The following is a 57,671-nucleotide window of genomic DNA, read 5'->3' as shown; positions in this document are numbered from 1 at the left end:
TGTTCGCGGACTAAAAGTTGGGTCATTACGATAGACCAGTTTTGAATATGTCCACCATCCCATTTATTTTCTAATTCTTGAATACGTAAATAGAGGAGTTTAAAGAGGGCATTTTCATTTGGAAATGCTCCTTTTTTCGTCACCTTACGAAAGATAGAATGGATACTCTCTACCGCATTTGTCGTATACTTACCTTCTTGTAAATCCCAATAGTAGTCAATTCTTATTGATAAATCGGTTAAGTTATTTGTCCACTTAACATCTATTATATTACTATCAGTAAAGTCAAATTCACTTTCAATTTCGCCAATATTACTTGCGATAGACCACCTACTTTTCTCCTTATGCCAATCGAGGATAGTGATATTTTATGACTGATATGCTGTTTTTTCTGGAAACACCCCTCCTTCTCTAGAAAAGATTACCGCCAATCTTCTTGCAGCTCTTTTATAATAAAACTCAGATGAAAAATTTGGATCTGGTATAGGTTTTATCTCATATAAGCGCCCTGTTATTTTATTTAATTCTATTTTCCCTATAATGTCTTCATTAGGTCCAAACCTGTAGACTACAACTTCATTATTTTCATATTCTTTTATTAATAACACGAACGATGCCATAACTATTCCTCCTTTTATGGGTTTCATATACGGCCAGAATTTACTGTCCTATCACTTTGTTATTACTACTCATCTATTCTTCGTTATATTTCCGTAATCTTAGTTTACACCTTGCCAAATTGAAATAGCCTTAATTGTCCATTGCTTGTTCTATTATATACTAGATAAAATTCTTATTTATCTCGAATTCAAGTCTTCAATTAAATGGCGTTTAATGGAACAACACTACTATCAATCACGCCTTTAGAAAAACTCCTACAAAGGAGGAAGACAGTGTATCTTTTTAGTGACCGATACAACTTTATTCGTAATCTACACAAAAATGTCGATAATAGAAAAACGTAAAACAACTATGGACGTTTAAATGTGATTGCTGAATCTTGAGTAACTGTATGAGAAGATAATAGATACTCTTAGCTGTGTGGTAATACTATCTTTTTGGGGAAATTCTTTGTACAACATACATGAATAAATATAAAAAACATGGAGGCTATCCTGTCAGATAAAGCCTCCATGTTTTAAATGACAATGTACTACTTTAATGCACTTGTCAAAACTGGAACAATTTGTTTTTTTCGAGATACAACGCCTTTAAGCAAGGCCTTATTATGATCTAAACGTACGTTAAAAGCCTCTTCTACTGAATCCGCTTTTCTTCCTAAGACAATGGCAGTTGAATCATTTGTTAAGATATTCGTTACAACAAAAACAAATAAATCCAATCCTTTATCTTCTATTATTGCTGATAAAGCTTCTTCAAGTTCGGCCTGACGACCTAAGACGTCATTTTCCTCTACAACATTGACTTGAGCAACCTCTACTTTACTATCACCCATCGTAAATTCTTTCGCATCTAAAGTAATCAATTCTGCAACGGTTTTCGTACTCATATCGGCACCGGCTTTTAGCATTTCCAGTCCATATTTATCTAACTCTATTCCTGCAATGACCGCAAGTTCTTTAGCTGCTTCTACATCTTCTTCTGTACAAGTAGGGGATTTTAATAGTAATGTATCTGAGATAATTGCTGATACCATTAACCCAGCCATTTCTTTTGAAATATTTTTACCTTTTTCTTTATATAGTTTATTTAATATAGTAGCCGTACAACCAACAGGTTCTGCACGATAATATAACGGATCACTTGTTTCAAAGTTTGCAATACGGTGATGATCAATTACTTCAAGCACTCGAACATCATCAATATCATCTGCACTTTGTTGTTTTTCATTGTGGTCCACTAAAATAACTGTTTTGGCTTCAGCTGAAACGTTTGTGACTAGACGAGGAATCTCTACCGGAAAATACTTCAACACAAAGTCTGTTTCGCCATTTAAATCTCCTAAACGAATCGGTTCTACGTTGGCACCTAACTGTGATTTTAAATCAGCATACACGATTGCAGATGTAATCGTATCTGTATCCGGGTTTTTATGTCCGAAAATAAGCGTTTTCTCCATAAAAATTCTCCTTTTACCTTATATAATGTAGTTTTTTCGAATCTTATTTTAGCATATTTTATAACGTGAGGATTACTTAAAGTCACTTTTTTCTAAAATTGAATGGGTTCATCAAGCTTCCCTCTGTAATTTGGCTGTATAACTTTCTACTAACAATATCTCATATTTAACTTGGACCATAATTACCTTCTGTCTCATTGTGGTCAAGGAAAATCATTTTATTCATCTGTTTATCACACTCACTTGGGTAGTACAAAATACCATAATGACAATATACATTTTAATCCTTTTTATACACAACTTACTAAAAGACGTCCTGTAGAACGTGTCTACTCCTCAACATGGACATGATAATAGATTTTAATTAACGTCGCTATTTTTCCACAAAAATTTCCTTCTTATTTGTATTGTGGACATCTAGCAATTATAGGCTTATTTCAAAAGGTTAAGTCCTTGTCATAGCAAGAGTATTGCTATTGTGCCAATGACAAACATTGCTCATTCATCTTTTCCTAGCTGATAGATAATAATGGAAAAGTATTTCCAATATTAAAATGTTAATATTCTGAAATATTTTAAAAATCTTGCAGTATACTTTACATCAGAAAGGAGATGATGATTGCTTGAGATGCTCGTTTAGCCTTTAAATAAACTCTTCTTGGTTAACACAATTTTGAGAGCTTTTCATTTACGATGCTGACTCTATCATTGGGGATCTTCATGTCGAGAATACTTTTAGATTTTTGGTACCATTCTATACTCTCGTTTACATTACCCATTTTTTCATGGTTGACGCCTAATTGATAATAGAGTTCACCTAAATTAGAGATGGATTCATCCTTTAAACTTCGAGAAATCCCTACATGACAATAATCAATGGATTTTTCATATAACTCTTGAAGCGTTAGGACCTTAGCAAGATTATAATAAACCTTTGTTAGCAGTGGGTTTAAGGTAAGGAAAGGGAGTTTATCGTGGATGGAAACAATTTTTTCGAAGTAACCTATCGACTGCTTAAGCTTCCCTTCTTCTGCATGAATAATGGCTAAGCTATTTAGAATCTGTGCATCTTGAAAAGAAAAGATAAGAGAATCTGAAAGGTTTAATGCAGCATTTAAAATTTGAATCGAGCGGGAAGTATTTTTTTGCTCATAGTACACGCAAACGCCCTCTGCCCATAACACAAATTGATACATATTCCCTTTTTTCAGGGAAGATTTATTGGTTTGTAGTTTCAGTAGCTTTAACGCATCAAAATAATCATTATTGACGATGTGTTTTGTCACTAGCTCACGGAAATTTTGGACAAAGTTAAACTTTGGATACTCTGCCATTAAAAACAAACTGTCTAAGGAGATCCCCAGTTTATACGCTATTTGTTTTAAAAGAATAGAATTAGGAACAATGCTTTCATTTTCAATTTGGCTAATCAAAGATTGTGTGCAAATCCCAGAAGCTAAGTCTTTTTGTGAAATGCCAAAATGAAACCTTAATTCTTTAATTGTATCTCCTATATATAAGTCACGATATTGATCCAAAGTTTTAACTCCAATCATCATTTTTTTATAATCTAAATTCGAAAAAAACTAAGGAGGAAATAACATGTTGAAAAAGTTAGTAATTGTAGGTAGTTTATTATATATTATCGGAGGTTCTTCTATCACAGCAGACGAAAGTAACGTCTCTCTTTTCAATTCTGAACTGGGAACTGGAATACATTTGACGGATGAAGACCTACCGTTTAAACATTAATTAATATTTCTGTAATTATCATACCAACATTGGGTATTTATGTAAATTGAAAACCAATAGATATTCTTAAACTTTTATACCCAATATCACGAGGAATTTAAAAGGATGCAAATATTCATTTGCATCCTTTTAATGCTGCTCTTTCTATTAAATCAATAATCGTACTACAGCGACCTTTATAGGCTTTATTATCCTACCATCTTATCTAGTATATTGGTTAGTAAACGAATAGATTACTTACACATGCTGACTTTGTAGAAAGATAGCCTCTAATTTTATCTGTAGCTCCTTTTCTCCACTTTTTCACGGCGGAGGTTGACACATTCTCTATTTTCGCAATCTCTTGAATTGAAAGCATGTAGACGCACGTATAGAGCACCCATTTTGTTTGATTTTCAGTGAGCTGAAAGCAATAGGATAGTAAGAGCTCTCGTTGAATAAAAGGTGGTGAAGCTTCGTCCTTGATAGAACACCAAAATTCTTCACGTGGATAGACCATTCTTTCTTCATTCTTGCGAATATTGGCTAACTCCGTTAACAATCGTCCTCGAATATAGGAATAAGCAAATGTAGAGAAGGATCCCTTATGATGATCAAAGCGTTCATTCGCTTCCCATAAAGCAATCAAACCCGTTTGATAAAATTCTTCTTTATTTTTATAAATAAACAGAGTTTGTATTATTTTATGAATCATAGGCTCATATTGTTTACTCAAAATCTCAAAACATTGCACAATTCGATTCCTTTCAAAAAGGTGCACCTTCACTTTAATTCCTAGGTAGCTATACTGTACAAAAGAATAGTTCAGAGGACAAAAGAGTAAATTAGCTTTATTTATGTTTATTCAAAACGTTCTATTATCCAAAATGACTTGTTTCACCACACTATACATAGAAAACAGTAAAAATAAATATAATTCAAATTTTTTCAGAGACCATTACACAGTTCATACGGGTTAAAAGTCACTCTATCAATACGTACTCTAAAGGTTACGGCTAATTACCCGCCCTTCATTACATGAGAGGTTTTCATCAGTCGTACTACTTGTTCAACCGTCGTTTCGATTTGCTTTACTGCCACCTCTCTTTTCAAAGCAGCAGGCAAAGGAAGACACTCCGTTTGAATAGAAAAGGCTGCATCTATGTACTGGTTAATATTATGTAAGTCCGTGTTGACCCTTCCTGCAATTCCTATGACCTTTTTTCCGTGCTTTTTGGCCAGCTTTGCTACTCCAATTGGAACTTTCCCCATAAGTGACTGTTCATCAAGACTTCCTTCACCTGTAACAATAACGTCTGCTTCCCTTATTTTTTTCTCAAGGTTCGTCAACTCCATTACCATCTCTACCCCTGGCTTTAAAACTCCCTTTAAAGCAGAGAGTAATGCTCCTCCCACACCACCTGCTGCCCCAGAACCAGCGACTTTTTGTAAATTGACACCATACGTTTCTTTAAAAAGGGCAGCAAGTCTTACCATGGCTGCCTCCAACTTTACAACTTCATCCGTTTTTGCCCCTTTTTGCTCTGCAAATACATATGACGCCCCTTGTTTTCCATAAAAGGGATTCATCACATCACTTACAATAACAAACTGACATTCGTCTATTAATGACATTCTTTCCTCATCTGAAAACGACACGACTTCTAACAAAGGATTACCATAACTTCCAATTTCTTTTCCTTGCTTGTCATAAAACTTCCACCCTAGCGCTTGTAGCATCCCCACTCCGCCATCATTTGTGGCACTTCCTCCAAGAAAAACCTTGATATTTCGATAACCGCTAAGGACCGCATCCTTAATTTGCTCACCTAATCCGAATGAATTAGCACTCATTGGATTACGTTTTTCCTCGGGGACTAGGGTTAAGCCGCTACTACGTGCGCTTTCAATAAGGGCGATTTCTTCTTTTTCATGATTGAACACAACATAGCTAGTGACAATAGGATTCATGAGTGGATCGAATACGTTAATTTCTCTTCTTACCGTCTTTTGATGTAAAGCAATGACGTCGATTGTCCCTTCTCCTCCATCAGCCATCGGTGAATTTTCTACGATGGCTGTAGGCATAGCTGAAAGAATACCTTGCCTGGCCGCTTCGCCTACTTCAAAAGCAGAAAGTGAACCTTTATAAGAATCGCTCGCTATTAAAAAGTTCATGATAATCCCCCCTTCCCCACCTATTTTAACCGAAAAAAAAAGATGGTGTCATAAACCATCACGATGATCTTACTTATCATTAAACCTTTTGTCCTTATAAATCAATACGAATAAAGACTTTACAAAATCTATTATTTGTAATCGAAAGATAAGAAAAATCCTCATTTCCAGTTTCTTTTGAAGTTAAATATTTCTTGTATATAACCATATACTGATACAGGAGACATGACCATTTGATAACCTAGGATGAAAAAAATAAAGCCTAAAATATTTCTACGTATTCTGAGATGCAGGCGCCTGAAGACATAATTTCTTTGATAAAAATACAAAATACTATAGCTTATAATGGTTAATGGCAACACTAGTAATGTCATTGGTCCTACAATCCAATAATATCCAAATAATGCTAATATCAGCCCAGGAAGCCAACATAAACTATAAGTTACGTCTAAATATGGCATGACCATATTGATTCCAGTTGAGTACTTGACATATATTTGCGGCTGGTCCCAAGGTTTAATTTCATTCAACCCTTCAATCATTCCTCTCGCCCACCTAGCTCGTTGTCGGACAAAATGCTTAAAGGTACTAGGTACTTCTGTGAAAGACACCGCCAACGGTTCAAAATATACCTTCCACCGTCTGTGCAATAAACGCCAAGTTAATACGATGTCTTCTCCGATTGCATCAGGCCAACCTCCAACCTCTTTAATACATTCCGTCTTATACAGGCTGTAAGCACCTTGTGCAACTAGCGTTCCTTGATATAAACCTTGAAGCCTTTTAATAGAAGAAATTCCTAAAAAATAATCCCATTCTTGAACTTTTGTCCATATGTTCTCCCTACTATTTTTAGTTAGAACACTACCAGCGACCGCACAAACATCATCTGGGCTCGATTTGACACGTGCCACTAAATAACGAAGAGATGACACATGAAGCAACGTATCGGCATCAATCGTGATAGTATAAGGCGTTTTGACATATTCCAATGCATAATTTAATGCATGGAATTTTCCCTGTTGATCTTCATGAAGTAACGAAATTTGAAGACTGAAATCATGAGCAGCCTTTAATACTTCATGTACCGTCTTATCTGTAGAACCATTATTTACAACGATTACATTAATTTTACCTTGATAGTCTTGCTTATTTATATAATATAAAGTTTGATAAATAGTCTCCTCTTCATTATATGCCGCAATCAGTATTGTCACCTCATCTTTAGGCCATTCATCCTTAAGGCCAGGCTGGCGATCTAAAATTAAGCTTATCACTAAAAATGCGTTCATATATCCTGGGATATATGATATTCCCCCAATAATAAGTAAAGCAAGTGGGAATGACACAATTTGGGATAAGTCCTTTAACCATGGGAGTGCTAAATAAATGGAAAGGCACATCCATAGAAAGGCAATGCTATGACTAAACCAAAACTTCACTTTAATAGGAATATATCGTTTTTCATAATTGGATAAAAGAGTATGTCTAAAAGAGATTAACGGTTTCATAAAGACCAAGACCTTTCAATAAGAAACTATTAAAAATCTCTACTAAACATATCATACAGTTTATAGAATTCTTATTGTTTTTTACTGGAAATTCGCTCTCATATCCTTACATAAAAAAGGAAGACTTCTTCAATGTAGCTGAAATCGTACGTCGTCAACAAAATAAGTTCACGACTATACGGAAAGTTATCACTTGCATTATTAGAAGAAATGAATATCAATCACCCTAGTCATTATTTTAATAGATGCCTTTGAAGCGATAAAAGAGGTAACTTTTTTAAATTACCTCTTCCATAAGGTGTTAACGTACCTTTTTCAGAATGGAATGTTCAAATTTTTCCGCCGTTAAAGGACGACTAATTGCGTATCCTTGTACATAATCACAATTAACTTTACTTAAATAGCGGTATTCCTCTTTGCCTTCGACACCTTCTGCTGTTACGTTCAAATGGAGATGCTTAGCCATGGAAATGATGCTCCTTACAATTGCTTTATTATCTTCATGAGATGTAACACCTCTAATAAATGAACGGTCTATTTTTAACGTATCAATAGGATATTTCTTTAAATAACTTAACGAAGAATATCCTGTACCAAAGTCATCCATTGATAGCGTAATGCCAATGGATTTTAAATCAACTAATTTCTTAATAATCACTCCTGGTTCATACATTGCCACACTTTCTGTCACTTCAAAATCGATATAGACGGGGTCCAGTGTCGAAAGCTCTATAACAGTAGCAGCTTTCTTTACGAATGATTTATCGAGAAGTTGCCGCATGGATATATTCACGCTCACCTTCATTGGTGAATATCCCATGCACTGCCATTGAGCATTTTGTTTACAAGCTGTTTGAAGGACCCATTCCCCAATAGGGATAATTAGTCCTGTCTCTTCAGCAATAGGAATAAATTCTGCTGGAGGTACATCACCGAGCATTTTATTATTCCAACGGAGTAATGCTTCCATTCCTGTGACTTGGTTCGTTTTCACATTGACCAAAGGTTGGTAGTTTAGACAAAGCTCCTTTCGCTCAAGTGCATTCCGCAGTTCTTTTTCTATCAACATTTTCCGATAAAAATGCTGGTTCATTTCATTTGAAAAGAGTTGATAACTATTTTTTCCTCTTTCTTTTACATGATACAAAGCGGTGTCAGCATTTTTCATTAACGCTTTAGCATCCTTTCCGTCCTCAGGATACATACTTACCCCAATACTTGGTGTGATAAAAAATTCTTGTCCCTCTATAATGAAACCCTCTTCGAATAGCTGAATAAGAAGCTCAGCAATCCTTATCGCTTCCTGTTTAGTACAATTTGAGTTTAAAAGGGTAAATTCATCGCCACCAATTCTGTAAACTTGTGAGTTAATTAACCTATCATTTGTCAAAAACCGTTTTAAACGCTTTGAAACTTCCCTTAACAACAAATCACCAAAATCATGTCCAAGTGTATCGTTAATGTATTTAAATCGATCTAAATCAATAAACATAACCGCCGCTGGTATATGCTTTCTTGAAGCTTTCTGTAGCAAGGTAGTTAATTGCTCATTAAAAAGGCGACGATTTGGTAACCCCGTTAATACATCATGATTTGCTTGGTAAATAATTTCATCTTCATGCTTCTTTCTTTCCGTAATATCGGTTGAAACACCTAAAAGGACGGTCGATTCCCTCCTTTTTATCGGAACTTTGGATGTTTGAAGCCACCTTACGTTACCTTCATGATTTATTAATTCCTCTTCAGGTATTAAACGTTTAGTGATATCCTCCTTGTCTTTTAATACCGTCACTCTTTCTCTTTCTCTTACTTTATTCACTTGTACGTCAGAGTCTGTCTTGCCAATCATCTCTTCCTTTCGCATCCCATAAAGGTCTGCGTAGGAACGGTTGACTAGGCAATAGCGCCCCTCTTCATCCTTGGCGTAAATATAATTTGGGTTTAGATCAATGACAGTACTTAAAAAATCCTTTTGCTCATCCAGTCGACGATTCATATCTCCGACAACTTTTAGGTGCATTTTATAACACAATAGGAAAACGGAAAGGGCAAATACCATAACGGATATAGTACTAGGCAAAAGCCTTGTGTTAGGAAAAATATTCAGAACACCTAGCCCATATCCAATAGTTGTTGAAAAGAGAAAATAAAATAAAAAAGACCGTAGGCTACTATTAGGTATTCTAAAACATAGAATAAAACAAACCATGATGCTGATCATGAATAGCAATACATTGAAATGAAAAAACCAAGAAAGACTACCGTATGATGGAAAATAAAATCGATATGCTTCCTCCGGCTCCATTAAGGTAAGAGTAAAGATTCCTTGATCACTCCAACCGACGATGTAGACAATCATGCCCCATAAATAGAAAAGAATAACATTCGTTTTGTTCATAATATAGCGCCACTTGCTATTTTGTAAAAAAGAAGGTTCTTCATTAATAATAATGTAGGCAATAAAAAACAATGTGGGCGTAAGCATAATAGGGCCGATTCGAAACAAACGAAATAAAAAATCAATGGTTTCTCTTGAAAAATAATGAATTGCATATAATAAAGACACATCTATTTGCCAAAAAGATGCAAGCAATAAAAATAGAAATAACGCCTTTGAAAACATACTTCTCTTAACCATAACAAGGATGGATAATCCGAGAAAAAAAGGAATAAAGGCAACGAATAATAAAAAAAGAAAAAACATAGCAGGCTCCCTATTTTGTTACAAGTAAGCAAGCATTATTTCCACTATTTCCATGTGTCGTAATACTAACTACCTTCACTGGTTGGTATTTCGTTTCCAGAACGATGGGTAACTCTTCAAAACCTTTTCCTCGTGTTTTAATCGTTGGGGGAATGAACCCATGTTCTATCGATATAAGAGCGGAAATGAGTTGAATTGCCCCAATTGCTGCAAAGGAATGGCCGATCATCCCCTTTATTGATGTGATTGGTACATCTGATTGAAATGTTTCTTGATGAACAAAAGCCTCAATACGGTCATTTGTTTCTATCCCTAGTGCTTGGCTATTAACATAGCAAGGAAGATAATCTTTCACTGTATCCTTATAAACGGAAAGCATTTCTTGACCACTTTCATCAAATTTCAGCATCGGTTTCCCTTCATTTCTAGAGATAACTTTTCTAACATGCCCATAAATCGTTTTATTTTGATTTTTTGCATCTTCTTCACGTTCTAATATACAAATACCCGCACCCTCTGAAAGGACAAGACCATGGTGGTCTTCCGAAAATGGAACTCCCGTTTGATGAATTGACGTATTAAAAGCAAGCGATCTTATTTTACTAAAGCCGTTAATACTCCACTGACCTAATGGAGCATCCGTTCCCCCCACTATACAAGCATCTATTTGGCCTGATCTCAATAATTGCTTACCTAGTAACATAGTATCAATACTAGACGTACATCCTGTTGTTAACGTAAAAGTAGGCCCCCTTGCCCCAATATGCTCTGATACGGTTGCAGATAGAGTATGAGTATCCACTAGTGATACTCCGTGTATTGGGAATTTTTTTAAATTTAATCCTACATTTGAATATTCTTCAATTTCAAGAATTGCTCCAGCTGAAGTACCAATGATGACACCCACTCTTTGCGGGTCATATGATAAGTTAGCCATTTTAACTGCATCATTAGTAGCAGCTAATGCTAATCGTGTCGAACGAGGGTATTTCCGATAATTCCTTTCTCTCATAGAAATAAAATCATCATCTATCACTCCAGCAATGATACTAGCTCCCTTTTTCCCTTTCCCTTCTAGAACAGATTGCGTACATGTCCCTTTTTGTAGGATACTACGAAACTCTTCTTTTGAAAGGGCTCCAGGTACTTTAATACCATAACCGGTTACTACAATACTATCCAAATAGATCATTCCTTTATTTAGTAATGTACCCACACATTACCTACACTATTAAATCTATTATATATTAGTTATTTAGACATATTCCATTATCTTTCGACAGTTCCATATATATCTTATAATAACGGTAACCGCTTCTTTAGATAGATTCAAAGCGATTAAATACATTTATGCTCTAGTTATTTAGTAATAATACAGAAAAAACGACTGCTGTATTTAGGTAAAATATCACATTCCTAATTAATAAACAGAATGATTCTTAATTTAACTTATAAGACCCTGTCTCAAGAATTAGTACAGTGGGGGCGAATGTACTCTAGGAGAGTTTATAAATAGACTACCATGTGTTATAAATGATACTAGCAACGACAAGAAGTAGATAAGGAGCTGATAAAAATAAGAATATTAGAATTTACCATGATCCTATTTATTGGGTTACCCTTCATTATTTCGTTTTTTAATAAGAGCAAAACGAAAAGTCTAGTTAAATATATTCCGATATTTTCATTAGGACTATTTATTTTGCATGGTATTATTGAGGGAATTAGGTGGCAATTTTATCCTGTTTATTTCGTTATTATCATTCAGTTTATAAGTGCACTGAGCGGGTGGCTAAAGGAAAGGAAAAGGCGTAAACGAGTGGGTGCTATTATATCAGCTTTAGGTATTCTTGCATCGACGCTTCTCTCTTTTGCATTCCCTGTTTACAAAATGCCTACACCGTCAGGAGAGAACCAAATTGGAACAGTATCATTTAATTTAATTGATCCTGAACGAGAAGCAATCTATAGTGGCGACCTTTCTAAAAATCGTAAAATTAAAATGCAAGTCTGGTACCCTGCTCAAAAGATCGATGGATACGAGCAAGTGCCATGGTTAGAAGATGGGCGCAAGCAAGCAGAAGGCGTGTCAAAAATGATGGGATTTCCTGACTTTGTATTAAGTCACACGGCATTAGTTCAATCTAATTCTTATCGTAATGCACCCTTAAGCGATGTAAAAGATCATTATCCCGTTGTTATTCTTTCCCATGGTTGGACGGGGTTTCGCAACATTCATACAGATGTTGCAGAACTATTAGCAAGTAACGGCTATGTTGTAATTGGAATTGACCATACCTACGGTTCAGCTGTTACCGTTTTTAACGATAAAGAAATTGCCTATGTTAAGGAAGAGGCATTACCAGATAGAGAAGAAACACCTGACTTTTTAAACTATGCGCAAACACTAGTTACAACGTTTGCAGGTGATATATCACTTTCCTTAAACGAATTAGAGGGAATGAACAAAGGGGAAAGGGATGCTACATTCACAGATAGATTAGATTTAGAAAATATCGGCATCGTTGGTCATTCTACTGGTGGAGGAGCGGCTGTTTCAACAGCCATTCATGATAAACGAATAAAAGCAATTGTCGGGATGGACGCGTGGGTAGAACCAGTGGAGAAGGGAAAACTGGAAACAGGCTTGCAAATTCCCTCTTTATTTTTAAGGAGTAATGAATGGGAACACGGGTTAAATAATGACCATCTTTTTTTTCTGTTAAATAACAGTGAACGTCCGGTTGACTTATATCAAATTAATGAAACAGGACATCAAGACTTTTCTATGATCTATATGTATTCACCGTTAAGCAAGTATTTCAATATAACGGGAAAGTTAGATGGTCGTGAAGGAGCAAAAATTCAGCACGATTTTATCTTGAATTTTTTTGATAGCTCGTTGAAAAACCAAGTCAACAAAACGAATGAAGAGGTTTCAAATCAATATGAACATGTCCAATTGATTTATAGTGATGAATAGTCAGCCTGCTATATTATTGCAACCGATGGTAGAGTTACCTCTTAAACAGGCATTACCGTTAAATAGATCATCTCATCATTGGTATCTATCAAACTTTTTGAGGGGTAAAATAAAACAGACATAAAGCCGTCCGTTGCATTTGTTTTACTAGTACTGCTCTTGATTCACTCATCATTAGTTTTTGACCTTGTTTGAAAAGGATTATGGATTGAATGTTTGAGGGTGCTGAAGTATGAGCATCTTTAACCATTTCAACATGGTTAAGGAATATCCAGTTACATTGGTGATGATTTGGAGATAAAGTTGGGAATGCATAAATATTGGCGAAAGGGTTAATAGGAATGGGAACTTTTTGTTTTGTAGTTGTTAAATAAATGACAGCTGACCGCCTGCCTTCATAAGAAGAACCCCCATATAAACAGGCTGTCTTGATGATGGACAGTGGCGTTTGTTTTACGAAAAGTGTACGATTTGTTTCAATGACCATAGCTTGATAGTCTGTATGAGCAGTTGCCATTATAGCCATTGTATTTTTGTTAATTTTGTACTTACTTAAGACCTTTTCCAAAGTTACCACTCCTTTTAGGAAAATGTATGAGATTATGATTGACGATAATAATCGGTGGAATGAAACAATCCGCTTTCTCTCAGCTGTTTGGGCACCTATTATAGTTATTTCCCATTACCATCTATTATTATATGTAAAAAAACGGTAATGAACGCTTTGTAGGTCACTTTACACTGCATGTTTCAACTTTCCTAAAATAAGCTCCATAAGCATAATGAGCATGTCTCAACCACAGCAAACATGGTTGAAACATGCTTTTTCAGTATAGATAACTTTATTCATCGCTAGTCTTGAATATCCCCGTTATCCTTTAAACGTTTAAATACAGTATCCACGCTCATCCCTGTTGCCAAATACAATTGATATACAGTTAATATAGAAGGAAGCTTCTCACCTCGCTCAACTCTACCTAAATGCTTATCATCTAGCCTCGCTCTTTCTCCTAGCTCTTCTAGTGTCAATCCTTTTTCCAAACGTACCAACCTTAATTCTCGACCGAAAGCCTGTAAAAAAGCATCCTTATTCATCAACGTGTAGCCCCTTTTTATAAACTATTCTCAAGTTCATAAAAGGCGTGGTACACGTCCTATAGGACACTACATATAGTGAAATGAAGTAAAAAATCAGATTACTTTAGCCCTGTCTTATTTGTTTATCCCTATCCTATAAAAAATGAATTCATGAAAAGCAAGTATAGTATTCACATAGGTTGCCAACGTGTCCTACGAAAAACGAGTAGGAACTGAAGTAGGACATGATTTCAATCAAACGTTTGTTTAAATCAACGTGATGTTTATTAAATAAACGTTTGTTTAAATGTTTTATTTTGAGTACGTATTTTTCACTCCAATCAACACATGAAGGAATTTTTTCATTTGTCATTACCTCTGTTTCATTCATTTTCAAACGAAAAAATCGCAGGTACATCAGTACCTACGATTTTTGTCAATTACATACTCTTATTCTTCAATCAACTCTGGTTCCCATGCGTATACAGAATCTGTTGTCCCGTTATAGGCACCTGGCCAAATAACGACAGTCAAACCATCATCCGTTGTAAAAGCATTTTCAGATGTTACCGTAAAGTACTGCCAATCTGATGTCACATCAACCTTTACTCCAGTAGATTCTACATTACTTGTATTTTGGATTTTTATTTGTGCTTGATGAGGTACATCCGCTTTCAACCATACTCCAAAAACGTACTTGTTTCCTTCTTGATTAATATCAATATCATACTGCGATATTTCACTATTTACTGTAGCTGGAGTTAATTTTTGCGCAAGGCTTCCATCAGGCGCCAATACAGAACTATTCCCTACACTAACCCCATTTTTCTTCCAACTAGAATGCTTAAAATCATTTATAGAATTTTGGTTTAATAGATTCTGCACTCTTTCATAGGTAGATAATTTTAACGCTTTACTATCATTTGAATATTCAAAGCCAGCTGAATTCTCATTTACCACATAAGTATAAGCCGTAACCGCTGTATAAGAATACTGTTTACCAGGTTCTACTGTATCGTCTACAAATTGGACGGAAGACTGATTATCATTTATATTAACAGACCCAATACTTTTTCCATCGCGCTCAATGTGGTATCGAACTAAAGTCAAATCATTGTAATTTGGACTATCAATATTAAGTGTAACAGAACCAGTATCCTTTTTAACTAGTGATACAGTTGGTGTTGTCAAGTCTTGCCTCACTTCCACTTTAATAGACGATATCTTATCGTTCAGGTTTTCATCCTTAAAGCTGTTATCATCTACATTAAACGAATAAGATGCTCCTTTAAAGTCCTCCTCTTCATATACGGTAACTCGGTATCCTTCATAAGACCCACTATTAATAACGAGTGAAGAAAGACGGTTGTCTGCCGTTACATCTCCTAAAGAAATATTAGCAAGCGAAGGGTATTCACCTGGTTCTAATTCGATATACTCTCCTTGATAGTCAGTAAATCGATATAAAAATACCCCATTATCTGTTCTAGAGCTGGATGTCAACCATACATTATCTATAAAATAAATTCCTGCTGTAATCGATGTGACATCTGTTGAAAGGTTTTCGTTAACCCCCTCTGACTTCACTTCATATTTATAAGTGTGCTCTTGCACCACGTCGAAATCATCGAAGGATGTTTGGTCAGATGCCACTCGACCAATCTCCTCCCCATCCCTATAAATCACATAGCCATTAATACCAAATTGGTGAGATTGTAAGGCAAGGGGTACATCGTCCCAACGTAATTGAATGCCGAAACCAGACGTTTCATCTCCTAATAATCGACTCGTTACATTTTTTGGAGCTGGAGGTGGCGGCATAGTGTAATGCTTCCACGGTGTCTCATATAGAACTTTATTGTCCCCATTTTTTATTATTAGTTTCACACGATAGTCGGTATCCCAATCTGACTCATTCTCCCAATCTACTTGCCCTGTAACGTCATAATTCGTATATTTCCACGTTCCATCAGGATATAGTTTTTCACGCTTGAGAGTTAAGGTATCTGCTGATCCTAAATGTTGAATGAACTCCCAATCTATCTGCATTCTATTGCTATCATTTGTTATGTTCTTTATTTCTACCGGATAAACTGGTGGCGTATCCTTTCCAACTAAAGACCACATATTAACAGAACCATGAGGAATAAGCTCTTCCGTTATTTCGAATATATCCCCAGTCCATTTATACGTAGACAAATAATACTTATTTAAAGAACTTGCTGCAAGAAAGGCCTCAACAGAGGAAGGACCATAGGGGTCTTCGTCATGTAAATATACATTTGGTGCAAACTGCATGGCATAATACATTGCTAAATCGTTATTTTCTATAACTAAATCGGTTAATTGACTACTGCTTGAAGCACCTGTTTCATCTCGAAACCATCCCTTCCCTAATCCAAACTTAGGGCTTTCAGTACCAATAATTGCTCCTGGGTCAAATGGTATCGTAATCTCAGATCCAGTGGCCCCCCAATACCCATTAAAGTCCATCCATGGAGCTTCTGAAGTATCAGACTTAGAAAGAAGGACAATTTTATTCTTTATATCCCATAAAGGGCCTTTATTTGTATGATCATCTGGTAATAGAAAATCAATTCCTTCAAAATATCTTGAATGGGTTCCAACAGTAGGATAATTAGCATGTGAATACTTAGCAGAATAGAGGTTAAATCTACCGTTCGTAAAGGAGAATTCACTTGGGTTTAACCATCCTGTTTCACTTTCATGAGCACTAGGACGAATTTGAATAATTTCTTCCGTTTCTTTGTCAATAATAACTTTAACTCCTTCCCAATCTCCTTCATGATAACCTGCTGATCCACCTAGAGGGCCGTTTACAGGATAGAAGAAACGATAATTAATCCCTATTTTTCCATCATACTCCAACACTTGGGTGTATGCGGGTGCAGAACCAATATTTCCATTTTTTATCCCTTCATCTTCAATCTTTAAAAAGATTCTTTCCGAACCCTCCACAATTTCCGCTGAAACAGCTGTAGGCTTTAGATATGAAAAAAGAAAAATTGCCGTAATAATAAGTGATAATACTAATCTATGCTTATTTTTTCGTTTATTTAGCATAAGTCTCTCTCCCTATTATATGTAATTTTTTACAATGTGAATGGATACACATATCCAAAATGTCATGTTTTAAATCGTTTTCTCTTATGAAAGTAAATAACAATTGTGGTGGAGGACAAAACTACTTTTCTTGGATGGTATAACTCTCTGATGTGGATGTATGTGGACAGTCTTACATGTTTTTCTCATTAAAATATTAACTTATCTTAATGGTTTTTAAAAAGATTTTTTAATAATAAGGGTTTGTAGTATATGGTAGCTATCAATATTCTTTATTCATTCATATAAAATCACGTCCATTCGCATTATCTCTAACGTTAGTAAGTAGTAACTATCTCAATTAAAACTATAGAGGAGTTATTATTAAATTACAACAAAAAAATCTGATTTTTTCGTTTTTAATAATTTTCATACATAATCTTTCTAACTATTACCTGAACGTATTATATTTCTTTCTGCTATTACATAGTGTGATTATCATCACGCTTTCTCTCTATAATATTGCTCTATTCGAATGATAAAAGACAGTGAAAAAACTGTAGCTAATTTGTTTATTGCATAGTAGACAGAAACTACGACACTACTATGGTCAAACATACAATTTCCCTATGAAGTACAAGCAAAGTAACCCATCTTTCATATGATGTAGTAAATCTGAGTTTAAGGAAGGAGTTTGAAAAATGACACTACGTATTGTTCCAACAGAATTTACGACTGTGCAAAATGCGATTGATGTATCAAGTGCTGGTGATAGCATTAAGATACTTGCTGGAATATTTGATGGTTTTGAAGTGACTGTTGGTAAAGACAATTTAAAGATATTCGGTTGTGGCATTGGAAAAACAGTAATTGCGGGTACTCCTGGTTTAGGGAATAATGGAATAGTTCTTAATGCAAACCAAACGACATTAAATGGGTTTACTGTTCAAGGATTCAGTGAAGATGGAATTGAAGTTAACTCCAACAATAATGTGTTAAAACAAATTAAATCTACATTAAATGGAAATGATGGTATTGAGATTAATGGTGACAATAACGTAGTAATTGATAATATTACTACATTTAATAGAGGAAGTGGATTAAATATTCCATCAGGACAACATAATTGCATTTTAAAGAATGAAAGTCAGGAAAATTTTTCAAATGGCTATTTACTAGGTCAGTCTGGTGCAAATAACAACGCAATAATAAATAACCTCGCTAAAGAGAATAGTATTAGTGGCTTTGCAATAGATATATCTAATTCTGATACCCTTTTAAGAAATATATCCCTTAAAAATGACTTTGCTGGAATAGCAGTAGCTCTATCTAATGATGTTCAAGTCATTCAAAATAACATATGTGATAATCTGGAAGATGGGATTCGGATGTCACTCTCTTCGCGGTTAGTAATAGATTCAAATATTATACGGAAAAATAATGAAGATGGAATAAGTATTTTCAACACTGTAACCAATAGTACGATTCGATTCAACAAAGTGAAAGGAAACTCCCAGTTTGATATTGCTGCACAAGGAGGAATTGGAACAAACATTTATGATGGAAACAAATGTGAAAATAGTTCTCCTCCTGGATTGTGTACGTAACTGCTCTTGCTCCCTACCTAGGGAGTATGTATACATAGCTTTTGTGTCACAGTACGGAGAAACGGTTCATTAAATCTGTTTATCTTCATTTTCCAACTAACAGGACTTTTACTTATGAACATAATTGAAGTTATCTCGAATTCAAGTTTTAAGGTAAAAAGCGTGATTGTGAAATACAAAATAAGGGACGATACATAGTTATCATGTAAATATGTATCGTCCCTTATTTTTTGGGGCTTTTTACGCTTTAGGTCTTGATAACTTTTTAGACTGGTTCTTTTTAAACTCTTTTTATCTTATACCAAAGCTTAGAGTAGAAAAGGCATTGACTTTTCTGTTAACCCTTCGTAACGATTCGCCTTGATTTGCATGAATGGGTGCTTCACTTTTCACTTCGTTTTCCAATATCTAATGGTTTTAATCCAGCCTCAATCTCTTCACGTTGAGCTTCAAAAAATGGTGGCAAAGCCAATCTTTCACCAAGTGTTTCAAAGCTTTCATCCGCTTCAAATCCTGGTCCATCCGTGGCAAGCTCAAATAAAATTCCATTTGGCTCACGGAAATATAATGAACGGAAATAATAGCGTTCTACAGATCCAGAATTCGGTAAACGATTCTCATTAATCCAATCAACCCATTTTTTCAGTTCGTTTCCATCTTCTACACGAAACGCTACATGATGGACACTACCTCTTCCTGGTTTTTCTGCTGGTAGATCATCTCGTTCTTCTAAATGAATTTCTCCACCAGTTCCCCCTTCTCCCGTTTCAAAAACTTGTACATCAGGCTGTCCTTCAATGGTTGAAGGAAAGGTTCTCGTTTCTTCAAATCCTAAAACACTTGTTAAAATTTTTGCAGTCGATTCACCACGTGGTACAGTCAGAGTAACGGGGCCTAATCCAACAATCCCATGCTCAACAGGGACCGGACTATTATCCCAAGGCTTCCCTCCTTTGACCCCCTTATTATTTTCATCTGATAGTAGGGCTAATCTTTGGCCTTCAAAATCACGGAAACGTAATGTCGCTCTCCCTGTATGATAAGAAATCCCTTCATGAGTCACACCGAATTCTTCTAATCGTTTTTCCCAATACTGTAAAGACTCATCATTTTTTACTCGTAATGTCGTTAAAGAAATACTATTATTTCCTTCATACGTAGTTCCAGCATTAGGAATTTCGAAAAATGTAAGTTCTGTCCCAGGATTTCCTCTTTCATCAGCATAAAACAGGTGGTACATGGAAGTGTTGTCCTGGTTAATTGTTTTTTTGACTAGTCGAAGCCCAAGTGTTTGGGTATAAAATTCATAGTTTTTCTTTGCGTTTGCTGTAATGGCAGAAACATGATGCTGCCCTTTTAATGATTTTAGGTTCATTATGTTTCACTCCTTCATCATGCTTTCATATTTATTAACTTAATGTAAGTGTAACTTGTTTTTATTTTTAATTCAAGATATTTTAATTCAAAGTATGCATTCGGACTATTACATCTATGGTACGTAGCTTTACTATAAAACATGTGAGTAAGGCAAGAGAAAGACTCTTGTCTCCTCCTTTTATATAATAATTGAATATGTTGGACATTTAGAATGGAGACCTTCACGACCTATTCGTACCCTATATAGGGCCTGTATAGGAATAATGAAGAGGATGAGGGAAGGGCTTTCAACTCTTCTTTTTTTCTCTATTGTACAGAAACGGAATATATAAACTGTTATTTTCGAGGATGTTTAATGAAATAAAGCTTTCTCATGCTAATTAATAATACACCTTTTACTTATCCACCAAAATCGTGAAGCAGCTAAACTCATTGATAATTTCTGCACCCACTTGTGTTCTTCGTTTTCTTATTAGTAGCTGCTTCATCCATTAAATGCTATCTGTTTTTAGAGTGAGCAAACCATTAACAAAAAATGATTAATCTCTATGATATAAATCTCGAGTATAAACTTTATGCTCAACGTCTGCTAAATCTGACCCCATTCGGTTAGTTACAATAATTTCTGAGATTTCTTTAAACTCATTTAAATCACGAATGACTCTTGAACGAAAGAAGGTGTCTTCTTCAAGTACTGGTTCGTATACGATGACTTCAATCCCCTTTGCTTTAATTCTTTTCATAATCCCTTGAATAGAAGATGCTCTAAAATTATCTGAGTCTTTTTTCATTGTCAGCCGATAAATCCCTACCACTTTAGGATTCTTTTCAATAATTTTAGAAGCAATATAGTCTTTTCTTGTCGTATTGGCATCAATAATTGCTTGGATGATGTTACTAGGAACATCTTCATAGTTTGCCCTCAGTTGCTTTGTATCTTTTGGCAGACAATATCCCCCATAGCCAAACGATGGATTATTATAATGATTTCCAATCCTTGGATCTAGTCCTACTCCTTCAATAATTTGCTTTGTATTTAGTCCTTTCACTTCTGCATACGTATCAAGCTCATTAAAATATGCTACCCTAAGGGCTAAGTATGTATTGGAAAATAACTTAATGGCCTCTGCTTCTGTTGAATCTGTATAAAGAACTGGGACATCTTCTTTTCTAGCACCTTCAACCAACAAAGCAGCAAATATTTCTGCTCGTTCTGATTGCTCTCCGACAATAACCCTTGATGGATATAAATTATCATATAGAGCTCTTCCTTCACGTAAAAACTCTGGCGAAAAGATAATTTGATCGGTATTATATTTTTCCTTCATCTCTTTCGTATAGCCTACAGGAACTGTTGATTTGATGACGATCACTGCATTTGGGTTCACTTCAAGAACCTCTTCGATAACCATTTCGACAGATTTTGTATCGAAGTAATTCTTTTCCGGATTGTAGTCAGTCGGAGTGGCAATTATAACAAACTCTGCTTCCTTATATGCTTGAAATGGATCTGACGTAGCAGAAAGGCACAACGTTTTATTTGTTAAAAATTCTTCCATTTCTTTATCAGCGATAGGAGCTTGTTTATTATTGATCATATCTACTTTCTCTTTAATGATATCTACTGCGATGACTTCATTATGTTGAGCTAATAATACGGCATTGGATAACCCAACATAACCGGTACCTGCTACCGCTATCCTCATTATTGAACACTTCCCTTATACATTAATCATAGATAACTCAGTTAACTATAAACTATTTAATGAATATAGCAAGCTATACGAAAACACAACCATTGTTTTTTTCTCTAACCCTATTTTAATCAATACGTGTTACGAAATACTTGCAAATACCATATGTGGGAAATTAGTTATGTAAACATGTACACCCTTCTAATTAATTATTTTTTAGAAATCTAAAGAAAAAATTTAGTTTGCGGTGTCGCGATTAGAAGCAGAACTAATAGATCACACAAAAAAAGGGGATTTTAACAGCTGCACTTAGTTCTTATGGCTATGACTTTTTCTTTTCTAGTTGAAAGTCGAGTCGTATTCACGAACGGTTTAATGAATCTAGTTGACCTTTAAAGCATTTAGGTCAACTAAATGTTTCACTGTCCATCAATTTTTCATTGTATAATACCTATCTTTTAAGTAGTCTACCAAATACTCCTCAAAAGTTTCACTGACTTCGTCAGATTTTAATGCAAATTCTACCGTCGCTTGCAAGAAGCCTAACTTACTACCAACATCATAAAGTTTACCATTATAAATATAGCTGTACATTTCTTGTACGTCTGCTAATTCTTGTAATGCATCTGTTAATTGAATTTCTCCCCCTACACCTGGCTTCACACTTTCTAAAATATCAAAAATTTGTGGTGTTAAAATATACCTACCCATGATTGCTAAATTTGAAGGGGGGTTTACTTTCGGTTTTTCAACCAACTGTTGAATTAAATGTAGTTGATCGTTGATTTTTTCACCATCTATAACCCCATAATTGCTTACCTTTTTCCAATCAACAGGTTCAACAGCAATAACCGAACGATTTTTTTCATTATAAACGTCTAACATTTGTTTAAGGACAGGGACTTCACTATCGATTACTATATCTCCTAAAAGAACTGCGAATGGGTCATTCCCAATGAATTTCCTTGCACACCATATTGCATGTCCTAGTCCTAACGCTTCTTTTTGTCTAACATAATGAATATCTACAAGGTTTGTTATACTTTGCACAACCTCTAGTAGCTCACTTTTATTCTTTTCTTCTAAATTAACTTCCAGCTCATAATTCTTATCAAAATGATCCTCAATGGCTCTTTTGCTTCTGCCTGTTACGATAATAACATCTTCAATTCCAGACTTAACTGCTTCCTCAATGATATACTGTATAGTCGGTTTATCTACAATCGGGAGCATTTCTTTCGGCATTGCCTTTGTAGCAGGTAAAAACCTTGTTCCTAGTCCTGCAGCCGGTATGATTGCTTTTTTTACTTGATTCATCTACCTGTCTCCTCCCTGATTATCCAATATGATGATAGAGATCCTATCGTACTATTTTACAACTATCGCTACGTCAAATATTGTAGTATTTTGGCAGAAATATTATAGTTTTTTTTAGAGAAATTTGTCATAATTTCATATATAGACGTTCGTAATAGTAAAAAAGCCTGGTTGTACCTCTATCGTGCAGGGAATTTAATTGATTTATACCTATGTAAATCAAGAGATAGACAAGCAGCCATGCACTTTTTTTGAAAGTCTTGACTGCTTATCATGTTGGTGAACCTTGTGTGATCAAGGGAAATCAAAATCAGGCTTATCCTTCAGCGATTCAAGAGCGAAAAGACGAGGGAAGGATACCTGAAGGCATTCCTATAAGACTAATAAAGTATCTCCGTGGAACAAAATCATCGTTTTATCAAAAAACGAGTACGCTCCATGTTGGGGTTCAAGTTATTTGAAACAGCGCCTCTACAGTAAGTGGCGTGAAGCATATGTTGAAGAAGGGACTGCTTTGCTCAAAGTCCAAAAGGAAATAGGATTCTTCTCTACCTTGTTTGGAATAGCAGCATAAAAAGACAATGAACCTAAAATAGTGTCTCTCTCTCGATTGAATGGTCTTAATCACCAAGACCTGAGGATTACAGCTTTTGCTTGTGCAGGTTAATGTACCTTCTACCTGAATGAAGGAGAGTTTTTCCTTGGTCTCTATCGACTAAATAGCAAACTTTTCGATCAGTTTCTTTGAAAATAAAACTAGCAACCACTTTATAGGCTTCTGCTTTTGTCAAAATAGGGGCATAACTGCTAATAGCTCTAATTCTAATTTGCCTTTTAGTAAAAGAAACTTTTATTGAGGGACTTTCCCTATTGGAATGCCTTACCCAAATAATCGTTTCTTGATTGGTTAAGGGAAGCTTGAGTAATGAGGGGAAAGGTTTAGGAAGTTCTTGGTCGGGCCCTTGTAGATTATTTTCACAACATTGTAAAGCAAGAGATAAGGTTGACGTAGAGATAACACTAATTGATTGATCTGGGTTAATCGTACCATAAACATATATCCTTAGATTGAATGGATCGTACGTTTTTTTCCATGTTATTAACTCCTGAATTGATAGGACGTAATCGCTCATATAACCCTCCTTAAAAATTCTCCTGTACATCATACCATTTACTTCTTTGAAGGTAAGTGAAATATTAAATATTTAATATCGTGCTTAAGTTCTAATTTTTAATTAATTCAATAAATCCCTATTACATCTGTTGAAGAAACATTATAATGTTACTAAATCAAATTTACATGTAGAAAATCACTTTAAATTAGGAATAATTCTACATTTTTCAATGGATATCGATAGGTTTATTGAGTCAAATCATGTAAAATAGTACCATATTTATAATGGAGGGTTACAAACATGGAATTAAAAATCAACCTGTGGAGAGGGATTCGTAAACCTTCAAGTTACTTCTATCAACTACGTGAGTCTGAAAGTACAAGAGGACTACTTTTCTATACCGTCTTACTAATTTATCTTTCATCGGTTATTTATGGAGTAAATGCCGCATTTGGAATTGGCACGGACATTCTTTCTGACAAGCTTATCTCAACAACACTTTATCAATACGCAGCCTTACATTCCTATTTTATAATTGGAAGTTTATTAGCTGGACTACTATTTGCTCTTTCTTTTCTACTGTTACCTTCTCTATTTTTTTGGAGTGTAACGGAAGAAAGTTATAAAAAAATAGTACACATTCAATTAATTGCTCTTATCCCGCTGCTTCTTGAGAATATTACTTTTTTACCACTTATGTCCTTTATGGGACTGGAATGGATGTATTCTCCTTTGTCATTAGGTATCATAGCGCAAGAAGCTTTCCAACAAGATGTACTTGTTTCGTTTGCTGGGGGAATATCATTATTTAAAGTCTGGTCTATCTATCTACAATTTCGCGGTTTGAGCTGGCTCTCAGATCGAAAACCAGCTTTACTTCTGTTCTACCTTATACTTATTCAATTATTGTTCATAGGAATTTCTGTTTTTCTTGAATACATAGACTTTTCTCTTATCCTGTAAAGGTGGTGGCAACAATGAAAAAAAAACAAACAATGGTAGCACTAATTGGATTATTAATAACGTTGAATTTCTACCTTTTATTCCATAAAAACAATGATATTCCCCGATTAACACTACTATCAGAATGGGAAAAAGTAGCAGTAGGGTCTATTGAAAAAACACTCCAGAAAGACGGTGTGGTTGTTCCTACTTCCGAACAGCACGTTATCTTTCAACAAGAGTACGGCACGCCCTCCACTTTCTTAGTAACTGAAGGAGATCAAGTGGAAATAGGCACGCCTTTATTTGAATATAACGCCAATAATATTGAGGCTCGATTAAAAGAATTAGATCGTTTAAAAAGTATTGTTGAAAAAGAAGTGGCTACAGTGAAAAGCCATATAGCTGAACTAGAAAGCTTACAACGTACTCTTCCATCGTTTGGATCAGCTGAACCAGATGAAAACCAAGAAGAAAAAGCCAGTACTTTAGAAATAGACTACAATTTAAAGGCTGAAATTGCTGCTAATGAACACCTTCTTGAACAGCTTGAAGCCAAAAAGGACGCATACAATGACGAAAAATCTGATTTATCAAGAAACCAGTCAAATTTAACAGTCAAAAGTGACGTTAGTGGTGTCATTAAAGAGATCTCCTATTCATTGGAAAATCCAATTATGACGATTGTATCTAAGGAAATAATGGTTACTGGCACATTAACAGAGGAACAAACGTTAGAGGTACGTTCACCTATGAAGGCTACTATTACTTCACTTCCCCTCAACCATTCCTTTAAAGGGGTTGTTGATAAGGTAGCTTCTCTTCCAAAAGATGATCCACTACTCGAGCAAGATAGTCTTTATCAATTTAATGTGGAGATAAAGGAGGAAGAGCCTTTTGATGCTGATGAAGATGATGAGGCTTTTGATACTGATGAGGAAGAAGAGCCTTTTGATAATACAGATGAAGAAAATGAAACTTCTAATGCTGATGAGGAAGAAGAACCTTTTGATACTGATGAAGAAGGTGAGTCTTCTAATGCTGATGAGGAAGATGAACCTTTTGATACAGATGAAGAAGATGAGTCTTCTAATGCTGATGAGGAAGATGAATCTTTTGATGATGCGGCAGAAGCTGATGAAGCAGAAAACAGAGAGAACAGTAATGACAATAAAGCGGAGGAAAAGAAAGTCTTGCTCCCTGGATACCATGTAAAAGTAGATATTACAACAGATGAAGCCATTGATGTAAATGTACTACCAACACAAAGCATTGGCCGCGCCAAGCTCCAACACTTTGTCTGGAGTATTAGTCCGAACGGTGAAGCAATAAAACTCCCTATCAAAAAAGGGTTAGAAGTAGATGGAAAAGTGGAAATAATGGAAGGCGTCACAAAAGGGGATATTTATATCGCTAACAAAACAATAGTTCGTGAAGAAGGCTCTACCATTATTAAACCTATTTATTTAGACCACCTTCGTAAAAAAGAATTAAAAGATCTTTCTACCTATAATATTTTTAAAGCCATTGTATATGGCCTTGTAGAAAGATAGAAAAAACGAGCATGACGATGTCTGCTCGTTTTTATCCTTTCTATATGCTTTTACCTTGGATGATTAGTCAATATTCTAGCTATTATGATGAACATACTTGTATAGTTGTAAGTTATTAACGATTAAGTGTTTTTCAGCATCAAAGCGGTATTTTTACCCATTTTCGGTTATAATGAAGGAATATGAATTTCCTAATTTCAAACCGAAATGGAGGCGTCTTTTTGTGTCTTCAAAGCTTGATGAATTACTTGATAAAATCATTGCTACGGGTGAAGAAATCAAAAATGAATTTTCACCAGATGACATTAAACATAAAAAAATAGTTCAAAAAGGGTTACTTTTACACCGCCAAAACTTAATTAGTAATATAAAATCCGTCAATCATACGATATCAGCTCAAGTGCAAGATGTGACATCAGCTTTCGTAAAGCTCGATTTAGATTTTCCTTTGTTAAGTCGATGTTCTTGTCCTGAAGCAAGCTGGTGTCGCCATCGAATGGCTGTTTTTTTTACTGTATTTCAGCGTGCTGGCTCTGTTTCTCAATGGGTAAAGGAGTGGAAAGGAGAAATAGCTGATAGTAAAGTTCCTTTAAAAGCAAGCGATCTGACATCTCTTCACCCATCCTTAAAGAAAGCAAGCGACCTGTTACAAAAGAAAGATTTAATACATCAAACTCCCGATGAATGGTACGAATATTTTCTATCGGTGCTTGCAGAAGTTGACAAGGAAGGGTGGATGAGAAATTTATTGATGCTCGATATGAATCTCCAAGCATTGTATCGAAAAATGATGAAGGACGCACCGATTGAACGTGAATGGAAGCCTTTGTATCAACTTTACATTTGTGTGTTTTTATATGAAACATTATATGAATGGCTAGATGAAGCGGAGCAGCATTCATCTTCTATTTTTTCGTTTATTTTAGATGAATTATATGACGCAGTTTATCAAATGTCCGTAACGGCAATGCCGTTTGCCTTTGACCCTTTCATTCAATTTTTGAAAGAAAGATCGATACAGTGGACGTCAAAAGAGGGGCAGTTCATTGAAGGTATGGATTTATACCGTATACTATGGTTCTTTCTTTTTACAAAAAAGAAGTGGCGTGACGAAGAGAAAAAACGTTTACAATCCTTTTCCAAGCTCTCTGAGGCAGAGTTCATTGGCCTCTTACACATGCTACTGCTTCTTGAAGAGACAGAAGAATTTATTACGCTCTCACGACAAAAAACAACGACGCTTTTTCGTTATTGTGAACACTGGCTATATTACTTTTTCCAACATGATCATCCGGAAAAAGCCGTTTTAGTTCTATCAAGTTGCTTGCCTTATCTTCCTTCTTATTTAAAAGAAATAAAAGGTGATTATGAACGATCAGAATTTAGCCGTTGGTTTCTACAGCTTATCGATCCAAAGTACATGAAAGATCATAAGCCAAGAATGTACAAACAGCTTCTACTCGCATTAATACCATATAGCTATTACCCTTTAAGTCGATTCTTATTTGATCAACAAGATTATCGGGAATGGGTAGAACTGCAGCAATGGCTGGGGTATGAAATTGGGGAAATCGAATACCTCGGCTTAAAGGACCTTGTAAAAACACACCCAGAGTTTGGCCTCCCGCTTTATCATGATGCGGTCGAATCCTATATAAGAAACCGAAACCGAGATAGCTATAAACAAGCTGTGAAGATATTAAAGAAATTAAGATCACTATACAAAAAACAAAAAAAAATCGAAGACTGGGACCGATACTTAGAGTATATTTTAGATGATACAAAACGTCTAAGAGCTTTCCATGAAGAATGTAGAAAGGGTAAATTAATTAATGCTAAAAACGAGTAGTTACCATTTAAATATTTGTCTATTAGAAAATGGAGCGTATTTTCTTTCGATAAAGGATATTAATGGCAAGGTGGTTCCTCCAACCGAATGGAGAAAGCAATTTTTCATTTGGCATGAAGAGAGCTTTTACGGGACCATTTTCAAGCCACAATCCTATCAGGGAGAAGAAGGGCTGTTAATTCCAAGCTACCACTTACTCACACATTTTGGAAAAGAAGGATTTAGTCGAATGATTCAGTGGGAGTGGGGAGATTTAGCAAACCTACTATTATCGGTCTCCTCTAGTATGCTTGATTCGATTACACAAGGAAACTTTCTACCAACTATATCAGAGAATGGAATCCATTGGGAAGTTCCAAATGACGTGTGGAATGAATTCGACAAAACTTTTTGGGCCCAGCCAGCAACAGAGCAGCTGTCACTAAATGAGCTTGTATCACAATGGTTCACAGATAGTGTCAGTCAATATATTCATCATTCCCCTCATTTAAAAGGGGTTGCCCAAAAATTAACCCTTTTAGAAAGCAGTTCGCTTACCAATAAAGAGATTGCCGCCTTTTTTGATGACGAACGCTGGAGTGAATGGATTGGAATAAAGGAAAAAGAACAGCCTTTTTCCATTGGCCTGCGCTTAACAGAACCTGAAGATGAGTCAGAACCTTGGCAGTTAAAGTTGGTCATAAAGGATCCATCATCAGAAACCCTTTATGATGTAGACGAAGGTAAAGCCCTACCTCGTGGATGGAAAAAGCACCTTCCAGCTATAAAAAAAGAGCAGCAACGTTGGATCAGCGCCTTCCCAGAACTTGCTCATTCAGGGGAATTAAAAACACTATTGAATGAAAATGAAGCGTGGGAATTTTTAACCATCCAAAGTGAAAAGCTGTACGCACTTGGAATTGATATCTTCCTTCCATCATGGTGGATCGCGATGAAGGAAGCCAATATGGTCGTCAAAGCAAAGGTGAAGAATAATGATAGAGCCTACCGCCCTTCCTTTGTTGGATTAAATGCAGTTCTTGATTTTGACTGGCGTTTATCAATGAATGGAACAGAGATTTCTGAACAAGATTTTCATGACCTGGTAAAAGAACAACGACGCCTCATTCAAATTAATGGGCAATGGATGAGTCTCGACCCTACCATGATTAGAAAGATACAATTACTAATGGAAAAAGCTAAAAAGGATGGCTTACGCATTCAAGATTTATTAGAGCAAGAACTTAGTGCTAGTGAGAAGGAAGAAGAAGAAGAGTATGACCCTCGCCTTTTTGCCTCTATTCAAATTGAGCTGAGTCGTTCATTAAAAAAGATGATGACACAACTAAAAAACGTAGCTGAAATTCCAATAAGGACAGCACCAACTACGTTAAAAGGGACACTACGTCCCTATCAGCAACAAGGCATGAGCTGGCTTCTATTCTTGCGGAAATTTGGCTTTGGGGCTATTCTTGCAGATGATATGGGCTTAGGTAAAACAATTCAACTTATTTCTTATCTTTTAACAGTTAAAAAAACAGATAAAGTTTCATTTCCTGCCCTAATCATTGCTCCAACATCTGTCCTAGGTAACTGGCAAAAAGAACTAGAGAAATTCGCTCCCTCATTAAATGTAGCGCTCCACTATGGTCCAAATCGAGCAAAGGCTGATTCGTTTTTAGCGAGCTTAAAAAATGTTGATGTGCTTATTACATCTTACGGACTCAGCCATCTAGATGAAGCAGATATTTCATCTGTTGAATGGAGTACTATTGCACTAGATGAAGCACAAAACATAAAAAACTCGTCGACAAAGCAATCCCGATCGATACGTAAGCTAAAAGGGCAACATCATATTGCTTTAACTGGGACACCTATGGAAAATCGGCTTTCTGAGCTATGGTCTATTTTCGATTTTACTAACAAAGGTTTCTTCGGAACATTTACCCAATTTCAAAAACAGTATATTTTACCGATTGAAAAAGACGACTCTCGAGAGAAAATTAACGAGTTACAACGTAAAATCAAGCCATTTCTGCTTCGCCGCACGAAAAAAGATCCTGACGTTGAGCTTAACTTACCTGATAAACTTGAACAAAAAGAGTACTGCCCACTAACTTCTGAGCAAGCATCTTTATATGAGCAACTTATACAAGACACGTTTGATCAATTGAGCAAACTTAAGGGATTTGAACGAAAAGGGCTTATTCTACAAATGATTAACCGCCTAAAACAACTTTGTAACCATCCGGCATTGTACTTAAAAGAACCACAACCTAATAATGTATTGCAACGCTCTTATAAGATTGCAAAGCTCATGAATGTATTGGAAAACGTCATAGATTCAGGAGAAGCTTGTCTTATTTTCACCCAATATATTTCCATGGGAGAAATGATTCAACAGCTAATTAAGGAACAATTTACTATTCATGCACCATTTTTAAATGGCTCGATGTCAAAGCAAAATCGAGATAAACTTGTTGAGGAGTTTCAAAATGGTGAACATCCTGTCTTTTTACTCTCCCTAAAGGCCGGGGGAACAGGGTTGAATTTAACAGCTGCGAATCATGTCATTCACTACGATCGTTGGTGGAACCCAGCAGTAGAAAACCAAGCAACCGACCGTGCCTATCGAATTGGTCAAAAGCGATTCGTTCACGTACACAAGCTTATAACATCTGGTACACTCGAAGAAAAAATTGACATGATGCTAGAGAAAAAACAAGCTTTAAATGATGATATCATTCAAAGTGATTCGTGGATCACCGAGCTTTCTGATCAAGAACTTACAGACCTCTTAGCATTACAATAATTGGTCTCGACTTCCCTAAAGGGAAGTCTTTTTAGATTAGAAGGGTTAGCCCTATGATTACTTATGGAACATAGTGAACTCAAAAAAAGTCGGTCTAGTAACCGACTAAAGAGGAAAATGCGGAGAAAACATTGGGTAGGATTCTTTCTCTTTCTATTTTGGAGGATTAATGAGGAAACAAAAAGGTGATTCTTTATTTTTTTACCATCGGAATGATTGGAAATGAAGGAAAGGGTGGTGAAGGTTGATTCTCGAGGTTAGATACTTTAAGTTGCAACTGAATTAGTTCTGAACGTACTAATCCTAGCTTGACGATAAATTCTCCCATTAACTCTTCTAATTTTTCCATCCTGTTTTCTTTTGAAATCATTTGAACCTCCTTATGGAAGAATGGCTTCTACCGGAGAAAAAACGGATTCATCCATTTCTTCTTTAGCTTGTCTATCATTTTTACTCAAAAATTGAATACTTTCACCTAACACTTCTGTGACGTATACTCGTTTTCCTTCACTATTGTCATAGTTCCTCGTTTGAATTTTCCCCACGATGCCGACGATCGAGCCCTTTTGACAATACTTCTCGGTGTTTTCTGCTATTTTATTCCAAAGGGTACATAATACAAAATCAGTATTATATTCACCCAAACGATTTCGATAGTGTCTATTGACCGCTACCGTCACATTGACTACTGATTTCCCATCTTTTGTTTTCTTTAAAATAGGATTTTTCACCAAACGACCAACGAGAGTCACGTGATTTATCATTTCTCCCCTCCTTTCTACCAATATTGTAACAGGAGCTAAAAAAAGAGTAAAATTGTAAATTTAGATAATTCAAACTAATTTCACTACAAAAAACAAAAATTCTTCTAGGGGAATTTTTATTTTTTCTTGAAAATAACTCATTGATTATCTTAATGTAACAAAGTTCATTTATTTTCTTATGGTGTGTTCCAGTTTTTACTATGATATAATTTTTATAAATTGTTGGACAAGGAGGATCAAGATGAAAACATTCAAAATTATTACATTTCAAGTCGTAGATGATGAAGAAATTAAGACGATTGATATTAAAGATGGATTAATTATTAATAAAGAAGATATGAAAGGTACTTGGTTAATTGAAGCGTTTACCTCTCTAAAATATTACGACTACCTCCGAGACATTCAACAACGAAAAAATGATACAGAAATTCGGGTGGTCATTACTCATGCCCAAAACGATCCTGCTTCTTTCTACATACATATAAGAGGGATTAAACAAATTGACGGGAAAATAAGCATATTGATGGAGGGTCATTTAAAAAAAGTGCCGAAAGATTATGCAGAGCTACTTCTTAAGGACCTTGTAGAACAAGGGCTTAATGGAGCGCATTTAATTGACACCTTTCGAAAAAAAATGAGATATAAACCTAAGCTTACTTCAAGTGGAAATGAAGAGTCCTCCAAACAATTTTAAAAAAATTTATTTCCTCCCCTTGTTCTTTATTAAAAACATGTGTTAATTTAATATATAAAAGCGATTATAAAAATATCACGAGGTGTCTCTATTATGATAGGCGAGCGTGTAAAACTACTTCGACAAGAAAAGAAAATGTCCATGACCGAATTGGCAGACAAAGCAGGCGTTGCAAAATCATATTTAAGTGCAATTGAACGCAATCTGCAAAAGAACCCATCTGTTCAATTTCTCGAGAAGATATCTTCTGCATTAAATGTATCCATTGATTCTCTATTATTTGATTCAAAACAACCAAATGCATTAGATCCCGATTGGGTAGATATCGCTCAAGAAGCGATGACTTCTGGTATTACAAAAGAACAATTTAAAGAGTTTATCGAATTTAATAAATGGCGCAAAGAACAAAAATAAAGTCTTGCAGTTATGCAAGACTTTTTGATATTACCGGTTCTATATTCTTATTTTGTGATATCTTATGCGTTTTAAGAAAATCTCTAATTTCTGTTTTCGTAATTCCCTTCTCCAATGCTTCCTGTACTAATTGCAACCATTCAAGGTCTAGTTCTGCTTTAACCACTTTCCATACCTCCTAAAATACTTATGTATTTCAGGCAACCCAGCCATCTTAACTAATCATAATGACAGTCGTAGATCTGAGGCTTTGCGTCCCCATCTTTCAATGGGTTTGCCCTTGAACTGATACGTACGATTAATATGTACCTATTATACATATTAATCTAATGTTTTTTTGTAACTTTTTGTCTTTAATACTAAATTTTTTTTGACTTTTATCGTCAAATTATGCTATTTATTGACACGCTTCCATCCAAATTATTACCAATGCTATTATTGAGTTTTATTTATTTGTTTTCTGTAAGCTTCTAACTTTTTTTGAATAGGTATGTAACTAATTGATTTGAACGAGGAAGAATTTGCATCCAAAAACGAAGCATCCGTTAGGTCCTGACCACATATTGGACACATCCAATCTCCAAGTTCTGAAGCACTAAATGAAGGTCTTTTACAACGTGAGCATAATTTTTTATACATAATCCTGCTTCCACCTCATTTTATTGTCTAGTTTCATCTCTACAAATTTTCTTTTGCATAATCTGTCGCACTTTAGATGGTCATTTGCTAAGTACGGCACGTTCACCAATAAGAACTTTGTTTCATTATAACGAATTGACGGAAATTCTGAAAGGTTTTTTTCATTATAATGAACAATTTTTCAATTATTACTGCAATTTCATCCTTTTATCCTCTTTCAAAAATGATTAACGTTCTATATAATGAACATATTAGACAATAAAAGGGGAAAAGAGATGGTAGGAAAAAAAATAAGGGAAATGAGAAAAATAAAAGGATTTTCAATTAATGAACTGGCCCAAAAATCACAGGTTTCTAAGTCTTATATTAGTTCCATCGAGAGAGGAATCCAGCGCAATCCGTCCTTTAACGTTCTAAATCGCATAAGTGAAGCACTTGATTTGCCACTGGGGGATTTTATTGTGATGGAACAACAGACATCTATTCAGGAAGAAAAAGTAGACCAAACTTGGTTATCTTTACTAAATGATGCTGTTGAAAATGGTCTAACTAAAGAAGAATTTATTAAGTTTACCGACCTTATGTACAGCCAGAAGCATGACCGTATTAAAAAGGATTCAGCCATTAGGCATTTTCCAGTAAAATAAGAAAGCAGGGTTTCCCCTGCTTTTAACTACTCAGTTTCACGTGTTTCTTCAGTTTCTTCTTCCTCTTCTGGACCTACATCCATATTATCTTCGACGTTTGTATCTTCATTTAAATCTTGGTCACCATAGTCTTCTACATCCATGTCTTCTTCTCTTTCTAAGTTATCTTCCTCGATGATTTCCTCATCTTCCGGCGGTGGTTCCTGATCTGTTCCACAGCCCGATATCAGCAGGACTGATAATGCTGAAGTACCTAAAATGGATAACAGCTTTTTGTTCATGATGTACTTACTCCTTCCGTTTTTGCAAATCGTCTTGACCATATGGATGGTCTTTTGTTATCATTCCCCAAAAGAATGAAATACATAAAAAAAAATGTAAAAAGCAAGCTTTTTACATTTTTTATCCGTATTTACGCTTTCTGTTCACCTAATGCAAACATTATATCCGTTTCACATACGAGTTGACCATTCACTGTAGCAATCCCTTTACCTTTTCCAATACTACCGCGTACTCTAACCATCTCAACCTCTAGCTTAAGCTGGTCACCTGGAGTTACTTGACGTTTAAAGCGGCAATTATCAATGCCTGTAAAGAAGGCTAGCCTACCTTTGTTCTCTTCCTTCTTTAGCATTGCAACAGCTCCGACTTGTGCAAGTGCTTCAACAATTAAAACACCTGGCATAACAGGGTAATCAGGAAAATGTCCATTGAAAAATTCTTCATTTGCCGTTACATTCTTTATCCCCGTCGCTTTTATACCTTCCTCTACTTCAATAATTTTATCGACAAGTAAAAATGGGTAACGATGAGGAATTATTTCCTTGATTTGTTGTATATCTAACATCTAAATACCTCCTATGTCACTTCTATTATCATGCGCTCTGGCAATGGTACTTCGGAGAAAATGATAAAAACTCCCCTCTTTCATGAATACATAAAAAAGAGGATCTAATTGGTCTTGTTTCTTTCTCAGTCCTTACTTTCTCCGGTTACAATGTCTCCTATATGGGTCCATGTAGATTTTTGAAAAACATCTTTTGGTTTTCCATCACCAATAAAGCCATACCCTACCATTAACCCTGCTGCTAAGCTACCGGAAATCAGTAATACAAAAAGAATGATGCGCGCCCATATCGGGATGATACGTATACGAATAGTTCTTTTCTCTTTTCCCTTTTGCTTTTTTTGATCTTCTCTAGTAGCTTCATTATGTTGGACTTTTTTTTCGTTCATAGAATAAATCTCCTTTTACCTAATACCATTAACGAGCCCCATCATTTGATCTGCCATTGAAATGGACTTTGTTTGAAATTGGTAAGAACGTTGAGCATTAATTAAATCTGTCATTTCCTTAGATAAATCTACATTTGATTTTTCTAAATACCCTTGTTTTAAGCTGATTTCAACTCGTTCTGTACCAAGTAAATCTGTTAATACCGTATTAATATCCACTTCCAATGTCGTTGGCAAACCTAACAAGTTATCTCCTTTTTGTTCCAAATATTGCGGTTGATGAATTTCTGTAATACCAAGCATAATTCTTTCATTTCCTCTAGGAGTTTCTATTATTAATACCCCGTTTTCTTCCAACGTAAAAGCTTTAGCATCATTTGGGAAGGAAATAATTTCTCCTTCTGCATTTAATAGAGGGTTTCCATTTCCATCGACTAGTAGCATTTCGCCATCCCCTACAGGTGATACATATAAGGCTCCATCACGGGTATAAGAAATTTCAGATGTTGTATTTGATTGGTTTAAGACATTTAAATATTGGTTGGAAGACGTAAAGGCAAAATCCAGTTCACGTTCTGTAGCCTGTATTGAACCTTGAGTAAAGGAAGCTTGAGTATGACCTACCTTAGACCCAACGCCAACTCTAATGTGTTCGGGCGTCAACCGCCCTATTTCTTGTGTGGAAACCCGTTGATTGTTAAATTCCTGTGCTAACAGTTCTGTAAACACTGCACTTCTTTTTTTAAATCCATTTGTATTAACATTTGCAACATTATTGGAAATAACATCCATTTTATGTTGTAGCTGGCTTAACGTGTTGGTCGCAGTAATCATTGTTTGATTCACGAATACTCCCCCTTTAGTTTACTCGTCCTATTTCATTAACCGCTTTGTCCATACTAGTATCATACGCTTGAAGTACCTTTTGATTAGCCTCAAAGGAACGATAGGCTGTTAACATGTCAGTCATCGTTCGGCCTTCATCTACGTTTGCCCCTTCAATATACCCTTGAGATATCGTATAGCCATCCTTAGTAAACGGTAGTTCATTTTCCAGGGTCGAATATAAACCGTCTCCTTCTTTTTTTAGCAGGAGCGGGTTTTCAGTATATGAAATCCGGAGAGAAGCCACCTCTACATTATTTTGGAGGATTGTTCCATCAGATAAAACATCGAAATCATTATTATTTAACGTGATTTTATCTCCATTAGTATCCATCACATAAAGACCACTACTTGTGACAAGATTTCCTTGATGGTCAAGTGTAAAATTGCCATTTCTCGTATAACGGAATTCACCTTCTGGGTGTTGTACAGTAAAGAAAGAAGTTCCATTTCCTTCATGATCAACTACAGCGAAATCAGTATTTTGATCCGTTTGCTGAAGGTCTCCTTGAAGGAAGGAAGGGGCCGCTTCTTGTAAGTAAACACCTGTATTCAATCCAACGTTTAATGGTTTTGAACTAGTCACCATTCCCTCTGTTTTAATTGGAAGCTGTTGATTATCGATTCGTTGTAGTAGCATTTCAGGAAATGCTCTCATAGACGTTTGATCTGCTTTAAAACCTGGTGTATTAGCATTAGATAAGTTATTTGATAATATTTCTGTTTTTCTTTGTTGTGCAATCATACCTGAAGCAACTGTATAAAAACCGCGAAACATTACTTTCACCCCTAATTATTAAGTCCGTATTCATATAATTATTATTATAAAATAAAATAGACTAGTTTAATATTGGAAATTCGACTTTTCCTTACAGAAATCGTTTGGTTTTTAAATAATCAATGTCATTTTACAAAAAAAGACGAGAAAACTCGTCTTTTTGAACTCTAATAAAAGAAAAAATTACTAATACAATTTACTTGCTAACGGTCTGTCGGCGAACAAGCCATTCATTTAGCCTAATTGTTTACTTGGGAAACGATCAATGTTTTCTAGCATTACTCCTGTCCCGATTGCCACACAATCCATTGGGTTCTCTGCAATGAAAACCGGAACTTTCAGTTCCTCTGCAAGTAACTGATCAATTCCATTAAGAAGAGCTCCACCACCCGTTAATATAACACCACGATCTATAATATCTGCAGATAATTCTGGAGGGGTTTTCTCAAGAACATTTTTAGCTGCTTGGACAATTGTTGAAACGGATTCACGTAATGCCGCTTCAATTTCGTCAGAGTTAACCGTTATAGTACGTGGAAGACCTGAGACTAAATCACGCCCACGAATAGAGATTTCTTCGTTGCGCGCTCCAGGGAATACTGTTCCCACTTGAGTTTTAATATCTTCAGATGTTCGTTCACCAATAAGGAGTTTATACTCCTTCTTTATGTAATTTAAAATCTCTGCGTCAAATTTATCTCCCGCAACTTTAATGGATTGAGATGTAACAATTTCGCCATAAGATAAAACAGCTACATCTGTCGTTCCTCCTCCAATATCAACTACCATATGGCCACTCGGTTGAGATATATCCATTCCAGCTCCGATGGCAGCTACCTTTGGCTCTTCCTGGAGGATCACTTTCTTCCCGCCGCTCTTCTGAGCAGCTTCAATAATAGCTTTTTCTTCAACCTTTGTTATTTCAGTCGGGCAGCAAATTAAGATTTTCGGTTTTGAAATCATTCCCTTAACGTTCACTTTGTTAATGAAGTGACGAAGCATCGCTTCTGTAATATCAAAGTCAGCAATGACCCCGTCCTTTAATGGTCTCATTGCTTTTATGTTTCCTGGAGTACGACCAACCATGCGACGTGCTTCTTCTCCAACTGCTAATACTTTTTTCGTGTTGACATCGATTGCTACAACCGATGGTTCATTTAAGACAATCCCTTTTCCTTTTACGTGAATCAAAACATTTGCGGTTCCTAAATCAATGCCAATATCTTTTGCGAACATCTTTATACATAACTCCTTTCAACTTCTCGTAAAATCTATGCATTGCAGAACGTCCACCCAAATGAGCAGACTACTGTTATCATTTATTTAGCCATCTATACATTTTACCATATTTCTGTCGGAAGAGAGGAAGAATTGTCAAAAAAATGTGATGTTTTTGTATCGCTGTAGAAACAGATTTTCTAGTAGAAAAAATTGAGAAGAAGGATTAGCCATGTCATACAAGCCGCGTATAGGTTGTAAGAATAAGAAAGACAAAAAATGAGGAAATACAAAAGAGTAGGAACTTATTTGAGCTATGCAATCTGAAAAAAAGGATACTTAATGATTCCATTAATACGTGAAACAACCTGAACCCATATGTAAATAGGACTCAGGTCGATGAAAATTTGATTCAACCTCAGAGAATTCACTTCTCTCCTTTCTTATTATTTCACAGGGCTTTCCATTTCTTCTTTTTTATACTTTTGCTTTGTCGCTTCACCACCTCGTAGATGTCTTATGGATTTATGATAATCAAGTATTTCTTTCACTTCTATTGCTAATTCTGGATTAATTTCTGGTAAGCGTTCAGTTAAGTCCTTATGAACAGTACTTTTCGACACGCCAAATTCTTTTGCAATCACACGTACCGTTTTTTTTGTCTCCACGATATACTTTCCAATCTTGACTGTCCTCTCTTTGATGTAATCGTGCACACCACTCGCCTCCCTAAATTGGATGAGAGAAGTGTGAAATGAGACTCGCCTTCCTATAAGAATATTATGATATGCCGCACAAGAAGCTGTTTACAGTAAAGTCTCAGGGAATTAGGAAAAGTGAACTTCCACTTACCTTGCTTCTTCTTTATTTGCGGTAGAAAGCCCTTCTCTGGCCTTCTAACATTACTACGAATGAACTAGAATATCACCGTATAACCCTTGATATAAAACGATTCCTCACCTCAACCACTCTCTTTTTTGTCAGGTTTGTAACATTGTATTAGCTTGGTTAAAGATATATGCACAAAAAAGTCAATAAGGACAAGGGGTATACGGAATTTCTTAAGGGTTAACAATTAAAAAATATAGACAGAGAGATAATATTGGGAATAAAACAAAGACGCTATTTTTTTTCTTTAAAGCAGAGATTAAACAGATACCTGTAACTAAAAAGAAAATTACTGTTATTTCCATTACTTTCATCTCCTTTCTATAAATTCTACTATTAAGTAATTCTTACTATTATTATCTAGAACAAATTTCTGGTCAATCGTAACAATTGTGTCATTTTTAGTTGGTTATTAGGATGTATATTTGCTAACTATAATAAATATGCATTGTTTTCCTATCATTAATCTATTTAATCTAATATTAATACTTTTCTTATAAAGCATGAGTATGTCGGATTTCCTCGGAAATTTTAGTAGTGATCATGTTTATAGAACGAGTCTTGACTTATGTATAGTCCTTCTTTAAAGAAAAATCATTACAACACGCACTAATGTAACTCTGCTTATTCCATGTAACAAAAAAATAGACGACCCATGGGTCATCTACTTTTTTTACAATTATTCACCTGAACTATCGGCTTCATCGTTATTTCCTTCATCAGATCCATCTGTGTCTTCACTTGAATCAGTTGAATCACTTGAGTCGCCTGTATTACTATTGCTTTCTCGTTGCTCTTGTTCGATTTCTTCTAACTTAGGAGGATTTAGTCGCTGATCAACCTCATCTCCATCATTAGACGGCTGTTCTTTAATAGCTGACAAAGGTTTATTGATATATTCTTTTGGATTTACTGCTACATTATTTTTCCGAATTTCAAAGTGAACGTGAGTTCCTGCTTCTTCATTCAGTTGACTTTGCCCTGCTTTAGCAAGAATATCACCTTGTTTTACTTCATCACCAACAGAAACTGCCGGGTCTTTTACAGATTGATAACGTGTCACAACACCATCTTCGTGTTCTACTTCAATTGAATTTCCAAGTAATGAATCCTCTTCGATGGATGAAACCGTTCCGCTCAATGCTGCTAAAACGTCAAACTCGTCACCTTCCATTGAATAATCAATGCCTTCGTTTTCATAATACGTATTGTTGTATACTAAAATCGCTGCTTCTTGCTCCTCTTCAGATGCTTCAGAATCGTAGAATTCCTTTTCAATCACTACACCCTCTGGATTACTTACAGGTACTTGAAACAATTCATCAAGGCTATTTACAGGGATTGCAGGATCATCATACTTCTGTCCAACCGCACCATTCTCTGCACTACCAAAGTCTTGTGGTTCATCTGACCCATCATTACCTAGCGATTGATACCATAGGATAGCTGTAACGATGATAGCAGCACTAGCTAGATAGATTGCTGGGTATGCCCAGCGCTTTTTTAAAAAAGCTCGAAAACTATTTAGTTGAGAAGATCGTTTCTTTTCTTCCTCTCTCATTTTTCATCACCTCAGCAATCATTTTGAACAAAAAATTGCAATTATATACATTTTATTGAAAATTTTTTTACTTCTTAGCTTTTGCATTAGCAATAATAGTATGCACTTTTTTTAAAAATATTTTTTATCGTCTTTTTTTGCGCTATAGTATAATGGTAACTATTTATTTGGAGGGAAACCGTTGAAGGGATTATTAAAGTGGTTTTTTACATTTTTACCGATAGTTTATATGATAATTATTTGGATTTTATCAAGTTTGCCTGTTACGGCAGTAGTTGAGCTACCTGATCAAGCCATTGATCGTTATATAAAAGAATCCTTACATCTTGTGGAGTTTGCAATCTTATATGTACTTTTCGTATTTGCCTTAATCGCTCAAAAGAAATTTACGTATTCGACCAATTTATTTTTTGCAATTATTGCAGGTCTGTATGGTCTGGTAGATGAAATTCACCAATCTTTTATCCCCTATCGATCCGCTACGCTCATTGATTTTGTAAAGGATATTACAGGCGTTGCCATTTGTTATTACCTTATTACAAGAAGATGTTTTCATAATAGTAATAAAACAAAGTTTTTGTAAGCTTTAAGCAAATATACATTATAATGAACCTACAATTAACAAAAAAAGTGATTTACTCAAATCGAGCAAATCACTCTTCACTTTATATTTTTATTTACATACTTCCTAAGATAGAGGTTTATATCGTCAGTTTTCGGAAGTAGATGCTGTTAATAGGTCTTCTGCCAATGCAATGTTAACCCCTTGATAATAGTGATGTACAATCTCTTTATACGTTTTCCCTTCCTTTGCCATCCCATTTGCACCGTATTGACTCATACCAATTCCATGTCCGTATCCTTTTGTGTTTATAACAATATGCTCTTCCTTACGCACCCAAGAAAAATCTGCTGACTTTAAGTCTAATTTTTGGCGTACCTCTGGACCAGTAAATTCTGAATCCGAAATTTTAACTGATCCCACTTGATTACCTGGTGTTCTAGATGTTATTACCCCTACTGATCCATCGCTAGGAAGTTGAATACCTAATTTCTCTTCAAATTCAGAAACCGTAATAATTTTTTGTGACTCATACTTAGGTGAGTCTTTATCCCATGGACTTTCTACGCTTTTTAAATACGGTAATTCATATTTCCAATATGTCTCAGAATTTTCAGTACTGCCATTGCTTGTTGAAAAAAATGTTGCGTCAATAGGAGTATCATTGTAAGTGATGATTTGACCCTTTGTATCAATAACTGCCTTCGTAATTTTATCAATCATCCATTGATAGTCATTTCCCCATAACTGCTTTAATTCATCATTATTTTTATATACTTGATGCTGTGTCGTATCTTTGACATCTGCACCTTCTGGAAGATCTGCTTTGCTTTTAGACAATTGTTTTACAATGTAAGTTCTGGCTGTAAGCGCCTGTGCTTTTAAAGCTTCACTTTCAAATTCTGCTGGCATCTCTCCACTAACGACTCCTATTACATATTTTTCTAACGGTAATGTCTCAATTGTATTTTCTTGTGTTCGAAAAACGGATATCTCTATTGAGTCCTCCAATGTTCTCAGTTCATTAGTTTCTGGAGAGAGCTTTTCATCAAGCCCACCATTCTCCTCTTCAGAAGAAAATGGTAACACAACAAGGACTGGCACGATGAATGTAACGAGTAGAAAGAGTGCGGCAATTACTAGAATTGGTTTTAGATTTTTCATGCTTGATGCCCCCATATTTAGATTTCAATCTCTTCATTTCAATCCTATGAAGTTGGACGAGCATTTATGATAATGGATGATAAAGTTGTATAAAAGTATGTTTGAACAATTTTTTAAACCCTACATCCCGTTTCATGAACCATCTTCACCTAACAAAAAACACCTGAGAAATTATTCAAACTTCTCAGGTGCTTTCCTTTTTTATATTTCAAACTACTCGATACTATTCAGTATAGAGATCGTGCATCATTATGCATTTAAGTCTAAATCAATCATTGTTTCTGTAATGGGCTGTTTTTGCTCAGCTTCAGTAACTCGAATGATATCGGCACCTAAAGCCTCTAGCTTCTTATGGAAATCTACATATCCACGATCAAGGTGCTTCAACTCCGTAACACGTGTATACCCTTCTGAGACTAAACCAGCAATAATTAGAGCAGCTGCTGCACGTAAATCTGTTGCCGCTACTTCTGCGCCTTGAAGATTAGACGGGCCGTTAAGAATAACGGAACGACCTTCAATTTTAACATCACCATTCATTCGACGAAATTCTTCTACGTGCATAAATCGATTTTCAAACACTGTTTCTGTAATCATACCGGTTCCTTCTGCTTTAAGCAGTAAAGTCATCATCTGTGATTGCATGTCAGTTGGAAAACCTGGATGAGGCATTGTTTTAATATCCACCATTTTTAACTTTTCCGGTCCAATAACACGTAATCCATTTTCTTCCTCTTTAATTTCTACACCCATCTCTTCCATTTTAGCGATTAAGGAGGAAAGGTGTTCTGGAATAGCATTTTGAACTAAAACATTTCCTTTCGAAATAGCAGCAGCTATCATAAACGTTCCTGCTTCAATACGGTCTGGAATAATAGAATGCTCAACACCGTGTAAACGTCTTACTCCTTCAATAGTAATTGTACCGGTACCTGCACCCTTTACTTTTCCACCCATTTTATTCAGGAAATTTGCTAAATCTACAATTTCAGGTTCTTTTGCTACGTTTTCAACAATGGTTGTACCTTCTGCTAAAACGGCAGCCGTCATAATATTTTCCGTTGCTCCAACACTTGGGAAATCCAGGTAGATTTTTGCTCCTTGTAACCTACCCTTTACTTCAGCTTCTATATAACCATTTCCAACCTTTACTTTTGCTCCCATTGCTTCAAAACCTTTTAGGTGCTGATCTATAGGTCTTGAACCAATTGCACAACCTCCTGGCAATGCTACACGCGCTTTCCCAGTTCTTCCAAGTAATGGTCCCATTACTTGAACAGAGGCTCGCATTTTACGAACATATTCAAATGGTGCTTCTACAAATAACTCTCTAGATGCATTCACAACTATTTCATTATTATGGAAAGTTACGTCTGTGTTTAGGTGACGGATAACTTCATTAATCGTATATACATCGGAGAGAGCTGGAACATTCTTAATAACGCTCTTACCGTCACTTGCTAATAATGTAGCAGCGATTACAGGAAGGACAGCATTTTTTGCTCCTTCTATTTTAACTGTACCTGTTAATCTGTTTCCGCCGCGGACAATGATTTTTTCCAAAAGTATTCCCCTCCGCGTCAAATTTCTCTATATTAATATTCAATCGTTATAATCGGTGTGCCAATGACGACCGATGTCTCGTAGCCCATTCGATCTTCTCTAAGTCCAATTTGGACGTTCATCTTCTTTTGACCCTTTAGTGGGACAATTTGTTCGAAGTCCTCACTATATATAGATATGGAATAAAAGTCTTCTTCGTGTAATACTTCCATTTCTTTCCCATTCAATATAGATAATAACGGTTTTTTCTGATTTTCCAAAACTTCTTCAAGTGTATCATTAATTGAACCCTTCAAACAAGTGAAAAACGCTGTATTCCCTGAGAATAATTGGAAGACTCTTCCGTTAACAATCTTATTGACTTCTTTTAATGTAACTTTATCCCATTGATTCCCTCGTAATTCATAGGTAATAAAGCCAACAGTTGCATGTTGCTGGCTATCATTATATATAAAGGTCAGCTCTTCAGTAAACGTCCCATTAATATGAGCCTTAATAATTAACTGCTCGTTTTCCCTTTTTTCTTGCCATTCGGCATTTGGGAATTTATCTTGCATATTTTCAACAAAATGAGTAAATTCTTTTATTGTGGAAAAATTTTTTCTTTCTCGTGTAAATAAGGACCATTCCTCTACACGTCCGTCGATTACTTGCATAGCATCCGCAAGCTTTTCTATATCTTGGCTATAATTATTGGCAGCAATAGACATATTTTCAGCGAACCACAGAAAGAAACACCCAATTACAATCAGGATAATAAACCGTTTCTTTAAAATGTTCATTTTATCCGATCTCCTCCCCTTAATTACATTCTTTCCAGAGGTGGATAGAACATACTTAAGGAAAGTCGTCATATTTTTACAAAATATGTACTACATACCATCATACACAATGAGAGTTTAAAGTGAAAGAACAAATTCACTTCTTCACAATGTAATTTATGGTAATAAATACACTAACTGCCGTGCCCAATTGATGTAGTTAAGGAAGAATTCACTTACTGTCGTACCTATTGTAATTGATAGAAGAATGTATAGTAAGCGTGCTTGTGAAACACGATTTGCTCGTAAAATTTTCTCCATGTTTAATGCTTGTAATGCCCAAAAAGAAACAGCAAAAAAAACTAAATGAATACTCATACTAATGAGTGCTTGCTGTCCAAAATATTCCTCCATTTTCAACCTCCCTTACTTGTCAAAATTCCTTATAATTCGTATTTTACCATATGGTCTATGTCGAAATAAATTAAGATTAGAAATTTTTATCTAAATGTAAAATAAAATGGATGATAACCTCTATATTATAATGTTTTTAGAATTATTGGTGATTTTGAATATATTTTACAGGTACAAAAAAAACTAACAATTTGTGCTAAAAATATGGTTAACAAATAGAGTGTTTTTTCAAACGACATTCATTTAAGTATAAGGACTTCTTAAAATACATATGTAAAGAAAGATAAATTATATAAGGTATGATTGTTTATAAATTCAACCGTTACGAAATGACTAGATTAGCAGACACATATATTTAAAAAATGATACTATCCTTAACGATTGGATTCCACTATACACAAAAAACCCATTCCGCTATTTAAACGAAATGGGTTAGCTTACTTATTTATTTGTTAGATGTAACGTTAATACGGTTCATTGCACGTTTAAGTGCAAGTTCCGCACGCTGGAAGTCTACATCATCTTTTTTAGCTTGCATGCGATCTTCAGCACGAGCTTTTGCTTCTTTTGCACGTTGAATATCTATGCTTTCAGCTTTTTCCGCTGCTTGAGCTAAGATTGTCACCTGTTCAGGTCGAACTTCTATAAATCCACCTGACACAGCAACAAGCTCAGTGTTGCCGCCATTTTTTAAACGGACAGCACCGATTTCTAATGGAGCGACCATTGGAATATGCCCTGGTAGAATACCAAGCTCTCCACTTTGAGCTTTTGTACTGATCATTTCCACATCAGATTCAAACACTGGGCCATCGGGAGTGACAATACTGACTTTTAAGGTCTTCATTTTTTTCCCTCCTGGTCCCTATATTATACCTCTGCACCCATCTTCTTTGCAGCTTCAAGAACATCCTCAATAGGTCCCACAAGACGGAATGCATCTTCAGGAACATGATCATATTTACCCGCAAGAATGTCTTTAAATGCAGCTACAGTCTCTTTCACTTGTACGTAAGATCCCGGCTGTCCAGTAAACTGCTCAGCTACATGGAAGTTTTGAGATAAGAAGAATTGAACACGACGAGCGCGGTGTACAACCTGTTTATCTTCATCAGAAAGCTCATCCATACCTAAGATAGCAATGATATCTTGAAGCTCTTTATAACGTTGTAACGTTTGTTGAACTTGGCGAGCAACTGAATAGTGTTCTTCTCCAACAATCTCCGGAGATAGCGCACGAGATGTAGATGCTAGTGGATCTACGGCTGGGTAGATACCCATCTCTGTTAACTTACGCTCAAGGTTAGTCGTTGCATCCAAGTGAGCGAACGTTGTTGCAGGAGCCGGATCCGTATAGTCATCGGCAGGAACGTAAATCGCTTGAATCGATGTTACAGAACCTACATTAGTTGACGTAATACGTTCTTGTAATTGACCCATTTCCGTAGCAAGAGTAGGTTGATAACCAACGGCAGATGGCATACGACCTAAAAGGGCTGATACCTCTGAACCTGCTTGCGTGAAACGGAAGATATTATCGATGAAAAGAAGTACGTCTTGTCCTTGCTCATCACGGAAATATTCAGCCATTGTTAAACCGGTTAACGCAACACGCATACGTGCTCCTGGCGGCTCATTCATTTGACCAAATACCATTGCCGTTTTCTTAATAACTCCTGAATCACTCATCTCATGATAAAGGTCGTTCCCTTCACGAGTACGTTCCCCTACACCAGCGAATACAGAGATACCACCGTGCTCTTGGGCAATGTTATTAATCAATTCTTGAATTAATACGGTTTTACCTACACCGGCACCACCAAACAGTCCGATTTTACCACCTTTAATGTAAGGAGCAAGAAGGTCTACTACTTTAATACCCGTTTCAAGAATTTCTACTTCAGTTGATAATTGATCGAAGCTTGGAGCTTGTCTGTGAATCGGGTCACGACGTACGCTTGCTTCGATTGGCTCATCTAGGTCAATATTTTCTCCAAGTACGTTGAATACACGTCCAAGAGTCACATCACCGACTGGTACCGAAATTGGTGCACCAGTATCCGCAACCTCATTTCCACGTGTAAGTCCGTCTGTTGAGGACATCGCAATCGTACGAACGGTATCATCACCTAAATGAAGGGCCACTTCTAATGTTAAGTCAATGCTGACTTCTGATTCTGTTTGGGCTTTTGATACAACTTTAAGTGCGTTGTACAAATCAGGAAGTTGACCGTTTTCAAACTTAACGTCAACAACCGGACCCATTACTTGAAGAACGTGTCCTTTGTTCATCATTTTCCCTCCTACTAGCTTTTGACGACTAACTGAAGGAAAAGTAACGAGCTAGTCGTTACAATTCCTGCTTAGCTTCTATTCTAACGCGGCTACCCCACCAACGATTTCAGTAATTTCTTGTGTAATCGCTGCTTGACGAGCACGGTTGTATGAAAGTGTAAGATTATCAATCAAATCTGCTGCATTATCTGTTGCATTCTTCATTGCTGTCATTCGCGCAGCATGCTCACTTGCTTTTCCATCAAGTAAAGCACCATAAACCAATGATTCAGCATATTGAGGAAGTAACACTTCTAAAATTTCTTCACCAGATGGTTCAAACTCATACGAAGTTAACTTTGTAGATGATGAGATATCGGAAAGTGGAAGTACTTTCTTTTCCGTTACATCCTGCTGAATGACACTGACAAAGTGATTGTAATACATATACAATTCGTCAAATGCTCCATCAGAAAACATTCCAACTGCTTTAGAAGCAATGTCTTTAATATCTGCAAAGTTAGGTTGATCTGGGAGTCCTACGATCGCTTCGACTACATTAAAACCTCGTTTAGTGAAGAAGTCACGTCCAACGCGCCCGATGGCAATGATGACAAACTCATCGTTGGATTTGTGACGGTTTGCTATCGTATTATTTACATGTCTCAACACGTTACTATTATAGGCACCCGCCAATCCCCGATCAGAGGTAATAACCAAATAACCGGTTTTGTTTACGGGACGAGAGACTAGCATCGGATGAGTTACGTCTGTACTACCAAGAGCAATAGAAGCAACGACTTCTTGAATTTTATTCATGTACGGGACGAATGATTTTGCATTCGATTCAGCACGGTTCAATTTCGCTGCAGATACCATTTCCATTGCTTTTGTAATCTGACTTGTTTTTTTGGTAGAAGTAATACGATTTTTTATATCGCGTAACGATGCCACTGGTTCTCACCACCCTTTTAAAATGTTAGAGACTCTCCCAAAATGGGAGGTAGACTTTGTTCTATTTTCATAAACCGTTCGTTTCACTTAGAACGAGGATTATTCAGTAATAGCGAAAGTCTTTTTGAAATCGTTAATCGCTGCTGTTATAACTTCGTCTTCAGGAAGACCCTTCGTCGAGCGAATCGATTCTAACACTTCAGTATGGTTGTGATCTAACCAGCTAAGGAATTCGTTCTCAAAGCGGCGAACATCCGTTACTGGAATATCATCTAAAAAGCCTCGAGTTAAAGCGTAAAGAATTGCTACTTGCTTTTCTACTTTTAACGGCTTATTTAAATCTTGTTTTAATACTTCTACAGTACGTGCACCACGTTCAAGCTTAGCACGAGTTGCAGCATCTAAGTCTGAGCCAAATTGAGCGAAAGCTTCAAGCTCACGATAAGCGGCTAAGTCAAGACGAAGCGTACCAGCAACTTTTCTCATCGCTTTAACTTGCGCGGATCCTCCTACACGGGAAACCGAAAGACCTGCGTTAATCGCTGGACGTACACCGGAGAAGAATAAATCAGATTGCAAGAAGATCTGGCCATCTGTAATTGAGATTACGTTTGTTGGGATATAAGCAGAAATATCACCTGCTTGTGTTTCAACGAAAGGCAAGGCAGTAATCGATCCGCCACCTTTTGCATCACTTAGCTTCGCTGCACGCTCTAGTAAACGGGAGTGAAGGTAGAATACATCCCCTGGATATGCTTCACGACCTGGAGGACGACGAAGTAATAGGGAAAGCTCACGGTAAGCTGCTGCCTGTTTAGATAAATCATCATAAACAACTAAAACGTGCTTTCCGTTATGCATGAATTCTTCACCCATTGTAACTCCTGTATAAGGTGATAAGAATAGCATTGGTGCAGGCTGAGAAGCGGATGCTGTAACAACAATTGTATAGTCTAAAGCACCATGCTTACGAAGTGTTTCAACAGCATTACGGACTGTTGATTCCTTTTGTCCAATAGCTACATAAATACAAATCATATCTTGGTCTTGCTGGTTAAGAATCGTATCGATCGCTACAGAAGTTTTCCCTGTTTGGCGGTCTCCGATAATTAACTCACGTTGTCCACGTCCAATTGGCACAAGCGCATCGATCGCTTTGATACCTGTTTGAAGAGGCTCATGTACAGATTTACGATCCATAACACCTGGTGCTTGACTTTCGATTGGACGAGATTTTGTAGTGTTGATTGGGCCTAGACCATCGACTGGTTGTCCTAGGGAGTTAACAACACGTCCAATTAATTCTTCACCAACTGGTACTTCCATGATTCTTCCTGTACGACGAACTTCATCGCCTTCACGAATATCACCGAAAGGTCCAAGAATGATAATACCGACGTTGTTTTCCTCTAGGTTTTGTGCCATACCCATGACACCGTTTGAAAATTCAACAAGCTCTCCAGCCATGACATTGTCGAGGCCATGAGCACGAGCGATACCATCACCAACCTGGATAACTGTACCAACATCGCTTACTTTAATTTCTGACTGATAGTTCTCAATTTGCTTTTTTATCAGCGCGCTGATTTCTTCAGCTTTGATGCTCATGAATTTCACCCCTTATGGTTACGATTGTGTATCGATTAATTGACGTTCTAAACGATGAAGTTTACCGCTTATGCTTCCGTCGAAAATACGGTTGCCAATGCGCAGCTTAAGACCACCGATTAGCCCTGAGTCAATTTTGTTCTCGATTTTTAAAGTTTGTTTTCCAACTTTTGGTGCAAAAGTAGAAGAAACCGCTGCTTTTTCTACATCCGATAATGGTTTTGTTGAATAAACAGTCGCTTCAGCAATTCCTTTTGCTCCATTTGCTAAATGAATAAATTGGTCTGCTACACCAACAACGTGTTCTTGACGTTGACGATCAATTAGCAGCATCAATGTATTTAATAAAATTGGTGAAGCCTTTTTGAACGATTCTACTACAAGCTTCTTCTTCTCTTCTGTAGAAAGCTTTGGAGATTCTAAAAGCTCTAAAAATTCTCCGTTTTGTTCAAATACTTCCTTCACTGCACGAAGCTCTTCTTCAACCAGATCCAACTGATTGTGGCTTTGCGCTAGTTCGAAGAGAGCTAAAGCATAACGTTTTGCAATGGCATTACTCATCGCTCTTCGCCTGCCTCTTTAAGGTAGTCATTAATAATCTTTTCTTGATCAGCTGCTGTTAGTTCTTTTTCGATTACTTTCGATGCAATAAGAACAGATAAAGAAGCAACTTGTTCTTTAAGCGCCGCAACTGCTTGCTCTTTTTGTTGATCGATTTCAATCTTCGCTGATTCTTTCAGACGAGCTGATTCTGCACGCGCTGCTGCAATGATTTCTTCACGCTGCTGCTCACCTTGTTTCTTCGCACTTTCCACGAAACCTTGCGCTTCTTGGCGTGCTTCTTTTAGAAGATTGCGATGTTCTTCTAGTTTCAATTCAGCTTCAGTACGACTAGATTCCGCTGCCTTTATTTCACCTGCAATATGCTCTTCACGTTGCTTCATAATGCCCATTAAAGGACCCCAAGCGAAGATGCGAAGTAAACCTAGTAGGACTAGGAACATAACCAATTGGAATATAACATCGCCGTTAGTAAAGCTATTAGATCCTGCTTCCCCGAGAACAAATGCGTTCGTAAACACGCTCGTTTCACTCCCTTCAAGAGTCAATCCTCTTTCTCGCAAGTAGAAAGAGACCTGCTATACGTAAAATAATATCGTGATTGTTGAAATTAGACATAAAGCAATGGCGAAGGTTCTCTAGGAATGACCTTCGCCATTAATGAATAGAACGAAAGGAATTTAAATTATTGACCTTGTACCATAAACGCGATAACAACGGCGATGATAGGAATCGCCTCAACTAGTGCTACCCCGATAAACATTGTTGTTTGAAGCATTCCACGTGCCTCAGGTTGACGTGCAATACCTTCTACTGTTTTTGAAACGATAAGACCGTTACCAATACCTGCACCTAGTGCTGCTAAACCAATTGCAATTGCTGCTGCTATAAGACCCATTCTAAAGCTCCTCCTTTAAATGTATAAATAGATATATTTTTGCGAAAGGGTATCGTCCAAATAAATGGACAATTTTATTTTAATGGTCATGACTGATTTTATGAGCCATATAAACCATCGTTAACATAACGAAAATATAAGATTGGATACCGCCGACAAAGACAGAGAAGCCTTGCCAAGCTAATGTTGGAATTACTGCTGCTAAATGGCCTCCAAAGCCCGTTGCTAAACTACTTACTAGTAAAGCTAAGAGGATTTCTCCAGCGTAAATGTTTCCGTAAAGACGAAGACCAAGCGTTAATGTGTTCGCAAATTCCTCGATAATTTTTAACGGGAATAAGAACCACATTGGTCTAAAGAAATCCTTCCCGTATTCGCCAAAACCCTTCATCCTAATACCATAATAGTGGGTTAAGCCGACTATCATGGTTGCAAGTGTTAGGGTAATAACAGGATCTGCTGTTGGTGACTTCCACCAGAGTGTATTGTCAATAACGACAGAGAACGGAAGCCCTAGCATATTGGAAACAAAAATATACATGATAAGCGTGATACCAAGAATGTGGAAGCGCCCACCTGTTTTCCAATCCATATTACTCTTAATGATACTTTTTACAAAGTCCATAACCCATTCCATAAAGTTTTGCATCCCTGTTGGGTTCGTTACAGATAGGTTACGCGTTGCCAGTACAGCTATTAAAAAAACTAGCACCGATGCAACTGTGATCATTAATACGTTGGCTAGGTTGAATGTTAAAGAATAACCTAATACATCTAAAGTTTCCAATGGTGCTTCATGATGCAATGAAATTCACCTCTCTTCCAAGCTATTTATGTGATTTAAAAACAGTAATAATAGCATAATCTATCATAACGACAATATAACTTGTCATTAATCCCAGTATGACGCTTACGAGATGGAAATATTCTGGATAACGCGTTGCGATGACAACAGCTAAAACAGCAGATGCCATTCGTGAAAATGTTCCAACAGATCGAACTTTTCTACCCTCTACTACCGCCTGTCCAAACCTCTGTATTCTTCGAACCATTAACCAGTGATTAAATAAGCTGAAAGTGGTTCCAAGAATAAACCCTAAAAAAATAGACTGATAGGAAGTAAATCCCCAACCGAGGACAGAAATGGAGAGTAGGTAGAATATGTACTTACGATGTCTCGTAAATACGTGATGTAATTCTGGCATAGTCACGAATCTCCCGAATAGAAGTGGCGGACCGTTCGGAGCATGGCGATTGTCCCCATTGCTAAACCGATAAGAAGTCCGATAATCAAAAAAAGTGGTTCTGTGTCGAATTGTCGATCTAACCATCTTCCCGAGAAGATGCCAATCAAAATACCTCCGACTAACTGTGATAAAATGGCTGAATATAATGCCATTGCGTGAAATGGCCGTCGATTTGATGGACGCATATACCGCCTCATAATAAGATTTTTGGAGTAAAATATGGTTTTCACTATAAAAATAGGGAAAAGCGTTTCCATTCGTATTCTATCGCGGAAATCGATGTCATTTTACACCCTTTGTAAGCATACAATAGGGTCTTCTTAATGTCAATTGATTGTAGGGAAAAAGTAAATTGGAAGAAGTTTGTCGTCTTATTGTTCACAAATTGTTCATAAACTTAAATAACTTCCAAGATTCGTCATTATATGACATTCCGCAAAAGGTTAGTACCAATTAATTAATACTTGTTGATCATCTTCCTGATTTTGAAATCGTGCATAAGCCACTGCATAAAATTGAATGCCTCTTAATGAAGGATGTAGGTTTACCTGCTCTTCAAGTAAGCCATGTTGAACCTTCTTGCTTTGTGCTAGGAATCCTAAAAACTGTAGCGTTTCTGCTTCGAATAAAGCGATACCGAACTCATCTGCACCACCAGGTAAATATACTTCATACCTCATTGTATTCTTTTGATCACCCGGTACCGCATTAAATCCCATAATTCGTGGATAATCCGGCTCTTTTAGTACAAATAGGTAAGGGAGGTCAAACGATTTACTATTTTCAATAATTTGTAAGCGACCCGTAACAAGCGCTTCCTTCGTTTTCGGCTCACTCGTTTTGATCACACGAATGACCACTTCTTTTTCACTGTTTGGAAGTAGAGTAAAGCTCATAGGTAATTCCCATCTTAACCATTCTCTATCTTCCGCTTTTCTAACACGGAAGCGGTAATCCTTCCTTTGATTACTGACGTTTTTAACCTTTACTTTTACTTCATTATAGCCAAAACTTCCCTTTGATAATTTTCCAAATGACAAAGAACTTGGTGTGACTAATGTATTGATATTTATGGCATCTTTTACAGAAATCCTTCCTGCCCCTTGCTCAGTGGGGTCATACTCTCTGCCTGTTTCATCTATTAATGGCTTTGCGGTTAGCATTAGTGCACTTTTAACTTCGTCGGGTGTCCATGTTGGATGTGCTTGCAACAGTATTGCTGCTAGACCCGTCACATGAGGAGCTGCCATACTTGTCCCTTGGAGACTCCTATATCCTTTTGGTACAGTACTGTTTATTTCTACACCAGGTGCTGAAAGGTCTGGTTTTATTAACCAATTAAATGTGACGGGTCCCCTTGATGAAAAGGGTGCTAGTAAATCCTTTTCTTCTTGAAAAACTGTAGAGGCATGTAAATCACGATGACTCATTTGTTGAATGAGCCACTCCCCCTCTTTTTTTGAAATACTTGCTGATGGTATAGTTGATTGCTCATCCATCGTGCCCATGAAAGAACCTTCCGTATTATTGTAGATAATAACAGCTACTGCTCCTGCTTTTGCTGCATTCCTATTTTTTTCTCCAAATGTCAATTCTCCTCTTTGAATTAGGGCGATTTTTCCATTAACATTTTTTAATTGTTCAGGAGATCCAAGTCCCCCATCAACAAGTTGTAATTTTCGCTTTACATCCCACTCCCCTCCTCCTATAAAGGGAAAGAGACGAATGTGCTTTTCTCCCATTGACAAATAAGGAATTTCCATTGGAGGGGTTGATGCTCCTACAGATATAGATTTTTCCGATGTCCCCGGTGCTCCAACTGTCCACCTCTTAGGTCCAGAATTACCACTTGATGTAATTGCGATGACACCTTTCTCTACTGCTTTATCTAATGCTAAACTAATGGGGAGGTCAGGACCATTCACCTTATTCCCTAATGAAAGGTTGATTATATCCATTTTATCTTTTACTGCCTGTTCAATCGCTGCTAAAACTTGATCCGTCGTTCCCGTTCCCCCTGCCCCCAATGCGCGATAGGCATAAAGCTCCGCTTCTGGGGCAACTCCCCTCATTTTTCCATTGGCACCAATCACCCCTGCCACATGAGTTCCATGTACAGTCGGCATACCTTCATGGCTCTTCGTTTCCATTGGCTCTAAATCCCCGTCTACTAAATCACGCCCACCTCGATAATTCCTCGATAAATCAGGATGAGTATAGTCCATGCCTGTATCGATAATACCAACCTTCACCCCTTTTCCTGTCAGACGATTTCCGTTTTCATCCAAAAAACCACTAGCTAAATCTCCCCCTATAAAATCTATGCTTTTCTCCCCCATGACCGAATACGTTTTCACGTCATGTATTTGTTGAACATTTTTTTTGTCCTTTAAAAAGGATGTGACATCTTTTCGTTTTCCTGAAATGGAATAACCATAAAAAATCTCTTCATATAAAAAACCCAGTGTTAAAGTTGAAAATGGTCGAATTTGCTGTTTGATGTTTTCAATGTTTGGTTTCTCTTCCATTTCAACAATAGCTGTAATTATTTCATTTGGGTTTTCTTTCATTACAGGAATTGAAAACGGGGTCTCCGCCATTACCATATTGGGTACGAGAAGAAAGGCGAGGAAAATATTTGCTACGATTTTCATCTAAATGACTTCCTTTTTTATTATAGGTTGTGTAATAAAGGGGAACGTATACACATCCAAATAGGATGATCATCATGATTTTTCTGAAGAGAATAAGAGCAAGTCCTTTCCTTATGGAAAGGAGCTTTTCTGTTATAGAAAAGCTCCTTTTATTTGAATAACTTTCTTCATGCTTATACTCATAAAGTTGAAAACAATTTTGCTGAAAATCATTTCATCCTCTCAAAATAGACAACTATACAGCGCAGGGATTAACAAGCCTAAAGCTAGAAAAGAAACTGCTGCTAATTTGGACTGTTTAATCGTACGTTCATCGCCTAATTTTAAGTATTGGAAAAAGGTAAGACTGAAATAAAAACAAAGAACAAGTAGTATAATAGAAAGAACTCCTATCCAATTTCCTGCACTTATTAAAGTCGTATCGTCCATTAAAGCACCCCCTCATTTAGAATATACGTCATCGATCTAACTCCTTCCATTTAATAGTACTATATAATACTTCATTATTAGATGAATAGAGGAATTGGTTACTTCTTCATTGAAAAATGAAAAACAGTTCCTTCATCTCCCGATTGAAGAGTGTAATTTAATTCAAGAATACTAGCGAGATCATCGATTACTTTTAATCCTATTCCATCAGAACTTTCTCCAGGCGTAAATCCGCTTCCGTTATCTTTCATTGTAATGACTTCATTGTGAGTGACAATTTCAAACATGTCAGCCTGTGAGTGTTTTAGTACATTTTGAAAGATATTATCAAATAACCGCTGAAGCCATAACCCATGACTTTTCCATATAAAGTCTTTTTCATTAACCTTAAATCTCAATTCGATATTATTTATACTGAATAGATAACCCCATTTTTTGACCATTTTATTTAGTAACTCCTCAATAGATATGTCATCTTTCGAAATATAGGAGTCATCTAAAAATTGAACTGATTTCAAATGAAACTCATTTGTCAAATCAGAGATGTACTGAATTTTTTGATAAAGAGATTCATATGGGATGTCGGGGTACTTATTTTCTAAATAAAACAGCTGTAACCGAATGGCGGTCAATGGTGTGTTTATATCATGCCTTAGTTTCGTTAGGAACTCCTTTTGAATCCCTTCTTGATTCTTCAATTCGATTTCCTTATAGGTTGTTCTTTCAATTAGTAAATTTACAGATTTAATAAGATCCCCCACTTCATCTTTACTATGTATTTCTATTTTCTCTGGAATTTCTTCACTTTTTGCTAAATCTCTAATTGTATTATTGAGTATGGTAATTTTCTTTAGTAAAGAATTTATTGACCTTGAGAAGAAATAGGCCAAAATCATAAAAGACAATATAAATAGTCCGTACATGATCGTATAAGCGAAAGATTCATGAAAAGGAACATTTTGTGTAAATATCAATTTATAAAATCCGAGAGCAACCAAATTCATGAACAGTACGGAGACGGGGACGCTGATTATGACTAAGATTAAGATAATGAGATATTTTCTTTTTAAGCTCATCTTTTTACGTAGGTATTCATCCTATACCCTTCTCCATATATATTTTGTATGATTTCTCCATTTTCATCATTAATTTTTGTCCTAATTTTTTGGTTCATCACCAAATTTTGTGATTTATCCATAAAAATAGGAAAGCATCTATAAAATCCTGGTCATAATGTTAGCGACTAAACAAACACTAGGAGGATTTATAAATGCTTTCCCTATCAC

General features: G+C 36.2%; 54 protein-coding genes, 3 pseudogenes and 1 riboswitch (1 of these 58 running past the window's edge). Of the genes and pseudogenes, 12 read left to right on the top strand and 45 right to left on the bottom strand.

Annotation, left to right across the window (positions count from 1 at the left end; all coding sequences use genetic code 11):
- The 4 genes and pseudogenes from WAK64_RS19040 to WAK64_RS19025 all read right to left on the bottom strand — a co-directional run.
- Positions 1 to 266 (bottom strand): annotated as a pseudogene (locus tag WAK64_RS19040) (transposase); its annotated part reaches 34 nt to the left of the window's first position; the annotation flags it as partial.
- A gap of 102 nt (positions 267 to 368) precedes the next feature.
- Positions 369 to 620, bottom strand: a complete 252-nt coding sequence (locus WAK64_RS19035; protein WP_336588594.1) for a hypothetical protein — start codon at positions 618 to 620, stop codon at positions 369 to 371.
- A 533-nt stretch (positions 621 to 1,153) separates the two neighbouring features.
- Complete coding sequence (locus tag WAK64_RS19030) at positions 1,154 to 2,080, bottom strand: manganese-dependent inorganic pyrophosphatase (RefSeq protein WP_336588593.1); 927 nt, start codon at positions 2,078 to 2,080, stop codon at positions 1,154 to 1,156.
- Between the two features lie 662 nt (positions 2,081 to 2,742).
- Positions 2,743 to 3,618, bottom strand: a complete 876-nt coding sequence (locus WAK64_RS19025; RefSeq protein ID WP_336588592.1) for a helix-turn-helix domain-containing protein — start codon at positions 3,616 to 3,618, stop codon at positions 2,743 to 2,745.
- Between the two features lie 64 nt (positions 3,619 to 3,682).
- Between WAK64_RS19025 and WAK64_RS19020 the strand changes: the two genes are divergently transcribed.
- The gene (locus tag WAK64_RS19020) at positions 3,683 to 3,832 is read left to right on the top strand and encodes a hypothetical protein (protein WP_336588591.1); all 150 of its coding nucleotides are present in this window, start codon (positions 3,683 to 3,685) and stop codon (positions 3,830 to 3,832) included.
- A gap of 217 nt (positions 3,833 to 4,049) precedes the next feature.
- Here the strand turns inward: WAK64_RS19020 and WAK64_RS19015 are convergent, their stop codons facing one another.
- From WAK64_RS19015 to WAK64_RS18995, 5 genes are all read right to left on the bottom strand, one after another.
- Positions 4,050 to 4,565, bottom strand: a complete 516-nt coding sequence (locus WAK64_RS19015) for a sigma-70 family RNA polymerase sigma factor (RefSeq protein ID WP_336588590.1) — start codon at positions 4,563 to 4,565, stop codon at positions 4,050 to 4,052.
- Positions 4,566 to 4,831: 266 nt separating this feature from the next.
- Positions 4,832 to 5,989 (bottom strand): glycerate kinase family protein, encoded by a 1,158-nt coding sequence (locus tag WAK64_RS19010; RefSeq protein WP_336588589.1) that lies wholly within the window; start codon positions 5,987 to 5,989, stop codon positions 4,832 to 4,834.
- A 161-nt stretch (positions 5,990 to 6,150) separates the two neighbouring features.
- Positions 6,151 to 7,500 carry a glycosyltransferase family 2 protein gene (locus tag WAK64_RS19005; RefSeq protein ID WP_336588588.1) on the bottom strand — a complete coding sequence of 450 codons (1,350 nt, stop codon included), beginning with the start codon at positions 7,498 to 7,500 and terminating at the stop codon, positions 6,151 to 6,153.
- A 301-nt stretch (positions 7,501 to 7,801) separates the two neighbouring features.
- Positions 7,802 to 10,204: a sensor domain-containing protein gene (locus WAK64_RS19000; protein WP_336588587.1), complete on the bottom strand. Its 2,403-nt coding sequence runs from the start codon at positions 10,202 to 10,204 to the stop codon at positions 7,802 to 7,804.
- Positions 10,205 to 10,214: 10 nt separating this feature from the next.
- On the bottom strand, positions 10,215 to 11,420 hold the full coding sequence (locus WAK64_RS18995) for a beta-ketoacyl synthase N-terminal-like domain-containing protein (RefSeq protein WP_336588586.1): 1,206 nt from the start codon (positions 11,418 to 11,420) through the stop codon (positions 10,215 to 10,217).
- A gap of 486 nt (positions 11,421 to 11,906) precedes the next feature.
- Between WAK64_RS18995 and WAK64_RS18990 the strand changes: the two genes are divergently transcribed.
- Positions 11,907 to 13,187, top strand: a complete 1,281-nt coding sequence (locus WAK64_RS18990; protein ID WP_336588585.1) for an alpha/beta hydrolase — start codon at positions 11,907 to 11,909, stop codon at positions 13,185 to 13,187.
- 88 nt (positions 13,188 to 13,275) lie between these two features.
- Here WAK64_RS18990 and WAK64_RS18985 read toward each other — a convergent pair whose 3' ends face one another.
- From WAK64_RS18985 to WAK64_RS18975, 3 genes are all read right to left on the bottom strand, one after another.
- Entirely contained in the window at positions 13,276 to 13,755 is a 480-nt protein-coding gene (locus tag WAK64_RS18985; RefSeq protein WP_336588584.1) for a competence protein ComK, read from the bottom strand.
- A 284-nt stretch (positions 13,756 to 14,039) separates the two neighbouring features.
- On the bottom strand, positions 14,040 to 14,282 hold the full coding sequence (locus WAK64_RS18980) for a helix-turn-helix domain-containing protein (RefSeq protein ID WP_336588583.1): 243 nt from the start codon (positions 14,280 to 14,282) through the stop codon (positions 14,040 to 14,042).
- Between the two features lie 432 nt (positions 14,283 to 14,714).
- Positions 14,715 to 17,348, bottom strand: coding sequence for a phage head spike fiber domain-containing protein (locus tag WAK64_RS18975; protein WP_336588582.1), 2,634 nt, complete (start codon positions 17,346 to 17,348; stop codon positions 14,715 to 14,717).
- 680 nt (positions 17,349 to 18,028) lie between these two features.
- Between WAK64_RS18975 and WAK64_RS18970 the strand changes: the two genes are divergently transcribed.
- Positions 18,029 to 18,934, top strand: a complete 906-nt coding sequence (locus tag WAK64_RS18970; RefSeq protein ID WP_336588581.1) for a right-handed parallel beta-helix repeat-containing protein — start codon at positions 18,029 to 18,031, stop codon at positions 18,932 to 18,934.
- 382 nt (positions 18,935 to 19,316) lie between these two features.
- On the opposite strand, the gene WAK64_RS18965 is transcribed toward WAK64_RS18970, so the two are convergent.
- The 3 genes from WAK64_RS18965 to galU all read right to left on the bottom strand — a co-directional run bounded on the left by WAK64_RS18965 (position 19,317) and on the right by galU (position 23,322).
- Positions 19,317 to 20,309 carry a ring-cleaving dioxygenase gene (locus WAK64_RS18965; RefSeq protein ID WP_336588580.1) on the bottom strand — a complete coding sequence of 331 codons (993 nt, stop codon included), beginning with the start codon at positions 20,307 to 20,309 and terminating at the stop codon, positions 19,317 to 19,319.
- 541 nt (positions 20,310 to 20,850) lie between these two features.
- The gene (locus WAK64_RS18960; RefSeq protein ID WP_336588579.1) at positions 20,851 to 22,017 is read right to left on the bottom strand and encodes a nucleotide sugar dehydrogenase; all 1,167 of its coding nucleotides are present in this window, start codon (positions 22,015 to 22,017) and stop codon (positions 20,851 to 20,853) included.
- A 417-nt stretch (positions 22,018 to 22,434) separates the two neighbouring features.
- Positions 22,435 to 23,322 (bottom strand): UTP--glucose-1-phosphate uridylyltransferase GalU, encoded by an 888-nt coding sequence (gene galU, locus WAK64_RS18955; RefSeq protein WP_336588578.1) that lies wholly within the window; start codon positions 23,320 to 23,322, stop codon positions 22,435 to 22,437.
- A 135-nt stretch (positions 23,323 to 23,457) separates the two neighbouring features.
- On the opposite strand from galU, the pseudogene WAK64_RS18950 reads away from it, so the two are divergent.
- Positions 23,458 to 23,896 (top strand): annotated as a pseudogene (locus WAK64_RS18950) (DDE-type integrase/transposase/recombinase); the annotation flags it as partial.
- Positions 23,897 to 23,963: 67 nt separating this feature from the next.
- On the opposite strand, the gene WAK64_RS18945 reads toward WAK64_RS18950, so the two are convergent.
- Complete coding sequence (locus WAK64_RS18945) at positions 23,964 to 24,455, bottom strand: hypothetical protein (RefSeq protein WP_336588577.1); 492 nt, start codon at positions 24,453 to 24,455, stop codon at positions 23,964 to 23,966.
- 282 nt (positions 24,456 to 24,737) lie between these two features.
- Here WAK64_RS18945 and WAK64_RS18940 point away from each other — a divergent pair, with 282 nt between their 5' ends.
- The 4 genes from WAK64_RS18940 to WAK64_RS18925 all read left to right on the top strand — a co-directional run bounded on the left by WAK64_RS18940 (position 24,738) and on the right by WAK64_RS18925 (position 31,572).
- Positions 24,738 to 25,400 carry a hypothetical protein gene (locus WAK64_RS18940; protein ID WP_336588576.1) on the top strand — a complete coding sequence of 221 codons (663 nt, stop codon included), beginning with the start codon at positions 24,738 to 24,740 and terminating at the stop codon, positions 25,398 to 25,400.
- A 14-nt stretch (positions 25,401 to 25,414) separates the two neighbouring features.
- On the top strand, positions 25,415 to 26,932 hold the full coding sequence (locus tag WAK64_RS18935) for an efflux RND transporter periplasmic adaptor subunit (RefSeq protein WP_336588575.1): 1,518 nt from the start codon (positions 25,415 to 25,417) through the stop codon (positions 26,930 to 26,932).
- A gap of 223 nt (positions 26,933 to 27,155) precedes the next feature.
- Positions 27,156 to 28,781 (top strand): SWIM zinc finger family protein, encoded by a 1,626-nt coding sequence (locus WAK64_RS18930; RefSeq protein ID WP_336588574.1) that lies wholly within the window; start codon positions 27,156 to 27,158, stop codon positions 28,779 to 28,781.
- Positions 28,765 to 31,572, top strand: a complete 2,808-nt coding sequence (locus WAK64_RS18925; RefSeq protein ID WP_336588573.1) for a DEAD/DEAH box helicase — start codon at positions 28,765 to 28,767, stop codon at positions 31,570 to 31,572. The genes WAK64_RS18930 and WAK64_RS18925 overlap by 17 nt, the downstream gene beginning before the upstream one ends.
- A gap of 193 nt (positions 31,573 to 31,765) precedes the next feature.
- On the opposite strand, the gene WAK64_RS18920 is transcribed toward WAK64_RS18925, so the two are convergent.
- The gene (locus WAK64_RS18920) at positions 31,766 to 31,942 is read right to left on the bottom strand and encodes a hypothetical protein (protein ID WP_336588572.1); all 177 of its coding nucleotides are present in this window, start codon (positions 31,940 to 31,942) and stop codon (positions 31,766 to 31,768) included.
- A 10-nt stretch (positions 31,943 to 31,952) separates the two neighbouring features.
- Positions 31,953 to 32,336, bottom strand: coding sequence for a single-stranded DNA-binding protein (gene ssb, locus WAK64_RS18915; protein WP_336588571.1), 384 nt, complete (start codon positions 32,334 to 32,336; stop codon positions 31,953 to 31,955).
- Between the two features lie 241 nt (positions 32,337 to 32,577).
- Between ssb and WAK64_RS18910 the strand changes: the two genes are divergently transcribed.
- Together WAK64_RS18910 and WAK64_RS18905 are read left to right on the top strand one after the other, a co-directional pair.
- Positions 32,578 to 33,030, top strand: a complete 453-nt coding sequence (locus tag WAK64_RS18910) for a YwpF family protein (protein WP_336588570.1) — start codon at positions 32,578 to 32,580, stop codon at positions 33,028 to 33,030.
- Between the two features lie 93 nt (positions 33,031 to 33,123).
- Positions 33,124 to 33,444 carry a helix-turn-helix domain-containing protein gene (locus WAK64_RS18905; RefSeq protein WP_336588569.1) on the top strand — a complete coding sequence of 107 codons (321 nt, stop codon included), beginning with the start codon at positions 33,124 to 33,126 and terminating at the stop codon, positions 33,442 to 33,444.
- A 10-nt stretch (positions 33,445 to 33,454) separates the two neighbouring features.
- Here the strand turns inward: WAK64_RS18905 and WAK64_RS18900 are convergent, their stop codons facing one another.
- Positions 33,455 to 33,610: an anti-repressor SinI family protein gene (locus WAK64_RS18900; protein ID WP_336588568.1), complete on the bottom strand. Its 156-nt coding sequence runs from the start codon at positions 33,608 to 33,610 to the stop codon at positions 33,455 to 33,457.
- 30 nt (positions 33,611 to 33,640) lie between these two features.
- Positions 33,641 to 33,733: riboswitch (cyclic di-GMP riboswitch) on the bottom strand.
- Positions 33,734 to 34,358: 625 nt separating this feature from the next.
- Between WAK64_RS18900 and WAK64_RS18895 the strand changes: the two genes are divergently transcribed.
- Positions 34,359 to 34,730: a helix-turn-helix domain-containing protein gene (locus WAK64_RS18895; protein WP_336588567.1), complete on the top strand. Its 372-nt coding sequence runs from the start codon at positions 34,359 to 34,361 to the stop codon at positions 34,728 to 34,730.
- Positions 34,731 to 34,756: 26 nt separating this feature from the next.
- On the opposite strand, the gene WAK64_RS18890 is transcribed toward WAK64_RS18895, so the two are convergent.
- The 8 genes from WAK64_RS18890 to WAK64_RS18855 all read right to left on the bottom strand — a co-directional run bounded on the left by WAK64_RS18890 (position 34,757) and on the right by WAK64_RS18855 (position 41,296).
- Positions 34,757 to 35,011 (bottom strand): hypothetical protein, encoded by a 255-nt coding sequence (locus WAK64_RS18890; RefSeq protein WP_336588566.1) that lies wholly within the window; start codon positions 35,009 to 35,011, stop codon positions 34,757 to 34,759.
- 131 nt (positions 35,012 to 35,142) lie between these two features.
- Positions 35,143 to 35,577 (bottom strand): 3-hydroxyacyl-ACP dehydratase FabZ, encoded by a 435-nt coding sequence (gene fabZ, locus WAK64_RS18885; protein ID WP_336588565.1) that lies wholly within the window; start codon positions 35,575 to 35,577, stop codon positions 35,143 to 35,145.
- A gap of 125 nt (positions 35,578 to 35,702) precedes the next feature.
- Positions 35,703 to 35,966: a DNA-directed RNA polymerase subunit beta gene (locus tag WAK64_RS18880; RefSeq protein ID WP_336588564.1), complete on the bottom strand. Its 264-nt coding sequence runs from the start codon at positions 35,964 to 35,966 to the stop codon at positions 35,703 to 35,705.
- Between the two features lie 15 nt (positions 35,967 to 35,981).
- Positions 35,982 to 36,812: a flagellar hook-basal body protein gene (locus tag WAK64_RS18875; RefSeq protein WP_336588563.1), complete on the bottom strand. Its 831-nt coding sequence runs from the start codon at positions 36,810 to 36,812 to the stop codon at positions 35,982 to 35,984.
- Positions 36,813 to 36,825: 13 nt separating this feature from the next.
- Positions 36,826 to 37,629, bottom strand: a complete 804-nt coding sequence (locus tag WAK64_RS18870; RefSeq protein WP_336588562.1) for a flagellar hook-basal body protein — start codon at positions 37,627 to 37,629, stop codon at positions 36,826 to 36,828.
- Positions 37,630 to 37,863: 234 nt separating this feature from the next.
- Positions 37,864 to 38,865 carry a rod shape-determining protein gene (gene mreB, locus WAK64_RS18865; protein WP_336588561.1) on the bottom strand — a complete coding sequence of 334 codons (1,002 nt, stop codon included), beginning with the start codon at positions 38,863 to 38,865 and terminating at the stop codon, positions 37,864 to 37,866.
- 428 nt (positions 38,866 to 39,293) lie between these two features.
- Positions 39,294 to 39,563: a sporulation transcriptional regulator SpoIIID gene (gene spoIIID, locus WAK64_RS18860; RefSeq protein WP_336588560.1), complete on the bottom strand. Its 270-nt coding sequence runs from the start codon at positions 39,561 to 39,563 to the stop codon at positions 39,294 to 39,296.
- Between the two features lie 851 nt (positions 39,564 to 40,414).
- Positions 40,415 to 41,296: a stage II sporulation protein SpoIIQ gene (locus WAK64_RS18855; RefSeq protein WP_336588559.1), complete on the bottom strand. Its 882-nt coding sequence runs from the start codon at positions 41,294 to 41,296 to the stop codon at positions 40,415 to 40,417.
- Between the two features lie 181 nt (positions 41,297 to 41,477).
- Between WAK64_RS18855 and WAK64_RS18850 the strand changes: the two genes are divergently transcribed.
- Positions 41,478 to 41,879 (top strand): VanZ family protein, encoded by a 402-nt coding sequence (locus WAK64_RS18850; protein ID WP_336588558.1) that lies wholly within the window; start codon positions 41,478 to 41,480, stop codon positions 41,877 to 41,879.
- Positions 41,880 to 42,005: 126 nt separating this feature from the next.
- On the opposite strand, the gene spoIID is transcribed toward WAK64_RS18850, so the two are convergent.
- The 18 genes and pseudogenes from spoIID to WAK64_RS18760 form a co-directional block, all read right to left on the bottom strand.
- Positions 42,006 to 43,022 carry a stage II sporulation protein D gene (gene spoIID, locus WAK64_RS18845; protein ID WP_336588557.1) on the bottom strand — a complete coding sequence of 339 codons (1,017 nt, stop codon included), beginning with the start codon at positions 43,020 to 43,022 and terminating at the stop codon, positions 42,006 to 42,008.
- 249 nt (positions 43,023 to 43,271) lie between these two features.
- On the bottom strand, positions 43,272 to 44,585 hold the full coding sequence (gene murA, locus WAK64_RS18840) for a UDP-N-acetylglucosamine 1-carboxyvinyltransferase (protein WP_336588556.1): 1,314 nt from the start codon (positions 44,583 to 44,585) through the stop codon (positions 43,272 to 43,274).
- A gap of 32 nt (positions 44,586 to 44,617) precedes the next feature.
- On the bottom strand, positions 44,618 to 45,367 hold the full coding sequence (locus tag WAK64_RS18835) for a YwmB family TATA-box binding protein (RefSeq protein WP_336588555.1): 750 nt from the start codon (positions 45,365 to 45,367) through the stop codon (positions 44,618 to 44,620).
- A 156-nt stretch (positions 45,368 to 45,523) separates the two neighbouring features.
- The gene (locus WAK64_RS18830) at positions 45,524 to 45,760 is read right to left on the bottom strand and encodes a DUF1146 family protein (protein WP_336588554.1); all 237 of its coding nucleotides are present in this window, start codon (positions 45,758 to 45,760) and stop codon (positions 45,524 to 45,526) included.
- 445 nt (positions 45,761 to 46,205) lie between these two features.
- A complete protein-coding gene (locus tag WAK64_RS18825; RefSeq protein WP_336588553.1) occupies positions 46,206 to 46,607 on the bottom strand; it encodes a F0F1 ATP synthase subunit epsilon in 402 nt (133 codons plus the stop codon).
- 23 nt (positions 46,608 to 46,630) lie between these two features.
- Positions 46,631 to 48,052, bottom strand: coding sequence for a F0F1 ATP synthase subunit beta (gene atpD / locus WAK64_RS18820; RefSeq protein WP_336588602.1), 1,422 nt, complete (start codon positions 48,050 to 48,052; stop codon positions 46,631 to 46,633).
- Positions 48,053 to 48,130: 78 nt separating this feature from the next.
- Entirely contained in the window at positions 48,131 to 48,988 is an 858-nt protein-coding gene (atpG, locus tag WAK64_RS18815) for an ATP synthase F1 subunit gamma (protein ID WP_336588552.1), read from the bottom strand.
- A gap of 99 nt (positions 48,989 to 49,087) precedes the next feature.
- Positions 49,088 to 50,596 carry a F0F1 ATP synthase subunit alpha gene (gene atpA / locus WAK64_RS18810; protein ID WP_336588551.1) on the bottom strand — a complete coding sequence of 503 codons (1,509 nt, stop codon included), beginning with the start codon at positions 50,594 to 50,596 and terminating at the stop codon, positions 49,088 to 49,090.
- A gap of 18 nt (positions 50,597 to 50,614) precedes the next feature.
- Positions 50,615 to 51,157: a F0F1 ATP synthase subunit delta gene (locus WAK64_RS18805; RefSeq protein WP_336588550.1), complete on the bottom strand. Its 543-nt coding sequence runs from the start codon at positions 51,155 to 51,157 to the stop codon at positions 50,615 to 50,617.
- On the bottom strand, positions 51,154 to 51,678 hold the full coding sequence (gene atpF, locus WAK64_RS18800) for a F0F1 ATP synthase subunit B (protein ID WP_336588549.1): 525 nt from the start codon (positions 51,676 to 51,678) through the stop codon (positions 51,154 to 51,156). The genes WAK64_RS18805 and atpF overlap by 4 nt, the downstream gene beginning before the upstream one ends.
- Positions 51,679 to 51,842: 164 nt before the next feature.
- A complete protein-coding gene (gene atpE / locus WAK64_RS18795) occupies positions 51,843 to 52,055 on the bottom strand; it encodes a F0F1 ATP synthase subunit C (RefSeq protein WP_059171849.1) in 213 nt (70 codons plus the stop codon).
- Positions 52,056 to 52,134: 79 nt separating this feature from the next.
- Entirely contained in the window at positions 52,135 to 52,860 is a 726-nt protein-coding gene (gene atpB, locus WAK64_RS18790) for a F0F1 ATP synthase subunit A (RefSeq protein ID WP_336588548.1), read from the bottom strand.
- Positions 52,861 to 52,882: 22 nt separating this feature from the next.
- Positions 52,883 to 53,260: an ATP synthase subunit I gene (locus WAK64_RS18785; RefSeq protein ID WP_336588547.1), complete on the bottom strand. Its 378-nt coding sequence runs from the start codon at positions 53,258 to 53,260 to the stop codon at positions 52,883 to 52,885.
- 2 nt (positions 53,261 to 53,262) lie between these two features.
- A complete protein-coding gene (locus tag WAK64_RS18780) occupies positions 53,263 to 53,487 on the bottom strand; it encodes an AtpZ/AtpI family protein (RefSeq protein WP_336588546.1) in 225 nt (74 codons plus the stop codon).
- A 258-nt stretch (positions 53,488 to 53,745) separates the two neighbouring features.
- Positions 53,746 to 55,956 carry a S8 family serine peptidase gene (locus WAK64_RS18775; RefSeq protein ID WP_336588545.1) on the bottom strand — a complete coding sequence of 737 codons (2,211 nt, stop codon included), beginning with the start codon at positions 55,954 to 55,956 and terminating at the stop codon, positions 53,746 to 53,748.
- Between the two features lie 222 nt (positions 55,957 to 56,178).
- On the bottom strand, positions 56,179 to 56,385 hold the full coding sequence (locus WAK64_RS18770) for a hypothetical protein (protein ID WP_336588544.1): 207 nt from the start codon (positions 56,383 to 56,385) through the stop codon (positions 56,179 to 56,181).
- Between the two features lie 98 nt (positions 56,386 to 56,483).
- A complete protein-coding gene (locus tag WAK64_RS18765; protein WP_336588543.1) occupies positions 56,484 to 57,461 on the bottom strand; it encodes an ATP-binding protein in 978 nt (325 codons plus the stop codon).
- Positions 57,458 to 57,580: pseudogene (locus tag WAK64_RS18760) on the bottom strand (DNA-binding response regulator); the annotation flags it as partial. The gene WAK64_RS18765 and the pseudogene WAK64_RS18760, both read right to left, overlap by 4 nt.
- Between the last annotated feature and the right edge of the window lie 91 nt (positions 57,581 to 57,671).

This window comes from Bacillus spongiae (assembly GCF_037120725.1).
GTDB classification, from domain to species: domain Bacteria; phylum Bacillota; class Bacilli; order Bacillales; family Bacillaceae_K; genus Bacillus_CI; species Bacillus_CI spongiae.
Note: the sequence above shows the minus strand (reverse complement) of the source record. Positions and strands in the feature narration are given on the sequence as shown.

What these genes read in the sequence shown, in the direction of transcription:
- galU (WP_336588578.1), bottom strand. Translation starts at nt 23,322, where the DNA reads ATGAATCAAGTAAAAAAAGCAATCATACCGGCTGCAGGACTAGGAACA.
- WAK64_RS18895 (WP_336588567.1), top strand. Translation starts at nt 34,359, where the DNA reads ATGGTAGGAAAAAAAATAAGGGAAATGAGAAAAATAAAAGGATTTTCA.
- atpE (WP_059171849.1), bottom strand. Translation starts at nt 52,055, where the DNA reads ATGGGTCTTATAGCAGCAGCAATTGCAATTGGTTTAGCAGCACTAGGT.
- WAK64_RS18960 (WP_336588579.1), bottom strand. Translation starts at nt 22,017, where the DNA reads ATGAGGATAGCGGTAGCAGGTACCGGTTATGTTGGGTTATCCAATGCC.
- WAK64_RS18765 (WP_336588543.1), bottom strand. Translation starts at nt 57,461, where the DNA reads ATGAGCTTAAAAAGAAAATATCTCATTATCTTAATCTTAGTCATAATC.
- WAK64_RS19030 (WP_336588593.1), bottom strand. Translation starts at nt 2,080, where the DNA reads ATGGAGAAAACGCTTATTTTCGGACATAAAAACCCGGATACAGATACG.
- WAK64_RS19005 (WP_336588588.1), bottom strand. Translation starts at nt 7,500, where the DNA reads ATGAAACCGTTAATCTCTTTTAGACATACTCTTTTATCCAATTATGAA.
- fabZ (WP_336588565.1), bottom strand. Translation starts at nt 35,577, where the DNA reads ATGTTAGATATACAACAAATCAAGGAAATAATTCCTCATCGTTACCCA.
- WAK64_RS18805 (WP_336588550.1), bottom strand. Translation starts at nt 51,157, where the DNA reads ATGAGTAATGCCATTGCAAAACGTTATGCTTTAGCTCTCTTCGAACTA.
- WAK64_RS18775 (WP_336588545.1), bottom strand. Translation starts at nt 55,956, where the DNA reads ATGAAAATCGTAGCAAATATTTTCCTCGCCTTTCTTCTCGTACCCAAT.
- spoIID (WP_336588557.1), bottom strand. Translation starts at nt 43,022, where the DNA reads ATGAAAAATCTAAAACCAATTCTAGTAATTGCCGCACTCTTTCTACTC.
- WAK64_RS18830 (WP_336588554.1), bottom strand. Translation starts at nt 45,760, where the DNA reads ATGGAGGAATATTTTGGACAGCAAGCACTCATTAGTATGAGTATTCAT.
- ssb (WP_336588571.1), bottom strand. Translation starts at nt 32,336, where the DNA reads ATGATAAATCACGTGACTCTCGTTGGTCGTTTGGTGAAAAATCCTATT.
- WAK64_RS19010 (WP_336588589.1), bottom strand. Translation starts at nt 5,989, where the DNA reads ATGAACTTTTTAATAGCGAGCGATTCTTATAAAGGTTCACTTTCTGCT.
- WAK64_RS18870 (WP_336588562.1), bottom strand. Translation starts at nt 37,629, where the DNA reads ATGTTTCGCGGTTTTTATACAGTTGCTTCAGGTATGATTGCACAACAA.
- WAK64_RS19020 (WP_336588591.1), top strand. Translation starts at nt 3,683, where the DNA reads ATGTTGAAAAAGTTAGTAATTGTAGGTAGTTTATTATATATTATCGGA.
- WAK64_RS18770 (WP_336588544.1), bottom strand. Translation starts at nt 56,385, where the DNA reads ATGGACGATACGACTTTAATAAGTGCAGGAAATTGGATAGGAGTTCTT.
- WAK64_RS19035 (WP_336588594.1), bottom strand. Translation starts at nt 620, where the DNA reads ATGGCATCGTTCGTGTTATTAATAAAAGAATATGAAAATAATGAAGTT.
- WAK64_RS18785 (WP_336588547.1), bottom strand. Translation starts at nt 53,260, where the DNA reads ATGCCAGAATTACATCACGTATTTACGAGACATCGTAAGTACATATTC.
- WAK64_RS18940 (WP_336588576.1), top strand. Translation starts at nt 24,738, where the DNA reads ATGGAATTAAAAATCAACCTGTGGAGAGGGATTCGTAAACCTTCAAGT.
- WAK64_RS18975 (WP_336588582.1), bottom strand. Translation starts at nt 17,348, where the DNA reads ATGCTAAATAAACGAAAAAATAAGCATAGATTAGTATTATCACTTATT.
- mreB (WP_336588561.1), bottom strand. Translation starts at nt 38,865, where the DNA reads ATGTTCGCAAAAGATATTGGCATTGATTTAGGAACCGCAAATGTTTTG.
- WAK64_RS18890 (WP_336588566.1), bottom strand. Translation starts at nt 35,011, where the DNA reads ATGAACAAAAAGCTGTTATCCATTTTAGGTACTTCAGCATTATCAGTC.
- WAK64_RS18920 (WP_336588572.1), bottom strand. Translation starts at nt 31,942, where the DNA reads ATGATTTCAAAAGAAAACAGGATGGAAAAATTAGAAGAGTTAATGGGA.
- WAK64_RS18935 (WP_336588575.1), top strand. Translation starts at nt 25,415, where the DNA reads ATGAAAAAAAAACAAACAATGGTAGCACTAATTGGATTATTAATAACG.
- WAK64_RS18780 (WP_336588546.1), bottom strand. Translation starts at nt 53,487, where the DNA reads ATGCGTCCATCAAATCGACGGCCATTTCACGCAATGGCATTATATTCA.
- WAK64_RS18945 (WP_336588577.1), bottom strand. Translation starts at nt 24,455, where the DNA reads ATGAGCGATTACGTCCTATCAATTCAGGAGTTAATAACATGGAAAAAA.
- atpA (WP_336588551.1), bottom strand. Translation starts at nt 50,596, where the DNA reads ATGAGCATCAAAGCTGAAGAAATCAGCGCGCTGATAAAAAAGCAAATT.
- WAK64_RS18825 (WP_336588553.1), bottom strand. Translation starts at nt 46,607, where the DNA reads ATGAAGACCTTAAAAGTCAGTATTGTCACTCCCGATGGCCCAGTGTTT.
- WAK64_RS19000 (WP_336588587.1), bottom strand. Translation starts at nt 10,204, where the DNA reads ATGTTTTTTCTTTTTTTATTATTCGTTGCCTTTATTCCTTTTTTTCTC.
- WAK64_RS18925 (WP_336588573.1), top strand. Translation starts at nt 28,765, where the DNA reads ATGCTAAAAACGAGTAGTTACCATTTAAATATTTGTCTATTAGAAAAT.
- WAK64_RS18910 (WP_336588570.1), top strand. Translation starts at nt 32,578, where the DNA reads ATGAAAACATTCAAAATTATTACATTTCAAGTCGTAGATGATGAAGAA.
- WAK64_RS18905 (WP_336588569.1), top strand. Translation starts at nt 33,124, where the DNA reads ATGATAGGCGAGCGTGTAAAACTACTTCGACAAGAAAAGAAAATGTCC.
- WAK64_RS18970 (WP_336588581.1), top strand. Translation starts at nt 18,029, where the DNA reads ATGACACTACGTATTGTTCCAACAGAATTTACGACTGTGCAAAATGCG.
- atpD (WP_336588602.1), bottom strand. Translation starts at nt 48,052, where the DNA reads ATGAACAAAGGACACGTTCTTCAAGTAATGGGTCCGGTTGTTGACGTT.
- WAK64_RS18965 (WP_336588580.1), bottom strand. Translation starts at nt 20,309, where the DNA reads ATGAACCTAAAATCATTAAAAGGGCAGCATCATGTTTCTGCCATTACA.
- WAK64_RS18835 (WP_336588555.1), bottom strand. Translation starts at nt 45,367, where the DNA reads ATGAACATTTTAAAGAAACGGTTTATTATCCTGATTGTAATTGGGTGT.
- WAK64_RS18855 (WP_336588559.1), bottom strand. Translation starts at nt 41,296, where the DNA reads ATGAGAGAGGAAGAAAAGAAACGATCTTCTCAACTAAATAGTTTTCGA.
- WAK64_RS18880 (WP_336588564.1), bottom strand. Translation starts at nt 35,966, where the DNA reads ATGAACGAAAAAAAAGTCCAACATAATGAAGCTACTAGAGAAGATCAA.
- WAK64_RS18980 (WP_336588583.1), bottom strand. Translation starts at nt 14,282, where the DNA reads ATGAATAAGGATGCTTTTTTACAGGCTTTCGGTCGAGAATTAAGGTTG.